This window comes from Ensifer sp. Root127 (assembly GCF_001425225.1).
Classification (GTDB): Bacteria; Pseudomonadota; Alphaproteobacteria; order Rhizobiales; family Rhizobiaceae; genus Ensifer; species Ensifer canadensis.
In genome coordinates this window covers 1-56,218 of sequence record NZ_LMDX01000014.1, presented here as the reverse complement: position 1 = coordinate 56,218, position 56,218 = coordinate 1, and the positions used below count along the sequence as shown (strand labels likewise).

The window sequence follows — 56,218 nt, the reverse complement described above, 5'->3', positions numbered from 1 at the left end:
GATCTGGCCCTCGGCGCGAAGCACCTTGCCGTCGCGGGCCTCGGGCGCCCGATCGGCAAAGAAGCGAAAGTTCTCCGCACCACGCAGAGCTGCCTTGGCCATGAACTTGAGCGACTGTCCGGTGTCCATGCATTCGACGAAGGCTATCTCCTCGGCGCGCGCGACGATGGCATCGGCGATCTTGTGGAGAAGTTTTTTGCGAGCGTCGCCCGACATGGCGGCCCAGGCCGGGAAGGCCTCCTTTGCGGCGCGGGCGGCGCGGTCGACATCGGCTGCTTTGCCGCGTGAGACGGTGGCAAGCGGCTTGAGGTCGACCGGCGAGATCGTCTCGAAGCTGTCGCCGTCCAGCGCCGGCACGGCTTCGCCATTGATGTGGTTCGAGACGCCGTCCGCGCGGAAGCGAGCGAGATACGCTTCAGCTTTCTGGAGGTTCTCGTTGAGTTTGGACATTGCATTCTCCAATCGTGGTGCGCGGCTGTTCGTGCGGGCGCAGAAACGTCTTGCCGACTTCTGTCGGGTCAGGTGCCCTTCTTTCGAAGGCGCGGGTGGATTGCGTTCTTCTTCCAGCTGAGATCCGGGTCGATTTCGCGGATCTCCAGGCTGAGGGCGAAATGGGGTGTGTCGAAAAGGCTGGCGAGTTCTTCAGTGACGGCGCCGAAGATGGCCGCTCCGGTTGCCTGCTTTTCGGAGTCCGAGCGACCCCGGCCGACGCGGAACGACATGTCGATGAAGCTGTTCTCCGGCATGAGATCGGCAATGGCATAATGGCTGCTGCTGATGGTACGGACGCGGACGGCGCCGGTTTCGAAGAGACCGGTGCCGAGAATGGTCTTGTGGATCGTGCGGCACAGGCGGTCGAAGTCGACGCGCGCGTCGAGATTGGCGGAATGTTCGATCGTGAAGTGCGGCATTTCCCGTCCCCCGTGTCTCTCTGTTTATTAATTAACACGTTAACAATATGCCGTTCCGTGTCAAGCGACTTTCGCTGTCGCCCGAAGCTCGCCGGCAATTGCAGAAAGGTGAAAAATCGCCCATAGATCGCGCATGAGCCGTGCGAAAACCCCGATCGAGCTTGGGCCCGACGCCCTTCTTCCCCACAATACGCGTCGGTCGCTGCCGATAGCGCTTCTGCGCGCGCGCGAGGCCGTGATGGGGCATTTCCGGCCGATGCTGGCACGTCACGAAATCACCGAGCAGCAGTGGCGCGTCATCCGGATCCTCGCAGAATCCGGCAAGGTCGATGCATCCGAGATGGCCGACAAGGCCTTCATTTTGGCGCCGAGCCTCACGCGTATCATCCGCTCGCTCGAGGAGCGCGGACTGATCACCAAGCACAAGGACGCCGACGACGGTCGCCGCGTGCTGCTCGAGATCGCGCCCGCTGGCATGCGGGTCATTGCCGATGTCAGCCCGGAAAGCCGGGCGATCTACGACCAGCTTGAAGCGCGCTACGGCCGCGAACGCGTCGAGGTGCTGCTCGACATGCTGGACGAACTCGCAATGCTCGGCGATTGAACGGGCACCTGCAGACCTCATGCGGGAACCGGTAGCGCTTGCGCCAGCAGCAGGGCCTCATCCGCGTAACGACGCACACGCGCCTCCGCGTCCGGAAGTTCCGGGCGCGCGGCAAACCAGCCGATATAGGTGAGGCTACGAAGCGCCATGAAGATCGGCAGCGCCGAAAGTGCCGGATCCGTCAATGGGCGCTTGCTTCTGTATCCTTCGATCAACGCCCTTTCGATCGCCTCGTAGGCCGGTTCATTGCGGTTCTTCAGGAGCGCCGTCGCGATATCGAACAGGCGAAAGCCGAAGCCCGCGTCGTCGAAATCGATGAACGCCACGCCGTCGTCACAAACCAGCACGTTCTCGCGCACGAGGTCGGCATGGACGAGGCCGTAGTCGAACTCGCCCGCAGGCACGTTTTCCAGAATGCTCCGAAGCCGATCGCGCAGAATGCCGAGGCCACACCTCTGCTCGACCGACAGGCCCTCGCAATCCCAGAAGCGGCCCCAGACCGGCCTTTCGCCAAGCAGGCCCGCGATGTCCCAGGCAGGACGTTTGAAGCCTGATGGCGCCGACCAGCGATCGGCAAGGTTGTGCATGTCGGCCATCATGGCCCCAAGCGCATGAAACAGGACGATCTGCCTCTCACCGCTATGCGCGAGCGGAACGCCGCTTTCACCGAGCGGCGAGCCGTCCAGCCAGCTGACGATATCGGCATGCTGTGCGCCAAAATCATCGGTCGGGTCGAGATGCACGAGAAGACGGCCGTCCGGTGTCGCAATCGCGCTAGGCACCGCAAGGCCGCCGTCGCGCAAGGCTGTCATCCACTGCAGTTCGGAGCGCAGCGCGGCGTCGTCGTGATAACCCGGTCGGTGCAGTCTGAGCGCAGCCGGCTCGCCGTCGGCGAGGGTGACCCGGAACACGGCGTTCTCCCGATATTTCAGCAGCTCGGGCCGCACGTCGGCAAGTCCCCAGTGGGTTATGGCCTCCAGTGCGCGGGCCTCGAGTGCTAGCAGCAGATGTTGTGGCAGATGCTCGGCCATGGCGCGTTCACAAGCCTGAAAGCACGTCGTCGAGGGTCGAAAGCATCAGGTCGGCGTTCTCCTTGGAGAACGGCATCGGCGGGCGGATCTTTGTCGCGCATTGATGGATGCCGAGCTTGCCCATCAGCACGCCACGCTCGCGCATGTCGTTGATGACCTTGGTGGCGAGTTCGGCGGCCGGCGTCTTGTTACCCCGGTCGAGCACGAGTTCCGCTCCGAAGAACAAGCCGCTGCCGCGCACGTCGCCGATGATGGCGTGCTTGTGCCTGAGCCGGTCGATGCCGGCCTTGGAATAGGCGCCGACCTCGCGGGCATTATCTACAAGCTTTTCATCCTCGATGACGTCGAGCACGGCCATCGCCGCGGCACAGGACACCGGATTGCCGCCGAAGGTGTTGAAGTAGCGGAACGCCTTGCGGAACGTGTTCAGCGCATCGCTGCCGGCAACGACGCCGCCGATCGGATGGCCGTTGCCCATCGGCTTGCCTAGCGTGACGATGTCGGGGGTGATGCCGGCCTTCTGGTGGCCCCACATGTGCCCGCCCGTGCGGCCGAAACCGGGCTGGACCTCGTCGGCAATCACCACGCCGCCGGCTTTCCGCACGGCCGCAACGGTCCTGTCGAGGAAGCCCTCAGGCAGATCGGGGAAGCCCTCATTGGCGAAGAACGGGTCGATGATCAGCGCGGAAAAACCAAACGGGCTTTTCTGCAGCTCGGCGATCGCCTTTTCCACTTCGGCCGCAAACGCGATCGAAAAGGCTTCGCCGGAAACGCCGCCGAGTAGCCGGTAGCTATCCGGTGCCGGCACGTGGCGCACATGGCCGCCGAAGCCGCCGACCGGCGGCATCCGGGTGGAAAGCTGCGAAACGGAGGCAGTGTTGCCGTGATAGGTGTGATCGGTGGCGATGACCCCGGTTTTTCCGGTCACCGCCTGAGCCATGCGCAGGGCAATGTCGTTGGCCTCGCTGCCGGTGCAGGTCAGGATCGCTGTGTCTAGACTAGGATCGAACGTCGCGGTCAGTCGTTCGACATAGTCGAGGATACCCTCGTGCAGGTAGCGCGTGTGGGTGTTCAGCGTCGATGCCTGCCGGGCGATTGCCTCGACCACGTGCGGATGGCAATGGCCGACATGCGGCACATTGTTGTAGCAGTCGAGATAGCGTCTGCCGTCGGCGTCAAAGAGCCAGACGCCTTCTCCCCGCACGATGTGCACCGGGTCGCTGTAGAACAGCGACATGTTCTTGCCGAGCAGCCGGTCGCGGCGTGCCAGCAACGCTGCGGTGTCGCTCATGTCATTTGCCTCCGGCAGCACTCAGGCCGGCGTCGAGCGCCGAAAGAATGCGCGTGACATCCTCGGCAGTGATCACGAGTGGCGGCGACAGGATCACATTCGGGCCGGAGGTTCGGACCATGACGCCGGCCTCGTAGGCTGCGTCCTGGACCTTCTGGATCACATCCTTGGCGGCGGGCGACTTCTTTTCGCGATCCGACACGAGTTCGAGCGCGCACATCAGGCCCTTGCCGCGCACATCGCCGATGAGCTCGTGGTTGGCCTTCAGAGCTTGCAGGCCGGCCATCAACTCCTCGCCGCGCGCGCCCGCATTGGCCGCCACATCAAGGCGTTTTGTTTCCTTGAGGGTTGCAAGGGCGGCAGCCGCACCGACCGGGTGACCGGAATAGGTGTAGCCATGGCCGATCGAACCGGCAGCCGTCCTGTTGGTCTCGAAAGCCTCGGCAACCTTGTCCGAGATCATCACCGCGCCGAAGGGATAATAACCGTTGGTGATGGCCTTGGCCGTCGACATCAGGTCCGGCTTGACACCCCAAAGACGCGAACCGGTCCAGGCGCCGGTGCGGCCGAAGGCGGTGATCACCTCGTCAGCAATCAGCAGGATGCCGTGGCGATCGCAGATCTCGCGCATTAGCGGCATGAAGGTTTCGTGCGGGACGATCACGCCGCCAGCACCGAGAACCGGTTCCATGATCAGCGCGGCGATGGTGTCGGCCCCCTGGAAGGCGATCTCGTCTTCGAAGAGGCGGGCAATGCCCCTGGCGATCTCGGCGCCGTCCGGCGTCGCGAACGGATTGCGGTAGGTATAGGGGGCGGGAAGGTGGAAGACGCCCGGCAGCAGCGGCTCGTAGTTGCGGCGGAAATTAGAGTTGCCATTGACCGACGCGCCGCCGAAATGCGTGCCGTGGTAGCCCTTCTTCAGCGCGACGAATTTGGTGCGCTCCGGCTGGCCGTTGAGCTTGTGGTACTGGCGGGCGAGGCGAAGGCAGGTCTCGACCGAGTCCGAGCCGCCCGAGGTGAAGAACGAGCGGCTGAGGCCATCCTCCTTGAACCATTCGGCAAGTTCATAGGAAAGCTCGATCAGCGGCGAGTTGGTGGTGCCGCGGAAGGTCGAATAATAGGGCAGGTCGTCGAGCTGATCGCGGATCGCCTTCTTCACCGGCTCGCAGGAATAACCGAGATTGACGTTCCACAAGCCGCCGACCGCATCGAGTACCTTCTTGCCGTGGATGTCGACGATCTCCACGCCCTCGCCGGCATTGATGATGCGCGGCGGCGTCGCGTGCATTTCGGCGGGGTGTGCCATCGGATGCCACAGGTGGCGGGCGTTGTTCTCGATGAGGAAATTGGTTTCGCGCATGTCTTGCTCCTGGTCAGTTCAAATGCCGAGCATCCGGAGGGCTCTGGCGTAGCTTTCGGCGGGTCTGGTGACATCGAAGTGCACGTTGGGCAGGGACACTGCCTCGGCGCCCTCAATGTTCTTTTTTTGGTCGTCGACGAAGACGCAGGCCTCTCGCGGCAGGCCGAGCTCGGAAAGTGCGAGTTCGTAGGCCCGCGGGTCCGGTTTCAGGATGCCGGTGTAGGTGGCATCGACGATGACGTCGAAAAGCTGGATCAGCGGGAAGCGCTTGCGAAACTCGACCCCGTAGAAAAGATCGAGCTCGTTGGAAAGAATGGCGAGCCTGATACCGGCGTCCTTGGCCTGTAGGATCGCATCGCGCGCTTCCGGGCGCAGCACCAGTTCCGGCTCGGCGCCGCGCGCGCGCTGGACGAAGGTCTTCATATCCGTCCAGTCTTCACCGACGAGGTGCCCGACTTCGCGGGTGCGCTCCGTCCAATAGTCGCGCTCGGTGATCTCGCGCCTCTGCATCGACACCCAGAGTGGATCGGTGGCGGTGTCGAACTGCCCCCGCCAGGTCAGGCTGCCGGGGGCAAGGCCGAGCGCGCGCTCGGTGACATCGTGGGTTTCAAACAGCGTGCGTGTAACGACGCCGCCGAAGTCGAGGATGAGAGCGCGATCCGTCACGGGCGGCCTCCCGGGATCACGCCGCGGGCGATCCAGTCGTCGAAGATGGCGAGCGCCTTTGCCGAAAACTCCGGTGCGTTGATGTGGCTGTCGATTTCATGAAGGCTGACGGAGGAGGGGACGGCGCGGCGCATCTCGTCGATGAAGGCGTCGAGCGCTTCAGGTTCGTGCAGCGGTTCCTCCGGCTTGTCCCATTCCTGGATGCCCTTGAGCGGCAGGATGAAGGCGACTTCGGCGCGGGTGTCGGCGAGCTTGCCGCCGATGATGCGGGCGATCTCGCGCCGGTCTTCAGGCGATGTCGTCACCGAACCGAGCAGCCGGTTATGCGCATGGTAGGGCCGGTCGGCGAAAGCAGCAGGCAATGCCTGCCAGGCGGGCAGGTCGACCATATCGACTGCTCCCGGTGCGACAAGCTGCGGAATTCCGACGCGGCCGGCATTTTCCAACCGGTCGGGGCCGGAGGTGACGACGGTGCCGTGATGATGGTTGCTGACTTCCTGGATGCAAAAGTCGAAGACGGCCGTAAAGCCGTTCTGTGCGGCAATCGCTTCGAAGGCGCGGCCGCCCATGCCGGTTGCGTGAAACACCGCGACATCATAGCCGCGCCGTTCCAGTTCGGGCTTCAGGTATTTCATATATTTGAGGCAGCTCGACCCCAGCGAGGTCATGCCGATCAGCGGGCGGTCCTTGTCCGGCTTGGTGCCGAAGCGGGCGGCCCCAACGACGGCGCCACAGGCTTGCGAAAGCACCGATCGGCAAATGCCGTTGAGGCCGTAAAGCCCGCCGGCCCAAAGGATCATCATCAGATCGGGCGCGATGCGCTCGGGCGGGAGCAGGTGCGAATAGGCGATCGTCGAGACGACGAACTTCGGCACGCCGAGCGGCAGGGCCGCCGCGACATCGAGCGCCAGATCCGTGCCCATCGAGCCGCCGAGAATGATGACGCCATCGGCCTGCCCGGCATCGTAGAGGGTGCGGGTGAGGGCCGCCGCCCCTTTGGCCATCAGTTCCATCGCGCTGTTTTCGTCGCCGCTCGCCGCAATCGCTGCGATCGAGGTGCCGGCCGCATCGGCGATATCGTGGCGCGAATATTCCGGGGCATAGGGTGGGTCACCGAGGATGCTGACATCCATCATGACAGGCAGGCCGCCGGCTTCCCGGATGACGGAGGCCATGAATTGAAGTTCTTCGCATTTGGTGTCACCCGTTCCGACGACGAGGATGTTGGGTAGACGGTTCATCGCATTCATCAGCCGGCCCTCCTTGCCAGCGGATTGGCAGTCACCTGCTCCAACCCAAAGAATTTCTCCGAAATGCGTTTGGCGATCGCTGCCGTTGCCGGTCCGAGTTGCTCGATCGTGTCGGCATTGGCGCGGACCTGCGGTGCGGCAACGGCAATCGCGCCGATCGGCACGCTGTTCGGCGCACGGATCGGCGCGGCGACACTGATGACGCCGCTCTCAAGTCCCTGCTGGCTGATCGAATAGCCGCGGTGGACGGTCTCCGCGAGCAGGCGGAGAAGTTCCGTTTTCGACGTGATCGTGTGTTCGGTGAAGGCTTCAAGGGGCATGGACAGTGCATCTTCGACCTGCCTTGGCGGGCAGAAGGCAAGGAAGGCGTGGCCGGACGCGGTCGCATGGAACGGCAGCGCGCTGCCGATATCGACGATTACCCTATGGGCGCGCGGCGAATCCTCCACGTGGACGGTCGAAAGTCGGCCGGCGACGAATTCCGAGAGATGCACGGTCTCGCCTGATGTGCTGGCAAGCTCTTTTACGAATGGAATGGCGAGCGTGAGAAAGGGGAACCGTGCTTCCCGGATGCGGGCAAGCCGGACCGGCGCGCCGCCGATGCGATAGCGTTTGGTGTCCGGATCCTGTTCGACGAAACCATGTTTTTCAAGCTCGACGAGAAAGCGTCGCGCCGTCGCCTTGTCGAGCACGCAATGCCTGGCGATGTCGCTCAAGCCCACTTCCCTGTCCAGTCGCGAGATCGCGTCCAACAGGGTCAGTGCCTTACCGATGGTGCTCATCCAGTCCTCCGTCGTTGAGCGCCGCCGCCAGTGATCCCGATGCCTGTTCCCTTGATTCCCAGGCGGTTTGGCCGCCCGTATCGCGTTTTTATCCAGCCGAGATACTTAACATGCGAAATAACTTGACAGGTCGCCGTGGCATTTGCAAGTCTATATTTGAAGCAACGGTTTGAATATTGAACCGATTAATGCGCGCGACCAAGAACAAAAAGCAACACGGTCAGCAGCAGCTTCGCGGAGGATGCCTTTGGAGAGATGGACCTGAGGCGAAGGCAAATAGTGCCAAGAAAAGGGGAGCTAAGAAGCTATGGACAATCAATCGTCGCCCGCAACCGGCGCCAACCAGTTGCGCAGGAATGCGCTCGGGGTCGGTGCCGTCACATTTCTCGTGGTATCGGCCGCCGCGCCGCTGACGGCGGTCGCCGGCGGCGTGCCGCTGGCAATGCTGCTCGGCAACGGCGCCGGCATTCCCGGCACGTTTCTGCTGGTCACGCTGATCCTTCTGATGTTTTCGATCGGCTACGTCGCCATGGCGCGGCATATCCGCAACGCCGGCGCCTTCTACGCCTATACCGCGCAGGGGCTCGGCGGGTTGATGGGCGGTGCCGCCGCGATGATTGCGATCCTCGCCTATAACGCGATGCAGATCGGTGTCTTCGGTCTGTTCGGCGCGGCGACCGCGGGCCTTTTCGCCGGGCTCGGCATCGACCTGCCCTGGTGGGTCTGGACCTTTATCGGCATCGCCATCGTCGGTGTTCTCGGCTACCGCCGCGTCGACCTGTCAGCGAAAGTGCTGACGGTGCTGGTCATCCTCGAATATCTGGTCGTGCTTGTCATCGACGTCGCAATCATCGCCAAGGGCGGCGACAGCGGCCTGACAATGACGTCGTTTACGCCTTCGGCGCTCATGTCAGGCTCACCGTCGATCGGCATCCTGTTCTGCTTTGCCGCCTTCATCGGCTTCGAGGCGACGACGATCTACAGCGAGGAAGCCCGCGACCCGCACCGGACCGTGCCGCGCGCGACCTATATCTCCGTGCTGATCATCGGCGTCTTCTACATGCTGACATCCTGGCTGATGGTCAATGCGGCCGGTGCCGACAAGCTGGTGCCGGAATTGCAGGGCCTTGCCGATCCGACAACCTTCCTCTTCGGCCTGGCGGAACGTTATGCCGGAGGCTGGCTGCCGCCGATCATGAATGTACTCTTCGTCACCAGCCTGTTTGCCGGCGTGTTGGCGTTTCACAATGGTGTCGCCCGCTATCTCTACGTCGCTGGCCGCGAGCGCCTGTTGCCGGCTTCGATCGGCGTCACCCATCCGGTCTACCATAGCCCGCACGCCGGCTCGGTCATCCAGACGATTACAGCTGTGCTTGTCGTTGCGCTGTTTGCGGCAACCGGACAGGATCCGGTGCTGGCGCTGTTTTCCTGGCTGACCAATGTCGGCACGCTGGCCGTGATGGTGCTGATGGCGTTTACCGCCTTTGCCATCGTCGCATTCTTCAATCGCAATCCGGGATTGGAATCGAACACCCTGGTGACCAAGATCATCCCGGTCATCACAGGCATCATCCTGATTGCAGTGATCATCGCCATTGCGATCAACTTCGGCGACCTCGCCGGCGCCACCGGTCTGCTTGCGGTCTTGCTGCCCGGACTTGTCGTTATCGCCGGCGTCATCGGGCTTGGCTTGGCAGCGATGCTCAAATCGGGCCGTCCGCTCGAATTTGCCCGGCTTGGCGCCGGCCAGGAGATCTGATCCGATAGGGGCGGCCGAGCGATCGGCCGCTCTTCCGCCTGACACATGGAACGGGAAACATGCAGGAAAAAATCGACCAGTTGCGCCGCAATGTGGTGCCGTCGCAAAAGCTTTTCATCGGCGGCAATTGGCGCGACGCACAGTCCGGCAGGACGCTGGATGTCATTTCCCCGATCGATGGCACGCGCCTCACGACCATCGCCGATGCTGATGTCGACGACGTCGATGCCGCTGCGCGTGCCGCCCGGGCGGCCTTTGAGAAGGGCACATGGTCGAGGGCTGCACCGGCGGAGCGCAAGAAGGTGCTTCTGCGCATAGCCGAACTCATCGAGAAAAATGCTCTCGAACTTGCCGTTCTCGGCGTACGTGACAATGGCACCGAAATTTCGATGGCGCTGAAGGCTGAGCCAGGCAGCGCCGCCGGTACCTTTCGCTACTATGCCGAGGCGATCGACAAGGTCTACGGCGAGATCGCGCCGACCGCTGATAACGTACTCGGGCTCGTTCATCGCGAACCCGTCGGTGCTGTCGCCGCTATCGTTCCCTGGAACTTTCCGCTGATGATTGGCGCCTGGAAGATCGCGCCGGCGCTCGCGGCCGGCAATTCGGTCATTCTGAAGCCTGCAGAGGGCGCGTCACTGACTTTGCTGCGGCTCGCCGGACTTTGCGCCGAAGCCGGCCTGCCTGAGGGCGTGTTGAATGTCGTGACGGGAAGGGGATCAGTCACCGGCGAGGCGATCGGCCTCCATGCCGATATCGACGTGCTGGCCTTTACCGGTTCGGGAAGCGTCGGTCGGCGGCTGCTGGAGTATTCGGCGCGATCCAACCTCAAGCGCGTCTATCTGGAGCTAGGCGGCAAGTCGCCCAACATCGTCTTTGCCGATGCCCCGGATCTCGATCAGGCGGCGAAAATCTCAGCCTATGGCATCTTCCGCAACTCCGGCCAGGTCTGTGTCGCCGGCTCGCGCCTGCTGGTGGAGCGATCGATCCACGAGACCTTTGCCGAAAAGGTTGCGGCGATCGCAGCAAACATGAAGGTCGGCGATCCGCTGCTGCTGGCAACCGAAGCCGGTGCGATCTCCAGCGAAATCCAGCTCGAGAAGAACCTCGGTTTCGCCCAGCAGGCGGTGGAGGAGGGCGCGCGGCTGCGGACCGGCGGCAAGCGTATCCTCGAGGAAACGGGCGGCTTCTACATGCAGCCGACGATTTTTGACGTCGATCCGGGCATGACGCTCGCCAGAGAAGAAGTCTTTGGGCCGATCCTCTCGATCATCCCCGTCGACGATGAAGCCGACGCGCTCCGCATCGCCAATGGCACCGAATACGGGCTTGCGGCGGCCGTCTGGACCGCGAACCTGTCGCGGGCGCATCGCATTGTGCGCTCTATTCGGGCCGGCGTCGTGCATGTCAACACCTATGGCGGCGCCGACAATACGGTGCCGCTTGGCGGAGTGAAGCAGTCGGGCAATGGCCACGACAAGTCACTGCACGCGCTCGACAAATACACCGACCTCAAGACCGCCTGGATCCAGCTCTGAGGGCAGCGAATAATCGCCACCAAACGAAACGGGCCGGAGTTGAACACCGGCCCATTTCGTTTTTGTATTTCGGTATTCTACCCGCCGAAACTGCCGAGCTGTGTTGGCACGTGCACGTAGTTGCGATCGAAGTAGAGGAGCGCGTTGCCGTCGCTGCGCGATCTTATGCCGACGACGCGGCCGATCAGGATGTGGTGGGTGCCGAGCAATCTTGCTTCCGCCAGTTCGCAATCGAGCGAGACGATCGCATCCTTCACAGCGAGACTTCCCGACTGCATCTCGACCCAGTCGGCGGCGGCATAGCGGGTTGCCATGTCCCGTGTCGCGCCGGCGAAATGGCCGGCGAGCTCGGTGTGGTCGTGGCTGAGCACATTGACGCAGAAGCGGCGGTTGTCGATGAACAGGCCGCATTGCGTCGAGTTCCGGTTCATGCAGACGAGCAGGCTCGGCGGGTCGTCGGTCACCGAGCACATCGCCGTTGCAGTGAACCCGCCGCGCCCGGCGGGTCCATTGGTGGTGACGACATTGACGGGCGCACAGACCCGCGCCATCGCGTTGCGGAATTCGGTCTTCGAGATCGCCGTTTCCATGGCAATCGCCTCACTCGGCCGCATTGCGGATCGGCGTCTCGGCGCCAATTGGCGGCAGCCAGGTGTCGCCGGTCCAGCCATGCTGGTCGTAGTCGCTCATGCAGGTGTCGACGAGGGCTTCCATCTCCGTCAGGCGTCCGCCGCGCTCGGCGCCCTTCAGCACCTGCAGGCGGACTTCTTCAGGCGCGCCGGCATAGTTGAGTTCATAGAGCGCATGGCGCCCGCCGAACTCGGTGCCGGTCGCGTCCCACAGCAGCTTCATGATCTTGATGCGCTCGATATGGCCCATGTCGTTGGAGCCGCGGACAAATTGCGCGAGGTAGCGATCGATCTCGCCATTGCCGAAATCCTTGACCGACGACGGCAGGTAGATGAGGCCGGAGGCGATAACCCGGCGAATGGTGTCGACCACTCGCGGATAGGCTTCCGACATGAACGTTCGGTAAGAGAGTGCGGCTTCGAAATTGGGCAGAACGGCGCCATCCGCCCACGGGATGGGGTTGTAGGCCATGGCATTGGAAAAGCTCCAGAACATGTGCCGAAGCGCGATGACCTCGCCAAGGGCTGCCTGGTTGCCGCGAAACGCGTCGCCGCCGGTTGCCCGCAGCGCTTTGGCCAGCAGGCCGGCGAGGAAGTCGAGCTTGACGGCAAAGCGGGTGCAACCCTGGAAGCAGTAGCCGTGCATGAAGCCCGATGCCGGATGAAACGAAAGGATCTTGGCGGCATCGCGCAGCACGAGCACGTCCTCCCAGGGCACGAAGACATTGTCGAGCACAAGGATGGCGTCGTTTTCGTCGAAGCGCGACGACAGCGGATAGTCGAAGGGGTGGCCGACGGTGTTGGCCGTCTGTTCGTAGGAAACCCGGCAGAACATCTTGATCCCCGGCGCATTCATCGGGACGATGAACATCACCGAGAGCGACGGATCCTCGGTCACGGTCGCCGAGCTCTGGGCAAGGAAATTATAGTGTGTCAGCGCCGACGACGTCGCCACCACCTTGGCGCCGGAGACATAGATGCCGGCATCGGTTTCCTTGGTGATATGAACGAACACGTCTTTCACCGCATCGGCAGGTTTATGCCGGTCGATCGGCGGGTTGACGATCGCGTGGTTCATGAACAGCGCCGCTTCCTGGGCGCGCTTGTGCCAGGCGAGCGCATTGTCCTTGAAGGGTCCGTACCACGAGGCGTTGGCACCAAGCGTGTTCATCAGCGCCGCCTTGTAATCGGCCGTGCGTCCCATCCAGCCGTAGGACATGCGCGCCCATTCGGCGATGGCGCCCTGCTGGGCAACGAGGTCGGCAGACGATCGGGCGACGCGGAAATATTTGTGGGTGTAGCCGCCGGAGCCGGTGTCGGTGGGGGCGGTCAGGGCCTCTTTCCTCGCCGGGTCGTGCAGCGCATCGTAGAGCCTGGCCAGCGATCGGGCCGAATTGCGCATGGCCGGGTGCGTTGTCACATCGGCGATGCGCTCGCCGTTGATATAGACCTCGCGACCGTCACGCAGGCTTTCGAGATATTCGGCCCCGGTAAACGGGCGCGCCTTGTCGGCGCGAAAGTCCTCGGCTCTCATGGTTCTCCTCCTTGAGTTTCGTCAAGACTAGGCATTGATTGTCGAGGCAGCCATGGACAGAATGCCAAAATGACTTGCACTTTTTCGGGTGGTTAATGGCCGACATCATTCCAAGCTTCTTTGTCTACGGCGAACCAGAACAACAGCTCGAACCGGGGTTCTTCCACGTCGAAACGGTGATGGCTCGGCGTGGACTGCATCAAGGGCGGGTCAAGGCCCATAAGCACGATCAACTTGCCCAGGTGACCTACTGGTTTCGCGGACGTGGGTCGTATTTCATCGAAGACAAGGTTTTGGACTTTTCCGCGCCAGCCGTCAGCTTCGTGCCGAGCGGTATCGTGCACGGTTTCTCCGTCGAACCGCTGGAAAGCGATGCTTTCGTAATATCGATCGCCGACGGCTTGATGCTGTCCGCCCGGGAGAGAACAGTCCTGGCGCTCGATGCGCCGATCATGGTTGCCGGCGCCCGGGACGACCGGCAGTGGCAGCGCCTATCGTCATTGATGGACATGATCGCAGAGGAGTACGGCACGGGAGCTTTCGGTACCCAGTCGATGATGGCATCGCTGGTATCGGCGATCCTGACGCAGATCGCGCGCCTTGCCACCGCCGCGCCATCGCCGTCGCAGTCCCCCGATATGATGCTCGCAACACAGTTGCGGCGCATGATCGATGCGCATTTTCGCGAGAACTGGACGGTTGGGCGCTATACGAGTGCTCTTGCGACCACCCCGCACCTGCTTGCCAAGGCCAGCAATGCCGCGTTCGGGATGCAGGTGAAGGAACTGATCAATGAGCGCCGGCTGCTGGAAGCCAAACGTCTGTTGCTTTTCACCGTTCGATCACTGGAAGATATAGCCTACGAGATCGGACTGAAGGATGCCGCCTACTTCTCCCGTTTCTTCCGCTTGCGTACCGGCATGGCGCCAAGCGACTGGCGACGGCTCAAGCTGGCGGACGCGATCGTGCCATCCTGATTACGACTTTGCCTATCTGTCCCGACAATGCGTTCATCCATGCTTCATTACGGACCGCCGAGTGGAAGAAATCCCGATCGGATCCGGCCCGACAAAGTGTCTTTGCCGTGCCGATCAAACAATTTCCGGGATAATCATGATTGGGCCTTGAAAACCCTGAGCCACTGACTATCTAGGGCATCACTACCCGTATCGATGGCGTCCTGCAGCGGCTAAGCCCGCGCGTTTGACGTTGTCCGGGTCAAGAAAAGGCGCTCCCCGTCAAGGGTCGAGCGCCTTTTCTATTTCGGGGCTCTCCCGCATCGGGCGGCGGCGGGCCTGCCGTTCGTCAGCTTGCAGGTGCTGTGGTCACGAGACGTCTGCCGCCCTTCGCGTTTTCCGGGCGGTGAACCGTGTTGTGATGGAACAAACGCGTTTCCGGTGTATTGTTGTTACGGGAGGCCCCAAGATGTCAGTCCGTCACCCGAAAGGCAGACGCACGTCCGCAATGCTGCTGCCGTCAGCGCAATGGCCACGTCACGCGGCGACGGCTCAGGCGCGCCGTGCCTGGCTTCACGCGCTGTTGGGACGACCGGAGCCGGAGGATCGCGTGTTTCGTGAGAGCCAGGTGGCAGATGCCGGCGACGGCGGGATTGTTAGCGCCGGGGTTTATTTTGACGAATCCACAACGGTGAACCGGCAGCCGCGTCCTCACGATTACAGTTCGGCAGTGTCAGCGCAACAAGCGCCGGCGTCTGCGGCAACCACCGACGTCGATGCTTCCGGCGGAGCCTTGTGGAACGCGCTTTTGGGCGACGACACATCCCACGGCATGCAGCGCTTCGCCAGGCTGATCGCCCTTTTCATCCTTCTTTCCGGGCTGGTGTTCTGGTTGCTTGCGCCCTGAAGGGCTTGCAGAAGGTCGGAACCATTTCATTCGCAGCCGGTTCTACCCCTGGGTTCACAAACCGGGAAGGACTTCGCCATGCCATCGATCGACACAGCCAAAATTCTGATCCTCGCTACCGACGGCTACGAGCGCTCGGAACTGCACGTCCCGCGCGACGAACTGTCAAAGCGCGGCGCCAAAGTGACCATCGCATCGCTGGAAAAACGGGCCATCAAGAGTTGGGACAAGGGCGACTGGGGCGACACCGTTGACGTCGACCTGACGGCAAAGGACGTGTTCGTGCGAGATTTTGATGCGCTTGTGCTGCCAGGCGGGCAGATCAACCCGGACCTGCTAAGGAAGAACCCCGACGCGATGCGCGTCGTCACCGATTTCGTGCAGTCGGGCAAGGTGGTGGCAGCCATCTGTCATGCGCCGTGGCTGCTTGTCGAAGCCGACGCCTTGAAGGGGCGCAAGGCAACGTCCTATGCCTCCATCCGCAAGGATGTCGAGAATGCTGGCGCGCAATGGGTCGATCTGAAGGTCGTCAGCGACCACGGTATCGTCACCTCCCGCTCGCCAGACGATCTCGACGCCTTTGTTGCCAAGATCGTCGAGGAGATCGAAGAGGGTCGCCACGATCGGCGTGCCGCTTAAACTCGACAGAAACGAGGGCGACCGCCATCAGGTATCGCCGCATCTCGAGACACCATGGCCGGCCGGCGTTTGCTTCCGGTCGGGCCATTGACGCTCGTTACTGCAGCGCCTTGGCAAGGAAGGGCAGGCTGACATCCATGCGGTAATCGACCGAATTGTGGTTGTCCTCGAACTCCTCATAGGTGTGTTCGATGCCGAGTTGCTTCAGCGTCCGATGGATGCGGCGATTGCCGTAGAGCAGATTGTACTGATCCACAGTGCCGCAATCCATGTAGAAGGCCTTGAGCTTGCCGATGTTGTGCCCATGGGTCTTGGCGAGCTCAACGGGATCGCACGCCATCCAATTCTGCCAGCGGTCGTCGATGAGCTCGCAGGTCTCCAGATCGACCGGGAGCCGCAGGCCTTTGAAGGCCTCGAGGTTGGGATCGGGGTCGTAGCTTGCCGCCTGGGCCAAAACGAGGAGGACGGGGATGTCCTCATCGGCATGTTTCTCCCGGGCCTCATAGGCTCGAAACCAGCTTTCAATCGAGAGATCATGCCGCGCAAGCGCGCGCAGCACCATGGGAAAGTCAGCCGCCATCAGGTCGAAGCCGGCGTCTCCGGAATGGCTCGCTGCCGCAGCCCAGACATCCGGCCGCCGGAAGGCGTGGGAGAACGCGCCGTAGCCACCCGAGCTTTTTCCAAAAACGCCGCGCCGTCCGGTGCCGCCGCAGCCGAAGCGGGTTTCGACTGCCGGAAGCATCTCGTCGATGAGGAAATCCTCCCAACGGCCGACGACCTCGCTGTTGACATATTGGTTGCCGCCAAGAGAAGTGAAGCAATCGGGAAAGGCGACGACCACCGGCGGCATCTGCCCGGTCGCAATCAGCCGGTCCAGGCGCTCCGGGACGTTCTCGAAGAAGGCTTTCCAGGCGGTGTGCAGTGGGCCGCCGGCCGTAAAGCCGACGAGATCGACGAGCAAAGGCAGGCCGGCGCCATCATGGTTTGCCGGGATATAGACATCGACGTCGCGGCGGCTCGGATCCCCGAGCCTGTTGCTTTTAAGCACGTCGCTGTCGACGCTGAGACGGGACACCGTGCCCTTGGGATAATCTGACTTCCGCATTCTTTCCTCCTGATCGCTCCCCGGTTGTATCGCGCGCAATCGACACGAGCCACCATTATCGTCGGTTTGAAGACGTCCCTTCGAAAGGACGGCTCTCGGGATCGCGTAGGGCGCTAGCGCAAGATGCTCGTCAAGAACGTCATCACGGCGCCATTGAAAACATCGGGACCCTGCAATGGGGCAAAATGGCTGAGACCGGGAAGGACGTGAAGCGTCGCGTCAGGTAGCGTTTTGGCGAGATAGGTCATGTGCTCCTGCTCGATGAATTCGTCAAATTCGCCAAGGACCGCGGCCACGGGCACGGAGATACCGGCAAGTGCTGCCGCCGACAGGTTGGGCTGTGTCCGCTGCATCGTTTCGACGGCTGCCGAGAGCGCGTCGAAATCACCTGGCGTCGCCGAGAATGCGGCGTAGTCCTTCTGATGTTGCTGCCAGATGCGGCCGATAACAGGCGTGAACACGAACGGTTTGGTGCCTGTATCGTCGACGTTGCAGGCGAAGAAGAAAATGCCGGCAACGCGCTCGGGCGTTTCTTGGGCGAGGATCAGGGCGGTATCGGCGCCATCGCTCCAGCCGACGATCGCGGCCTTCTCGATCCCTAGCCGATCCATGACGGCGCGGGTATCGGCGGCCATCAGCTGGTAGCTGTATTCACGTGCGTCGCGTGTGCTGCGGCCGTGGCCGCGGCTGTCGATGATGACAGCGCGATAGCCGGCTTCGACGATTGCCGGGACCTGATAGCCCCAGTTTCCGCTGTTTCCCATGCCACCATGCAGCAGGATGACTGCGGGGCCGGAACCATGGCTCGCATACCAGATGCGTGCGCCTTCGTTTTCGACGTAGCCATGTTCGTGCGGCTCCGGAAGCGATGGGATCCCGTGGCTTTCAACACAAGTCAGATCAAGGTCGCGAAAGGTCATTGGATATCCCATTCTGTTCCTGCGTGAACGCCGTGAGATAGAGACCGCCGCGATTGCTGCAAGGGTGGCGGGTCGGCGGTTCCGATGTCGGGGAGGTGATCTTGCTTAGGCAGATTACCGCTTTCACCTGAAGTTGGTCCGAAAACAATCACGCCGGCCACCGGCAGGTGGCGTGGGCGGTTGGAATAACATAGTCCTTTTCCAGTCGGGCTCGTCACTCTGCAGATTGGCAAGCAGCGAGGGGCGCGCGGCGATCTGCGGTTGAGGATTTAGGCATCTTTACTTAAAGACCGTTAGAATGCACTCAAAGGCGATGCGCCTTGCACGGAACCCTCTCCCCGCGAACCGAGATGGAACAGTAATGACAGGTTCTTCCGACACCAATATTTTTGATCTGGCGCCGATCGCGATGTGGATCGAGGATTTCAGCGGGGTCACAACGCAGTTCGATCGTTGGCGGGCCGAGGGCGTGGTCGATATCCGCGCCTATCTCAGAGAAGACTTGACGCGTGTCGCCGCCTGCTCCAGCCAAATTCGTGTCCTGCAGGTCAATCGCCGGACACTGGACCTGTTTGAAGCCAGGGATCTCGATCACCTCTCCGCGAACCTGTCGAAGGTCTTTCGCGATGAAATGCTCGACAGCCATGTCAATGAGCTTGCCGAATTGTGGGAGGGCAAGACCGAGTTCAGCAGCAGCGCGGTCAACTACACGCTGTCTGGCCGCAGGCTCGACATTCAGCTGCGCGGCTCGGTGCTACCAGGATACGAGAACACGCTCGGCCGGTTGCTGCTGACGACGGAAGATGTCACGGCGCGTGAGGAGGCGCGCCGCAACGAACTGGCCAACCGCCGTTACGCCGAAGGTATCTTCGAGCATTCGCCGGTGTCGTTGTGGGTCGAGGACTTCAGTCGCATCAAGTTGCTGCTCGAGGATGTCCGTCATCGAGGGATCGTCGATTTTCGCGTGTTCACGGACGTCCATCCGGAGTTCGTGCGCCAGTGCATGAGCGAGATCAGGGTCATCGACATCAACCAGGCGACGCTCGACCTGTTCTGCGCGCCGGATCGGAACACGTTGCTGCAGCGTCTCGGCGACATTTTCCGCAACGAGATGGAGAAGCACTTCAAGGAGCAGTTGATCGAGCTGTGGAACGGCAATCTTCTGCACCACCGCGAGGTGGTCAATTATGCGCTCGACGGTTCCGAGCGCCACGTCCTGCTGCAATTCTCCGTGCTTCCGGGCCATGAAGGCGACTGGTCGCTGGTCCAGGTGGCGTTGACCGATATCACCGCACGCAAGAAGGCCGAGGCCTATCTCGAATATCTCGGCAAGCATGACGTGCTGACCAAGCTGCACAACCGCGCCTTCTACATGGACGAGCTGAACAGGCTGGAGCGCAAGTCGCTTCGCCCGGTCTCGGCCATCGTCATCGATCTTGATGGCCTGAAAGCGGCCAACGACCAGCTTGGCCACGACGCCGGTGATGCCCTCCTGCGCCGGCTCGGCGAAGTGTTGAACGGTGCGGTGTCGCAGCCCAACCATGCCGCCCGCATCGGCGGCGACGAGTTCGCCATCCTGATGCCGGGTGCCGACCGGCTGGCAGCGGCCACCATGGTCGAGACGATCAACGAACTGTTGAAGATCAACAACCAGTTCTATTCCAACGCTCCCCTCAGCATATCGCTCGGCGTTTCGACCAGCGATACCGGCGAATCGATGGAGGCGCTGGTCAAGCGAGCGGACCTCAGCATGTACGAGCAGAAGCGGGCGCGATACGCCACAAAGGAGAGCCGTGACGCCCAATATGCCAAGGCGGCCAGCGAGCGTGGCGGCGCAGCCTCGGCGGCCTAGCACCGTTTCTGCAGGACTGTCGTGCAGGCAAGGCGCCCTACAGCGCCGCGCGTCTTATTAGACGCGCAAATGTCGCTGTAGCGCTGGATTGCTGCATGTTTTTATCCTCAAATCGAATAGGATTTAAGGAAACATGCAGTAGGAAGAGAGTGGCACCTATCATCTGGCGCCGTCGATGAGCCGGTGGGGTATGTCTTCCCAGACGGATCGATCGAACAGGCGCATGTTGACACCCATGCGCGTCGCGTCAGTGCCGATCGGCGACCAATGGGTGGTGCAACCGCAGGTGCCGCAATGGTGCATCGTCAACGTGGCATCGCCTTGGACGTAGCCGACGAGCTTGCCCTGCGGGTCGCTGATCGAAACCTCTTCTGCGTTGTAATAGCCCCAAAGCGTGCCTAGTCTTGAACACAGCGAACAGTTGCAGCTGCCAAGTGTGTCAGGGCGGACACGGACGGAAAGGCGAACCGACTTGCAATGGCAACGGCCTTCGATCATGCGACCTTCTTCCCGTTTAGTGTCCTCGTGCAGAAATCCGGATGCGGATGATACCAGATCCCTGGAGCGAACTGTCACAGCCAAGGTTGTTCATGGCAATGGCAAAAATTTGGTGGTCGCTAGGATGCGGTCATCGGCTGCACTCCGGCTTGTCGCGACCCGGTACTCACTGGGGTAGCGTCGCTGCAATGACAGAGCAATGGTAAGCCGATCGTCTTCGCATTCGAATTGTTCGCCGATCATGATCGTCAGGCGGCGATTGCCCGTGCCGTCCGCACATGTCTATACTCCGGCCAAGGCTTCAATTTCTGAACAAGCCTCTCGCCCGATGGCCGGACTGTTGTCCGCCGCGTGATGCGTGGTGCCTTTGCGAACTTCGATGCCGCCGCCCTTAATCGAGGGCGTCAATTGCCAGCAAAACCTGTTGTCGCGGGAGAAAAGCATGCGCAGTTCCTGCCTGAATGTTCTGTCCTTCACCCTTATCGCCGCACTCGGCTCGGTTTCGCCATCGGCCGTCAGGGCCGCCTCGCCGGAGCCGGTCAAAGCCGAGCACGGCATGGTCGTCACCGCCCAGCATCTGGCGTCGGACATCGGCGTCGAGGTCCTGAAAAAGGGCGGCAACGCCGTCGATGCTGCCGTTGCCGTCGGCTATGCGCTTGCGGTGCTCTATCCGACCGCCGGCAACATCGGCGGCGGCGGCTTCATGACGATCCGTTTCAAGGACGGCAAGACCACCTTCCTCGATTTTCGCGAGCGGGCGCCCGCTGCTGCGACCAAGACCATGTATCTCGATGACAAGAAGCAATTGGTCGATGGCCTGAGCACCGAAGGATATCTGGCCGTCGGCGTTCCTGGGCCGGTGATGGGCTTCGAAGTCGCGCGAAGCCGCTATGGTACGCGTCCGCTGAAAGAGCTGATCGCGCCTGCCATCGCCCTTGCCAAGGACGGCTTTCGGCTGGAGCAGGGCGATGTCGATTCCTTTGACGGCGAAACCGAAAGGCTGGCCAAGGACCCGGCAGCGGCAGCAATCTTTCTGAAGCCCGACGGAAAACCCTTTGCCGTCGGCGAGACACTGGTCCAGGCGGATCTCGCCGCCTCGCTTACAAGCATCTCCGAAAAGGGAACCGACGCCTTCTACAAGGGGCCGATCGCCGATGCCATCGTCAAGGCAAGTGCTGACAAGGGCGGCATCCTCGCCAAGAAGGATTTCGAGCAATACGCCGTGCGCGAGCTTGAGCCGGTCAAATGCAACTATCGTGGTTATGACATCGTCTCTTCGCCGCCGCCATCCTCGGGTGGCGTCATCATCTGCGAGATCCTCAACATTCTCGAGGGTTATCCGATCTCCTATCTCGGTTACGGCTCGGCCGAAACCGTGCATGCGATGATCGAGGCCATGCGCCATGCCTATGTCGATCGCAACACGACGCTTGGAGACCCCGATTTCGTCGAGAACCCAGTCGCCAAACTGCTCGACAAGGCTTACGCGGCTGAGATCCGCGGCAAGATCGACCCGTTCAAGGCTGGCGTCTCGCAGGCGCTGATGCCGGAGGGGTTCGCAGAAAGCAAGGAGACCACCCACTATTCGATCATCGACGACGAGGGCAACGCGGTCGCCGTTACCTATACGCTGAACGGTTCTTTTGGCGCCGGCGTGGTCGCTCCAGGAACCGGCATTCTGCTCAACAACGAGATGGACGATTTCACAGCGAAGCCGGGTGCTCCCAATCTTTACGGGCTCGTTCAGGGCGAGGCGAACGCGATCGCACCGGGCAAGACACCGCTTTCATCGATGAGCCCGACCATCGTCTCCAAGGACGGCAAGCCGTTCATGGTGATCGGCAGCCCCGGCGGAGCGCGCATCATTACGATCACGCTCGAGGCGATCCTCAACGTGGTCGATCACGGCATGAACATCCAGGAGGCCGTCGACGCGCCGCGCATCCATCATCAGTGGCTACCGGACAAGGTGTTCATGGAGCCCTACGCCCTTTCGCCCGATACGCGCAAGCTTCTCTCGGAGATGGGCCATGATGTGCAGATCGACAAGAGCTGGAGCATCTGGGGGCAGGCGACCGGCATCCTTGTTGGCGGCGAAAGCCTGGCCGAAATCAAGGACGGCGGTGGCGCCCGCTACAACGGTGCGGTCGACAGTCGCATCGGCGCGGGTGCTGCCAGAGGCTACTGATCGACCGCTACGGGTCGCCTCGACGGTCAGTCCGGCTTGAAATTGCCGAGATGCTCGACCAGGTCGCGGGCGAGCGGCGAGAGGTCTTCGTCTGGCCGCAGGCAGATCGACAGGCGACGCGTCGCCCACTTGTCGGTCAGGCGGAGGGCGGAAATCGCCGTGCGACGGCATCGGCGCGCAGCTGTCTGCGGGACGATGCCGACACCGACATCCTGTGCGGCCAGACCGCAGACATCCTCGAAGCTGCGCACGCGCAGGCGGTAGCTCATCCGGCGGCCGATGCGGGTCGCCTGGCCCTCGATATGGGCCTGCAGGGCACTGCCTTCCGCAAGGCCGACGAAGGCGTGGTCGAGCAGATCCGTGAAGCTGATCTGTCTTGTTTCTGCAAGAACATGGTTCTTGGCGACCACGGCAACCAGCCGGTCGATCGCGAAGGGGATGAGGCGCAGGCCGGTCGCGTCGACGGCATCCGAGATGATGCCGATCTCAGCCCGGCCACCTGAGACGGCCTTGACGATGTCCGCGCTCTGGCGCTCCTTCAGGTCGATATCGGTTTGCGAGTGGGCGCGAAGCCAAGGCCCAAGACGGCCGGGCAGGAACTCGGTGATCGCGGCGGTGTTGGCGAGAAGGCGAATGCTCGCCCGCAATCCCCTGGCGTATTCGCCGAGCTCCCCATGCATATGCTCCATCTGGCGCAGTACGAGCCGGGCATGATGGGCGAGCGCATCGCCGGCGGCGGTCGTGGATACGCCCCTGCGGCCGCGCGCCAGAAGTTTTACGCCGCCGTTCTCCTCCATGCCGCGCAGCCGCTCGCTGGCGGCGGCCAGGGAGAGGTTCGCGACCCCGGCGCCGTGGGTGATGCTGCCTGCCTCGACGACGGCAAGAAACAGGCGAAGGTCGATCAGATCGAAGCGCATGCCGGCACGATAGCGGCAAATGTGCCTTCGGCATAGCCGAAGCCAACCTGCAGATCATCCGCATTGCGCTGTCGCAATGCTTCATGACTTTAGAGCCATGATCGAACTCTCCACATGGCTCACCGGCGCAATCGCCACCGCCTTTTTCCTCGCCGGCGTGGTCAAGGGCGTGACGGGTATGGGGCTCCCCACCGTCGCCATGGGCGCGCTCGGTGCGCTGTTGTCGCCGATTACGGCCGCCAATCTGCTGATCCTGCCGTCCCTCGTGACAAATGTCTGGCAACTGCTGGCGGGTCCGGCCCTCGGCCCGCTGATGCTGCGGCTCTGGCCGATGATGCTGGCGATCGGCATCGGTACCATCCTCGGCACGGCTCTTCTCGCGGGCGGCGATACGGCCCTGTCGACAGCCATGCTCGGGGCGGCGCTTGTGGTCTATGCCGGATATACGCTCATGGCGCGCCCGTTCTCAGTGCCGGCAAGGGCCGAGGTGAGGTTGTCTCCGCCTATCGGCATGATTACGGGCGTGGTCACCGGCTGCACCGGCGTCTTCGTCATGCCGGCGGTGCCGTATCTGCAGGCCCTTGGTCTGGAGAAGGACGACCTGATCCAGGCGCTCGGCCTCTCCTTTACCGTGTCAACGATGACGCTTGCGGCAGGTCTGCTGTGGCGTGGGGCGTTGGAGGCCGACAACCTGCTCCTGTCGGTGGTTGCCATCGTGCCGGCGCTGGCCGGCATGTGGGCCGGGCAGGCGATCCGCCGTCTGGTCAGCCCGACCACGTTTCGCCGGTGGTTCCTGGTCGGTCTGCTGCTTCTTGGCGCGGAGCTGGCCCTGCGACCCTTTTTCTAGCCCTAGAGCGTTTCCGATTTAAACGGAGTCACGGAAACGCTCTACCTCTTTGTTTCCAAGCATTTCCTAACGGAAAACCGCTTCGCACTTTTCCTGGAAATGCTCACGCCACATAGATCGGATTGCTGATGGCGCGGCGCACGGTCTGTTGTTGCAGTTCCACTTCGGTCAGTTGCCAGGGCAACCCGCCGCCAAGGGCCGCGGTGAAATCGCCGATTATCTGCGGCCGGCTCTTCTCTGCTGCGATTTCGGCGCGCAGGAACAGGCTCGGCCGCCCGGAGAATTGTCCGACCCAGCGGTCGTCTTCGATGAGTTGATCGGCAATCTGCCCTGTCGCGTCGAACCAGAGCAGCCGATCGCCTTTTGCTCCGTGAACGTCGGCCTTCGCGTCGACGGGCCCTCGGATCGTCGAGCCCATCGGCTGGCCATCGACCGAAAGTGCCAAATGCGGTCCATCAGGGCTCTCGGTGATATAGCCAAGCCCGGCCTTCATCGCGGCGAGGATCGCGTTTTCAGAAAGTTCGTCGAGCCACAGCACCGTCGTCGGTCGCGCAAGCACGAGCGGCCCTTCGGGCATCAGCCGGGCCGGCTGGTGGAAGTCGCTGCCGCCGATTGCCGAGATTTTCTTGCCCGAAGCCAGCCGCTGCTGATACCGGCCGAGCGATACCCAGTTCCAGGCCATCCAGTGAGATTGCCAGACTTCCATGCAGTCGATCTCCGGCACGTCGTAATCCCAGGGGATCGTCGGCTTGTCGTGGTTGATCGACAGCATGCCGCCGCGCTCATGCACCATGTCGGCAAGCGTGTGCCCATGCTCGGGCCGGGTCATGCGGAAATCGATCCAGTCGTCGACGCCAAAGACGTTGGCATGGCCGACTGCGGTCGTCACCTCCATCGCACGCACAAAGACGAGGTCGGCGGACGAGTTGGGATGGAAATAGCGGCGCTGGCTGATGGTGTTGTGGTCGGCGACGGCGAGAAAGTCGAGCCCGGCCTGCTTGGCGGCGGCGTGCAGCAATTCGGGCGAGCCTGCCGCATCGGAGTGGAAGGTGTGACAGTGCAGATCGCCGCGATACCAGCCGGCCGCCTTCCTGACGGGGAAGGTGCGTGCGGGCTGCGGTTCCAGCGCGCGGGGCGCATTGTCATGGCTGAACGTCAGCGTGACATCGGCACCTTCTGGCGGAAGCTTGTAAAGGCCGAGCATGACCTGCCAGCGACCGACCGGCATCTCCCCGTGGATGTAGCCGGGCGTGGCGTCGTCCGTTGCGACGAAAAAGCGGTCGCGGGCGCCGCCGCTCCAGCCGCGAAAGCCGGCATGGCTTGGATAGTCGGTCGCGCGCGGATCAAGCACCCCGAGATCGATGATGCAGTCCTCTGCCCTGGCATAGGCCATGGTGACATCGATGTGGGTCGTGCCCTCGGGTACGTCGAAGGGCACGTAGAGATACGGGTTGGCGGCCTGGTCGGCGCGTGTCACGTGAACGGTGGTTGTCATCATTCGCGGCGATCCTGCCTATTCGCCGGGGACGGGAATGCGGGCGCCGCTGCTGTCGAACAGCGTGACGTGTTCGGCGTCGAAGGAAAGTCGCACTGTCTTGTCCACCCGGATCTCGTCGTCGGTGAAGATGCGGGCCGTGACGCGGCCGGCATCCTTCCGCTCGATTGTCACCAGGCTTTCCGGCCCCATGTTCTCGTTGGCGAAAAGCTCGCCGGTGATGATGTTGCCGTCGTCGGGCCGGGCAATGCGCAGGTGCTCCGGGCGAACGCCGAGCGTCATCGTCTTGGCGTCGACCGCCTTGGCGATGGCGTCGGAAACCGGCAGTGCCGCGACCGACAGCCCCTCGGCGCGAAGCTGCAGCTTTCCGTCGATGATTGCAGCCTGCGCCGGCACGAGGTTCATCGGCGGGTTGCCGACGAAATTGGCAACGAAGGTGGTGGCCGGCCGCCGATAGATCTCGATCGGCGGTGCGAACTGGACGATCCGGCCCTTGTCCATGACCGCGATGCGGGTGGCGAGCGCCATCGCTTCCGCCTGGTCGTGGGTGACGTAGACGGCGGTCATGCCCATGTCGCGCTGCAGGTGGTTGAGAAACCCGCGTGCTTCCAGGCGCAGCTTGGCGTCGAGGTTGGAGAGCGGCTCGTCAAAGAGATAGACCTGGCTCGGATAGACGAGCGCACGCGCAAGCGACGTGCGCTGCTGCTGGCCGCCGGAGATCTGGCTTGGCAGGCGCTTCATCAGATCGCCGATCTTCAGGACGTCGGCGACCTCCTTTGCGCGGGCGTGACGCTTGTCCTCCGCTTCGCCGCGCACCTTCAACGGATAGGCGATGTTGTCGGCGAGGTTCATGTGCGGATAGAGCGCATAGTCCTGAAAGACCATGGAGATCTGCCGATCCTTCGGGTGCAGGTAGGTCACGTCCTTGCCGCCGATCAGAACCTTGCCGGAGGTCGGCGTTTCGAGCCCGGCGATCATGCGCAGGCTCGTGGTCTTGCCGCAGCCGGATGGCCCGAGCAGGCAGACGAACTCGCCGTCAGCGATCGAGAAGCTGATGTCTGGCAGGGCGTTGAAGGCGCCGAAGCTCTTGGAAACGTTCTGGAATTCGACAGAGGCCATGAGACTGGTTTTCCGATTACGACTTGATGCCACCGAAGAACCGGAAACCGAACTTCCAGTTCACGAAGAGGTAGAGCGCGATGACAGGGAGCGAATAGATGAGCGAGTAGGCGGCAAGCAGCGTGACGATCGGCGTGCCGGCCTCGGAATAGAAGGAATAGATGGCGACGGAGGCGGGCATCAGGCTGTCGCTGCGCAAGAGGATGAAGGGGATCAGGAAGCTTCCCCAGATGTTGACGAAGGCCCAGACGACGACCACGACGATACCCGGCCGGATCACCGGCAGAGCCACGTCGAAGAACGCCTGCAGCGGAGACGCGCCTGCAACCATCGCGCTTTCTTCATAGGAGCGCGGGATGGCGTCGATGAAGTCGCGCAGAATGAACATTGCCGTCGGCAAGAGCCCGCCGGCAAAGACGAGAATGACGGCGAGATGTGTGTCGATGAGCCCGGCCGCCGAAACGATCAGGAAGATCGGCACCATCGCAGCCGAGCCGGAGACCACCGACGAGAACAGCAAGAGCACATAGGTGACTGCGCCTTTTCCGGGGATTGGCGAGCGGGAAAGCGCATAAGCCGCAAGCGTTGCTGCCGCGCCGACGAGGACGACGCCGCCGAAGGCCTGCACCAAGCTGTTGAACAGCGCCTGCATGGCGAAGGTGTTCTGAAACACCGTAGCAAAATTGGCGAACGTGAAGGGTTCCGGGATGGCAAGGCCGAGTTCGGCGCGGGCGTTGAACGGCGCGAAGAGGAACCAGACGAGCGGTAGCGCGAAGATGGTGCCGAGCAGGGCGGCGACCACCGAAAAGCCCATGCGGCGGAAGTAGATACGGGAAGAGAAAGGCATCATTCGGCCTCCGCCGGCTTCTTGTGGGCAAGCCTCAGATAGACGAGTGCGAAAGCCAGGTTGATGAGCATGATGACCACGCCGACGGCCGCGCCCTTGCCGAACTCGAAATCCTTGAAGGCGATGCGGTAGGTGTAGATCGACAACAGTTCGGTCCGGTAGGACGGCCCGCCATTGGTCAGAAGGAACGGCGTGAAGACATTGAAGGTCCACATGGTGATGAGGATCAGATCGGTGACCACATGGCCGCGGATCAGCGGCAGGGCGATATCGCGCAGCTTCTGCCAGGAGGTTGCGCCGGCGACATCCGCCGCCTGGAAATAGCTCGGCGGGATCGACTGGAATGCCGAGTTGAACAGCATCATCGAGAAGGCAGCCCCCCGCCAGGTGTTGAAGAACACGATGACCCAGAAGGGCTGCTGCAGCAGCCAGTCTCCCGGCGGCAGGCCGAGACCGCGCATGATCATGTTCAGCGTTCCGCTGTCATAGTCGAGGAATGCGAACCAGGCGAAGCCGATGACCACTTCCGGCAGGATCCAGGCGGCAATGACGGTCGTCTGCAGAAAGGACTTCATACCGGGCGACACGGACTGGCTGAGCCAGGCGAGGATCAACCCGAGCAGCGCCTGGCCGATGAGTGCGGAGAGCAGCACGAACTGGATCGTCAGGATCAGCGAAAAGCCGAACTGGCCGCGGGTGAAAAAGGTGGCAGGATTGAAGAGGGTGAAATAGTTCTGGAGACCCACGAAATCCGGGTCGAGCGCGGTCCGTCCAAGCAATGTCCTGTTGGTGAAGGAAACGAAGATCACCCAGAAGAAGGGGATGATGACGAAAACACCGACCAATGCCGTTGCGGGAGCCAGAAAAAGGGCGCCCGCCCGCGTGGACAGCAGCGAGAATTTCTTCATGCGTTGAGTTTCCCATTGCAGGGCAAAGCGGTTCGGCAAGATCACCGGCCGGCCGATCGGCCGACCGGTGATATCAGGCCCGATCAGAGACGGCTGACCGTGTTCTCTTCACCGACGATGGCGATCACGGCGGCCTTGTACTGGGCCATCGCGTCTTCCGGCGACAGTTCGCCCGAGACGACGCTTTCGGTCATGCGCTGGATCTCGGTCGAGACCTTGTTGTAGTTGGCGTCATTGGGACGTGCCGTGGTGATGGGCAGCAGGACCTCGGCGGTCTCGGTCAGGAACGGCGAGTTGGGGATGGTGACGTCGTTTCGAATGCGGATCGCCGGCTGGATCTCCTGGAAGGCGGTGAGCTGCTCCTGGCTGTTCATGAAAGACAAGAGCTCCCAGGATTCCTTCGGGGCGTCGGTATGCGGGTTGATGACGAAGCCGGTGCCGCCGGACATGGTGACGAAGTCCTGGCCGCGCAGGCCCTTGCCTGGTTGCGCCGCCGGCATCTTCTTCCAGGTCATGACATTGTCACGGTCGGCGACCGCGAACTCGGCGTCCGGTGCGGTGACGGAACGATAGAACCAGTCGCCCTCCACCAGCATGGCGGTCTTGCCGTCGCGGAAGTTGGCGAAGGTGCGATTGCGCCCGTCGGCCAAGAGCTGGGCGCGCTGGTCGCCGAGCTTGTCGTCGACATAGATGGTCTTGTAGAGCTTCAGTGTATCGAGGATGCCCTGGCTGGAGACGATGTATTTGCCGGCATCGTCTGTGACCTGCTCGCCGGTGCCGAGCAGCGCCATCCAGTAGCCCTGCATGGTCGTGGCCTCGCCCATGGAGACGCCGGCATTCAGCTGCAGCGGGAAGGAATCCGGCGCCGCCGCCTTGATCTTGCGCGCGGCGTCGAGCAGTTCGTCCCAGGATTTCGGCTGCCACGCCGCCGCGTCGAGGCCCGCCTTCTGGAACAGGTCCTTGCGCACGAAGATCATGCGCGCGTCGGTGCCGAGCGCGATGCCGTAAGGCTTGCCCTGATAGCTCATCAACGCCTTGGTGCCGTCGGAAATGTGGCTCCAGCCTTCCCAGGCATTGACGTCGGCGCCGGCCACTTCTTCAAGCGATTTCAACAGCCCGCCCTGGACGAAGCTCGGGATCAGGAAGCCATCGAAGCCGGAGACATCCGGGCCAGCCCCGGTGGAGAAGTCAAGCGCGAGCTGCTGTGTCAGCTGCTCGTCCTCGCCGCCGAACTGATTGAGCTTGACGGTGACGTCCTTGCCTTCGGCCTTCATCTTGGCGGTAAAGGCCGGAATGACCTTGTTTTCGATCCACTCGGCCATGCCGCTGTTGACCCCGCCGACAACGCATCGGCAGGTGATGTTGAGCTCGGTTGCCATCGCCGGCCCGGACAGGGCCATGATGGCCGCCGCGCTCAGCAAATATGACTGAATCCTTCTGCGCATTGAAACTCCTCCCACGGTGGTCCGGTTCTCCGGACCGTTTCGGCTGCGGTGCATCCGGGCTGGAATCGGCCTCCTCCGGTCAATCCCATCCCGTCTGGACTTAAGAATGAACACGCTTTCATTTTTGTCAACACGCCATGAAGTGGATTCTGGTGACGAGGCTTATACGTGTTCATGCTCTTCGGGTTTTGCCGTCTATGAGGTGATTTCTACTGATATCTTGACGGAAGCGCGATCATTGGTGCAGGTTGAATTGAACACGTTTTCATTTTTGCGCAGAGCACTACCCCATGAGCGAGAAAACCGACAGGAAAGCAGGACGCGCCACGGCCGATCTGGTGGCACGAGAGGCCAATGTCTCGCGCGTCGCTGTCTCGCGCGCCTTCAATCCGAATGCGTCCCTGAAGCCGGAGAAGCGAGATCGCATCCTGAAGGTGGCACGTGAGCTGAACTATACGCCTGACATGGCCGCGCGTTCGCTGGTAACCAGGCGCTCGCATCTCGTCGGCATGATCGTTCCCGATGTCTGCAGCCCCTGGGAAAGCCAGGAGATCGACGCCTTGACGACCGCGCTGCAGGCAGAGGGCTTCGCCACGCTTCTGTTCAAGGCGAAGGCCGACTTCAGCATGGATCCGATGCTGCTGACCTATATGCGCGGCTTCAATCCCGACTCCGTCATCGCCTTTACCGAGAATATCGAGCCTGATGTTCTGAGCGGCTTTCTCGATCGTGCCGTTCCGATCTACGTGATCTATGACGACGCGGATGCGTTTGCCGGCAGGGCGTCCGATACACTCTATGACCGTCTTCTCGTGCGGCAGAAGGACGGCATCGAACAGGCAATCGCCTTGCTGCAAGGCTATGGTGCCCGTCGCATCGCCTATCTCGGCGGCAAGAGGCAGTCTCTTGCCAATACGGAACGGGAAAGGATGATCGCGCAGGTGCTGGCCGAGCGCGGCATGGCGCCGCCGGTTATCGTCCCCGGTGACTACACCTACGACACCGCCTATCGCTCGACGCTTGATCTCTTCCGGGTCGGATCCGGCGCCGACGCGATCTTTGCGGCCAACGACGTCGGGGCGTTCGGCGCGATCGATGCCCTCAGGCACGAACTCGGCCTTTCAGTGCCTGGCGATGTCAAGGTCGTCGGTTTCGACGACATCCCGCAGGCACATTGGAAAAGTTACAATTTGACCACCGTCCGCATCGATCTCGACGATCGCGTTCGCGCCCTTGTCCGGTTGATCCTTCGACGTCTCAAGACGCCGGATGCCGACCCCCTGGTCGAAACCTTGACCACCCGCCTCGTCGTTCGCGGCACCGTCGGCTGAATGGAAGAACATGACAGAAAAACGCGTGCATCTGGTCTTCAAGACCCATCTCGACATTGGCTTCACCGATCACGCGGAAAAGGTGCGTCGCCAGTACCACGACCGGTTCATTCCGCAGGCGATCGAGACGGCCGAGCATTTTTATGCCGAGGATCCGCGAGATCCGAAGTTCGTCTGGACGACCGGTGCCTGGCTGATCTGGGATCACCTGACGTCGCGCTCGGCCGCGGAGGTGAAGAAGCTCGAGCGGGCAATCGATCTCGGACTGATCCGCTGGCATGGCCTGCCGTTCACCACACATACGGAGTTGATGTCGCCGGAGCTCTTTCGCGCCGGCCTTTCCTATTCACAGGAACTCGACCGGAGGTTCGGCAAGAAGACGACTGCGGCCAAGATGACGGACGTGCCGGGGCATACGCTCGGCATGGTGCCGCTGCTGGCCGAAGCCGGCATTCGCTTCCTGCATCTCGGCGTCAACACCGCGTCGCCGCCGCCTGAAACACCTGACATCTTTCGCTGGCGTGCGCCCGGCGGCGCAGAAATCGTCGTCATGTATCAGCGATCCTATGGGGAGACTTATTTCCCCGAAGGTTTTGCCGACGGCCTGAGCTTTGCCCATACAAGCGACAATATCGGTCCGCAAAGCGTGCCGCAGACCGCCGAGGTCTATCGCGACATGCGTCGCGAGCATCCCGATGCAACGGTCCGCGCCGCAACACTCGAGGACTATGGCGGGTTGATCTGGGATGCGCGGGAAGCCTTTCCCGTCGTCGAGCACGAGCTTGGCGACAGCTGGATCCACGGCAGCGCCTCCGATCCGGTAAAGACCGCCCGTTTCCTGGCGCTTCAACGGCTTTACGACCGGTTCGCAGCCGAAGGCCTGACCGCCAGCCGCCTGGCTTTCGGGCAGAAGCTGACGATGGCGGCCGAACATACCTGCGGCGTCGATATCAAATCCTATCTGCGCGACGACACGGCCTGGTCCCGGCCCGACTTTGAGGCCGCCCGCAAGACCGACCACCGCTTTGCCTATACGGAAGCCTCCTGGCGCGAACAGCGCGCCTATCTTGATGACGCTCGCTCAGTGCTCGACGGCCCGGACGCAGCGGCAGCCGATGCCGCCTTGGCCGAATTGACCGTACCGGCCCTGATAGCCAGAGGAGACAGACGGACCAGTCTCGCCTGTGGCAGCTGGTCGATCGAGCTCGAGCCTTCGACCGGAGACATTCTTTCGCTGACCGCCCCGTCCGGGAGGTCCCTGGCTGGCCGGTCAGGTTCGCTGATCGCCTATCGCTACGAGAGCTACGACGCTACCGACGTCAACAGGCACATGGACACCTATCTGACTCATCGCCAGGAATGGGCGATCCTCGATCACGACAAGCCGGGTCTTGCCCGGTCCGGCGCGGCTCTCTCCCGTGTCTTTACACCGACCTTTCAGGCAGCGGACGCATCCGGCCTGCTTCTGTCCATGCCTGAGCAGGCGGTTGCCGGTTACGGGGCGCCGCGCCATATCGCTCTCGCCTTCTCAGGCGAAGACGACACGCTCGAACTTCACCTGACCTTGCACGCAAAAAGCGCCAACCGCATGCCGGAGGCGAGCTTTCTCTCCTTTATGCCAGCAGGGGATGTCGCGTGGAGCCTGCGAAAGATGGGGCTCTGGCACAAATCCGGCAACGTCGCTGACGGTGGCGGCGCGCAACTTCAGGCGGTCACCGGCGTTCGCGGCGATCTTGCTTCGGGTGGTTCGTTGTCGATCGAGCCGCTCGACACGCCCCTGGTCGCGCCCGAGGCTTGGGACTTCATGACGTTCTGCAAGACATTGCCGGACTTCAGCGAAGGCGTTCGTTTCAACATTCACAACAACAAGTGGGGAACGAACTTTCCGATGTGGTGGGAGGGCGATTTTTCCGCCCGCTTCCGGCTGCGACTGGACGACTGAATGCGAAGCCGACGGGCGGCGATTGAGATGAGAGCGCCGCTGTCGTCGGGCATTCGACGCTAACCGTTCGAATGCCTATGTCGTGCGAGGCCGGGCTGCATGCCCGGAAACTTCGGCGCCCGCCTCCCGAGGCAGGCCCAGAAAACGCAAGCTCGAGACAATGCCGATCGACGCAACCACCAGAAACGCCCAGCGGAAGTCCGCAACGGCTGCCGTTTCGCCGCCGCGAAGGGCTTGCGACAGATTGAGAACGGCGGCGGCAACCGCAACGCCCAGAAGCATGGCCACCTGCTGGAGCATGCTCGACAGGGTTGACGCCGAGCTGCGCTGGCTCGCGTTGATATCGGCAAAGCCAAGGGTATTGAGCGCGGTAAACTGCATTGAGCGGAAGAGCCCGGCAGCAAACAGCAGCAGAAGCGTCAGCAGTTGTGGCGTATCCGTTGAAAGCATCGCGCAGGCGCCGATCGCCAGTGAGGCGAGCAGGCCATTGCCGACGAGTATGGTGCGGAAGCCGAAGCGGCGCAGCAACGGCGTGGTCGCCGTTTTCATCGCGAGATTTCCGGCGAAGTAGGCGAGCACATAGATGCCGGTCTGGATCGGGGCGAGGCCGAACCCGACCTGGAAGAGTAGCGGAATCAGAAAGGGCGTCGCATTGATCGCGACCCGGCAGGCGGTGCCGGCCGACAGCGTCGACATCGCAAAGGTCTGAACCTTCAAGGCGGAGAGATTAAGCAGCGGATTGGCGATCGCCTTGAAGTGCCGTGTCGCCATGACCCCGATGGCAGCACCCGTTGCCAGCAACAGGACGATCGCCAACGCGTTGGCCGTGCCGTGGACGAAGGCTTCGAGCCCGGCCAACACCAGAGTGAGGCTGGTCGACGACAACACGAAGCCCTTGACGTCGAGGCGGCGTATCGCTTCCTCGCGCTGATCCGGAACGAAACGAAGCACCAGCGCCAGGCCGATCAGTCCGATCGGGATGTTGATCAGAAAATTCCAGTGCCAGCTGAACCAGGTGGTGATGACGCTGCCGAGAAGCGGGCCCACGACCGGGGCAATCAGTGCCGGCCAGGTGATGAGCGCGATCGCGCTGACAAGCTCCGACTTGCGGGCGTTCTTCAACACGATGATCCGGCCGACCGGCGTCATCAACGCGCCGCCGATGCCCTGCACCGCGCGTGCAGCGATGAACTGGCCGAGGCTTCCCGACAATCCACAAAAGAGCGACGCGAGGGTAAAAATGGCGATCGCGACGAGGAAGACGTTGCGCGCCCCGAAGCGATCGCCGAGCCAGCCGGAGAGCGGAATGAAGGCCGCCATCGTCAGCATATAGACGGTGATGCCGATGCTCATGGCGACGGGCTGCACGCCGAAGGAAGCCGCCATCTGCGGCAACGAGGTAATGACGATCGTCCCGTCGAGCATCTGCATGAAGAAGGCGATGGCGACGACGAGTGCGACGATGCGGGAATTGAAGCTGGCGGATGCGTCGGAAGCGTCCGTGCCGGAGGGGATCGTCGTCATCTGATCAGCGCCGGCCTGTGTTGCGAACAAGGATTCGGATAACCGACGAGAAGGAAGGGGAGCGCTCGATTGTAGTGGAATACGACATCATAGGGGCGATTCAGAGCTGATCACGGTTTCGCCGATCCACGGCTTTAAATGCGGATCGCGGTGATAGAAGGGCGGGCCACTCTACCGGTTGGCGCCAACGCCCTATATGCCTCGTCCGACGAGTGGATGTCGATGCATTTGTCGCAATCAATGCAGTCTTTGAAACACTTTACCTCGGTCATGAACTTCTCCGCGTCCATAGCGACGCAAGGACCGACCATCGCGCCCGGCGGGAAGGCCTATGCTGGTCTCGCACCAGCCGCAATCGTTCTCATAACGTATCGACCATGAAATCGAGATCCGGTCGGATTCGAAACTGTTTGCAAGTTGGCCGCCACGAGACTTCCGCTCATGTCACGTGAAAGTCGACAGCAACCAGCTGAAACCCGAGACGCGCAGCGATCCGTTGAGATGCGGCGTTGCTCCATGCGGTACTGTAGAACGGCGTTGGAGCGCGCCCGCGGACCTCCCGTGCTCATCCCGCCACGACGTCGAGCGCATAGCCATTACCGCGAAAATCCGGATGCGTTTCGACACCGGCGCAATGCACGGTGTCTGATATGCGAACGCTGCAGCAGAGCGACACGGCCTTGCCATCCACAACCTTCGCGAAAAACGGTTGCCTGTGCGGCACATCAGGCAGCCAATCCTGAAAATGTGCACGAAGCAGTTCGGCATCGGCCTCCGTAATGCGCACCGGTTCTGTGATCGGGGAACCAACGTCAACGGCCGCGTAAGCTGGGCCGGACCAGATCTTTTCGACCGGATCGTGCCGTTTCAACAGATCGAGATACCGGTCATGCAGGGCAGGCAAGCGGTCGAATGCCGTTTCGGACTTTTCCTCGCGGCACAATTGTCCGAGGTCATCGACAAGCCCATCCGGAAGATCGGCACGGCAGCGATAGATGGCTCCCTGACGCGTTCGCATGAGGTGAAATCGCGGCGGTGGGCGGGCGTCCCATTCGTTGGTCGAACGAAGCCTGCCATTGTCGTCGATGCGGTAGAGGGTATCGATACGGGCTTCAAGAAGGCGGAGATGGATATCGGTGTCGGGCAGCATGAGACGACTGTGCACATCTCCGACGAGCGGTGCAATCGCTCCCGGCAGAGATCGTCGTGGCGCAGCTGTCGGATGGCGCCTGACTGATCGACACAATGATTGTGTCAACCAGAAATGACGATCGTGCACGCCCCTGTGGGGCGCTCCGCATCAGGTCTGTTGGAATGCGGTGCGGTCGCCAAGCACCTCTCTGCCAGTTCAGACGCACTCCGGAATAACAATTTCGAGGCCTCCTGCCGCCTGCGAGACGCTCCGGCCTCTGGAAAATTTCGCGATCGATTCCAATATCTGAAAGGTCATCTCAACCTGCTTTGATATTGGAGGATCAGAGTCAGATGGATCGGTATTTCCTCGACCTGGCAATCGATGAAGATCAACTGAAAATGCTCCAGCGCGTGTTTCGACACGCCTGTTCCAGCAATGAACTGGCGCCGGATAGTGAAGAGGCGGATACGCTTGGGGCGTCACTCATTCAGATCTACCAGCGAGGCGTTCGCAGCGAGCTTGCGCTCATGCAGATGCTTGGCGGCGACGATCGGCGCGTGAGCGTGAACGATCGGGATCGGCCTCGAGCCGGTGTTTGAATAGGGCTGGCTAACTACTGCATGTTTCCATAAATCCTATTCGATTTAAGGATAGAAACATGCGGCCATTCAAAGTGCTACAGCGACCGTTGCGCGTCTCATAAGACGCGCGGCGCTGTAGCGAGGCAGTGCCGCTTCGCGGCAAAGGTAGGCAGGCGCCCGATATCTTGGCCGTCGGCAGACCGCTTTCGCCGGCGCGGTAAGCCCGTGCCGCCATCTGCAATAGAAGATGTCGTCCGGCAAACGACACGGCTTGTGGGCTGCCGCGGTCAGTTTGCAGCGAAGCAGTAAAAGAGGCCGTCGCCGCCCGTTCCCTTGAAGGCCTCCTGGGTGCAGCCACCGCGGGTCGCATGCGAGGCGTTCCAGGACTTGGCTTCTGCGCTATCGTTGAGGCCGGTTCGGTCGCTGTGGCCGACAATGGCCGCGCCGTCGGTCCCGCCCAAGGTCCAGTTGCCGCAGGTCTCCGGCGCGGCGGTGCCGTCCGCCTTCGAGCCGGTCAGAATGTCATGCCGGTTCGGCGTGTCGCCGCGGCCGTTGATGACCTCGCCCTTCTCGTTGAGCGCGGTTTGCTTCGTCAGGTTGTTCTTGTCGCTATGCAAGGAGGCGACATCGTCGGCGATCTTTTCGCTCTTGGCATTGTACCAGGGCCCGGCGCCGATACGGTCCTTGGCATTTTCCGCGTCGGCGGAAAGATAGGCCTTCCAGGTCTTGCCGGTCGAGCCGCTCGTCGTGGCCAGCGTGTTGCAATAGGCATCGGCACCGGCGAGACCGCCAAGATTGCCGCCCTTGCCCGGATTTGCACTAGTGACGAAGAAACTCATCGTCGTATCCTGGGCGTAGGCCCCGACGATTGAACAGGCCAGAGCGGCCGCGACAAGTACGAGCCTGCGTTTCATGGCGTTTCCTCCCGGTGCTGTTTGAACCGGATGAAGCCTAGGGGCAGCCTGGATCGGAGTAAAATCGAAATCGTGTGATCCGTCCGCCGACAAGCGTCGTCGCGATCTCCATTCGACGTCCCGGACAAACAGGACATTCTTGTCGGTCCACCCTTTCCGTCGGCTCCGGTTTGCCGACGCCGAAGAAAATGTGTGAAGGGAGAGGCCGGTTTCGGCAGAAAAGGCATTGTCGCCTACATTTGCTGCGTGTTTTTATCCATAAATCGAATGGGATTTAAGGAAACATGCAGTAGGTCAAGCCGGGCATGTGCCCGGCTGACCGCAGGCAGCCTGTGCAAGAGACAGGCTGGAAAATCTCGGCTCAGTTCAGCCTGAGGTCGATGCCGGGATGGAGCTTCTTCAGATTGGGTAGGGACTTCGACTGCCACGGAATCTCGGAGGTTCCGCGCACGGTCAATTGCACGTTCGGACGGTTGCGAGCCTCGATCGTCAGTTTTGCGAGCAGATTGATCCCCGACGAGTTCAGGAACTGCAACTCGGTCAGGTCGATCGTCATGCGCTCAGGCTCGGCCTCAAGCACGCCCATGGCAAGGGAGAAGATCGGGGCATAGGCCTCCGTACCGGGAAGCCGCATGGTTCCCTCGAAGTGTATGTCATTGCCCTCGGACCAAATGCGGTAGTCCTCGTCCTTGATTTCCATGTTCACCTGCTTGTCAGTTCGAGATATCGGGGACGGGGATCGAGGCATAGGTCTCGAGCGCGATGCCGCCGCCGTCGCCGTTGGGTCCAAAAACCCAAGCGAAACGGACGCCATAATCGCTCATTAGTGTTAATAGACCAAGACCAGATCCACTCTTGCCGGTGCCGATTGCGTTGGCTTCGATGCGTTCGATCAGAAGTTCGCCCGGATCACCCGTCGTGATCTCGGAAAGCAGATCCTGGAAGCGGGCTGCAGTCTCACCATCGACGAAGTTCGACACCTTGGCGCGAAAGTTGCTGTCGTCGATCGAGGCCTCGACCATTATGCCGCCTGTGGCACGGAACTTGATCGCGTTTTCGACCAGCTCGTTTGTCAGATAGCCGATATTGTGGCGAACTTCCTTGTAGGCGTTACGTGAGGTGCGGTAGCGCATGGCGATCAGCTCGGCGACGAAATCCGAGGCGATGGCGCAATGTTTCCAGCTTAGATTGAGCTGGCCGTCATAGAGGCGCAGTCTCGTCACGCTTTCGTTGGAACCCCTGGTCAGGTCCGCCGGTCCGTACAAAGTCGTCATCTGCTCACCTGTGTCTCATGACCACGAGGGTAATGTCGTCGTGTATTTTCTGCTTGCCGATATGCGCCATCAAGTCGTCGATGATACCTGATTTCGCATCTTCGGCGCTGCGTCCGTAGAATTGCCGCGCACTGTCGCAAAGCCGCTCGATGCCGAACAATTCGCCTGCCGCGTTTTCTGCCTCGGTCACACCATCTGTGTGCAGGATGATCATGTCGCCGCGGGCAAATGCGACCTCGCGCGTGGCGACGAAACGCGAGATATCCGACTCCAGACCGATCGGCAGGCCCAGATCCAGCGTATCGATGCGCTCCACCTCTTCGCTGTTGCGAACGACGATCAGCTCCTCATGCTGCCCGGAAAGCGTCAGGCGGGCACCATCATAATCGAGGAATGCGAGGGAAAGATGCTTGTCGGTGTTGGTGCGCACGATGTTCTTGTAGATCGCCCGGTTCAGGCGGTTCAGGAACTGATTGGGATCCATGTCGCCGGCTTCCTGCAAGGCACGGGCGACAGACTGGACCATCAGCATCAATACGCCGCTTTCAAGGCCGTGGCCGGTCACGTCGCCGATGCCGATCTTCAACCGTGCGCCATCGCGCAGGACATCGTAATAGTCGCCACCCACTTCGTCGGCGGGGCGCATATAGGCGGCAATGTCGAGTTCTGCGATCTCGTCAAGCTCGCCAGCTTTCGGCAGCACCATCATCTGGATTTGCCGGGCGACCGCCAACTCGGCGCCCAGGCGCAGGTTCTCACTGCGCAACTGCGTATTCAGGGCGGAGATCTGCTGATTGGCCTCCTCGATCTGCTTCGTGCGCTCTTCGACGAGATGCTCGAGGTTCTCGGTGTGGAAGCTGATCTCTTCGGCCATCCGGTTGAAGGCCGTGCCGGCCTCGCCGACTTCGTCGCGCGTCGAGATCGGCACCCGGACCGAGTAGTCCTTCGCCTGGATGCGTTTGGCGGCGCCGGCAAGCGCACTGATGCCGGCGGTCACGCGCTTGGAGATGCCGAACACCGCCGCCGTCACGAAGAGCAAGGACGCAAGCAGCGCCAGGATCTGATAGACGAGAATGCGGTTGGTCGCCTGCGAAATACCTGTCTGGGCGGCAAACAGCGACGCATAGATTTCCCGCTCGGGAACCACGATGCCGAGCGACATCGTCTCCATGCGCACCGGGCCGGACATCCAGAAATTCTCCGGCAGCAGCTGCTTCAGGAGAACGAGATAAGGCACTTTCTCGCCGGCCTCGTCGAGCATGACGCGCTGGATCACGCCGTCCTGCCCGAGCGGTAGCTGCGCAATGGCCTGCTGAGCACTCTTGCGCAGCGAGCGGTCGGCACCGGTCACACCTTGTGTGCCGGTATCGCTTGAGGTCTGCAGCCCGATCGTCTTTTCGCCGGCAGGGTTGATGGCGAGCACGTTGCCGTCGGACATCGCCAGGAAGCCAAAACCGCTTTCGGCGACCTTGACGTTCTGCACGACCTCGGCCAATTGGTCGAGCGTGATGTCGGCGCCGGCAGCACCTGCCACGGCCTTTCGGTCGCGCGTCCAGAGCGGCTGGAAGAAACTGACGATCAGTTTCCCCGTGGCGGCATCCGTATAAGGCGCCGTTTGCGTGGTATCGGCTGCAACGGGCCTGAGGCTCGGATCCTTCGCCCATCCCTCCCAGGACTCGTAGAGGCCCGGGAAGAAGAAGTTCCAGAAGTTGGCCTCATTGTGACCGGGGTAGAGACGGTCGAACGTCTGCGCCTGATCGGCATAGGGCGCCATCCGCAAGATCGGCCGCTCCTTTGGTCCGACGTAGTACATCTGCAGTTTGGAGCGGCCGTGCGCAAGCAGGGCCGGAGCAACCAGATCGAGAACGGCGCTGTTCTCGATATCGGTCTGCACCTCGGGTAGCGGCTGGTGGTCGGGGCCAAGGAGATAGCTCCAAACGCTGACGCTCGAGAGCGGTCCCGGAAGGTTCTGCGCCCACCCACCTTTGGGATCGTAAGCCACGGTAACGGATTCCGGTGCGTGCCGCGCCAGTGCCTCTCCGACGTCGGAGCGGCGCACGGGGCGGTCGATCTGCGCCTGGAGCACGCCCGCGAGCGTGGCGACGTCGGCGTGAACCTGGCCGAGCAGAAGATCAACCCGCGCGGCCGTCGATTCCGCGTAGGTGAGCATGTAATCTTCGTTTGCCTTTTGCAGGCCCTGCCCGACCTCCGTCGTCGCGTCGCGCGACAATCTTTGAACGTTCCAGAGCGCCAGGCCGCCTGTTACCAGGAGGTCGAAGAGCACGGCGCTGCCGACGACCAGCACGAACTTGGCGCGAAAGGATCTCAAACCGAACCGGGAACGTTGGACATTGCTTTCGCTCATAGTGGTTTGCGCCCGGACGCTGCCCAGATCGGCCAGCCTGCATAGCCCTTCGGATGCAGTGCCGCGAAGATGTGATCCCGGAAGCCCTGGCGAAAACGGTCGATGAATTCGGGTGCTTCGCCGTGTCTCGCCGCCATTGCCGCAAACATCTTCTCCCAGCCGGCGATGACGTCGGCGAAATCCTGTGGGTCACCGTCCAGATTGGTGACCATGAAGGATTCGACCAGGATGTCGTCGAAGCCCGCGTCGGCGAGATAGCGGCGGCTCTTTGGCCCTAGTTCCACATCCATCTCGAAATGGCTCAAAAGCCTCGCGAGCTCATTGTAGGTCCATTGGATGCTTTGCGCCCGTGGCTCGCCGAGGCAGTGCGAGTTCTTCTCGTTGGTGATGTAGACGCGGCCGCCCGGCTTCACGATCCGATAGAACTCCTTGAGAAGCAGCTCCGGCTGATTGAAGATCTGCAGCGAATGCCGGCAGGTCACGAAGTCGAACTGGTTGTCCTCGAGTAGCATCTCCGACGCGTCGCCGTAGGTATATTCGATACCCGCCACGCCGAACTCCGCCGCCACCTTGCGGGCATAGGCGAGGCTCGGCTTCGAGTGGTCGAGGGCGACGATCCGCGCCGGCTGAAACTCCTTCTGCGCGAGCACGGCGAAATCGCCGATGCCGCAGCAGATGTCGGCCATCGCGATGCCCGGCCGCATGCCGTGGCGCGGCAGGATGGTGCGCTCGTGGCGCCAGGTCATTTTCGTCTGCGCGCGGAGGATGGGAATGAAGCTCGTATCCTCGACGAAACTTTGACCGGGATAGAATGTCGAATCGTACACTTCCACCGTGATATGCGGCTCGATCGCGCTCAGATGCCCGAACATGCGCGTGGTCCAGCCGACGACGCTCGACGTTACGATCACCATGCGCAAGTCGGCGCGTGCGCGGCACGCATCGAGGGCAACCCGCACGAAGGCGTGGAAGGCGGTGTTGTTCATCTGGATCAGGCGTTTCACGTCGATGTAGAGCATGCCGCGCACGTCGTCGATCGCCTGCTTGAGCATTGCGATGCTATCGGCGATCTCGTCGATCGATCGCGGCCGGATGACGCCGGCGAGCGAAAACACCTGGCTGTTGGCGTCGAACGCTACCTTGAAGTTGGGGGAAGGGCCTGCGACGCTCAACTCACCAGCCCTTCCAGCGGGAGGTCTACGATCAGTGTCACTGCAGGCGACGTGTTTTCCTCGATGCGGATGCTTGCGTCGAAATTGATGGCAAGATCAAGAAGGATGGATTCGCGGCTGGGCGCCATGTCGGTCGAGATGGCATCGAGATAACGGGAATGTGCATCGCTGCGATCGATCTTCGACACGGCCTCGTGGTAGAACGGAATCTGTCCGGGCGGGCAGGGAAACGTGATCTGAACCCGTTCCGTCGGCCCGTTTCGATAGATCGCGAGGCCGATTTGACCGCTGGACGAGCCGCCGCGGAAGGAAACTTCGAGCAGTTCGTTGAGCGCCGACGAAAAGAAGTTCGAATGCCGTACCGGATCAGCCCTGTTGTGGCTGATCATGCGGGCCAGATAGGTAGAGAGATGGTCGCAATGCTGCCACTCTGAAAGAAATGTACCCATCTCCATTTCGAACTGGAGCAAGGGCTCGAAAACTGCTTCAGCTGGAACACTGTTACCGACGTTCATGCTTGCTTTGTCCTCCATCTGCGGAACTTTGCTACGGCCCACAGGCACTTTCCAGGCTGAATTATTAGGCACACAAACCGGTGAGAGCGGTCAGGCGGCCCTTGCGCCGGTGGCCGACTCGACAGCGTAGCCCCCCGCTGTCTTATGATATTTCCATCGTCGACGATTGGCGCAAGTAACTGTCGATTGTATTGGGCGGCATTGGAACACCAAGGAAATAGCCCTGCAATCGATCGCAGCCTTCGTGGTCCAGCCATAGGGCCTGCGCCCGCGTTTCGACGCCTTCCGCGGTCACTGACATTCCCAGCCCGTGCGCGAGCGCGATTATCGAGCGCACGATCACCTGACTCTTCTCGTCGTTCTCCAGATCCTTGATGAAATAGCGGTCGATCTTGATCGTGTCGAACGGGAAGTTCTTGAGATAGCTCAGCGACGAATAGTAGGTGCCGAAATCGTCGAGCGAGATCTGAATGCCGAGGACGTTCAGCGTATTGAGCGTGTCGAGATTGTTGGTCGTCTTCTCAAGAAGAACCGATTCAGTGACTTCGAGTTCGAGCCGGTCCGCCCGCAATCCGACCATATCCAGCGTCTGCGACACGCGATCGGTGAAGCCGTCGTGCAGGAACTGCGCCGGAGACAGGTTGACGGCTACAGTAAAATGCGACGGCCATTTGGTCGCTTCGCGGCAGGCCTGCTCAAGCACCCACTGGCCGATATCGCTCATCAGCCCATCGGCTTCGGCCATCGGCACGAAGACATTGGGCGGAATGATGCCCACCAAAGGATGACGCCACCGCACCAGCGCCTCGAAACCGACTATGGTGAAAGGCGGCTTCACCAGAGGCTGATACTCGATGGAGAACTGGTTTTCCTGAAGCGCGGTGCGTAGGCTCCGGCGCAGCATTTCCCGTTGTTCCAGCACGATCAACATTGAACGGCTGAAGGTTTTGGCGCGGCCGCGGCCTTCTTTCTTGGCCGCATAAAGGGCGATATCCGCGGCCTTCATCAGTTGCTCGCCCTCGTTGCCGTCGGGGGGCGCGATCGCAATGCCAATACTTGCACCGACGAAAGCCGAAATCCCGTCGATGGTGAAAGGCTCCTTGAAGGCGTTGACCACAGCATTAGCCAGTCGCTCGGCTTCCGCGGGCTGATCGGCGTCGCGCTGAATGATCGCGAATTCGTCTCCGGCAAGCCGGTATGCGACCTCGCCCTCGCGCAGCACGCCGCGGATGCGTTCGGCTGCCATCCTCAGCACCGCATCGCCGGCACCGTGTCCGAGCGTATCGTTGATCGGCTTGAAGTCGTCGAGGTCGATCTGCATCAACGCCGGCTTCTTTTCATGAACCGCCGGCAACACGCTTCGCAGATCATCGCTGAACTGACGCCGGTTGGGCAAGCCAGTCAGGGCATCGTGCGTCGCCTGGTGAAGCAGCAGCGCGCGCTCGTTCTCGCCCTGGCTCGCGGCTTCCCGCCGGACCGATGCCCCGTCCGTCTCGATGACGCCGATGCCTTGTCCGGCGCGAAAGACGAGCAGTGTCCGCCGTGATCGATTGGACCCATCGATGATTTCGATGCTGCGTGGAACGCCATTGGCAAGAACCGACTCGGCCATTGCCTTCGAGGCCGGTTCCAACAATTCGGGGTAGACGTGCCAGAGCGTTGCATCGACCAGTTCAGCCGCCTCGTAGCTTCGCTGAAGTGCGACCGAGGCCCCGACGAGATGAAGAGCCTCATTATAAAGCGAGATGACCTCGTCGGTATTGCCAAGGACGGTATCGTCCACGGAAGATGCAGCAGACAACGTCGCGTCAGTGCCTGACATTCTAGCCTTTCCCTTTCCGTCGCGGTTTTGACTGAACCGCCTGCGACCATCGATATGTTCGAGACGCCGGTGCTCGAAATACACGGTCGTGCTCTATTTCAGTCGATCCTCAGCAAAGCTATCGCGAAACGTGTCGCGGTCAATGCTGCTCGCTTATGGTGCGACCGGACGCTGAAGCTCCGTGGGCCGAACCGAGTGTCAAGCACAAGGATCTTCTCTGTTCGGTTGCAATTCTGTAACTCTTTCTATCACTTGCGGATAATGCAGGCAATTTTCGTGCGACTCGATAAGCATAGCGATATCTAGCGACTGATGGCTCTACTCATCGGTCATGGCTAAAATAGTGTTATCTTGCCAACAGCGCCGGTCGTCAGCATTAACCATTTTTGGTTGAACCGGCAGGGCGTTCCAATGGCTTTGCGCATCATGCAAGCGCCTGGCAGCTCTCACGTTCGATCGGTTTCCCAGCACGACAGTGAAACGATCCCACCAACGGCATAACCTCAGGTTATGCTGCTCTGCAATTTTTGTCGTCTGCCGACCAGACGTCGAATCGTTATGGTGATCCACAAGAAAAGAACGGGAACGACTGTCGTTCGCCCCGTGGCGCACGGCAAACATCAAATACATTCAGCGAACAGGACGCGGCTTGCCCGGCGCAGGGTCGATCCGTGCCCGCAATGGAGCGAAATCGTCATGGATGGCGCTGTCTTGCACTTGGGGAGTGGCAAACTGACAATGACCAAGGACGATGCTCTGGCCGCCAAAGGGATGCCTTCCGCAAAAGGCCGGGCGCGAAAGCCGCTTATCAAGCTCGACAAGTTGAGCAAACACTACGGCAATCACACGGTGCTCGATGGCATCGACCTTGAGGTGATGCCGGGAGAGGTGCTGGCGATCATCGGCCCGAGCGGCTCCGGCAAGAGCACGCTGCTGCGCTGCATCAACTATCTCGAGCCACCGGATGGCGGCCATGTCACTATCGGCGACATCTCGCTCAACGCGGCCGCACCCGCCGGGCGATCGGAGCTTTCGACCTTGCGCCGCAGCGTCGGCATGGTCTTCCAGTCCTTCAACCTCTTTCCGCACATGACGGTGTTGCGAAATGTCAGCCTGGCGCAGGAGCGCGTTCTCGGACGCAGCCGCAGAAACGCCGACGAACGATCGATGCAATTGCTGAAGCGTGTCGGCCTGGCCGACAAGGCTGAGCAGTATCCCGGCCGCTGTTCCGGCGGCCAGCAGCAGCGCATCGCCATTGCGAGAGCGCTCGCGCTCGACCCTGAAGTCATGCTCTTCGACGAGCCGACCTCTGCGCTCGATCCCGAACTCGGCCTCGAAGTCCTCGCTGTCATGAGGGAACTGGCAGAAACCGGCATGACGATGATCGTCGTCACTCACGAAATGAGCTTTGCCGAGAATGTTTCCGACACGGTGATGATCATGGCCGATGGCAAGATCATCGAGAAGGGGCCGTCGGCAGACGTCATGCGCAATCCGCAGCAGGAGCGCACCAAGCGCTTCCTTCGGGCGGTGCACGACCGATGAGCACGGCCGACGTCTTCGCCATATTGCGCGGGCTCCCCTGGACGGTCGCCCTGACGCTCGGCGCGTTCTTGGCCGGCGCCGTGCTTGGGATGCCGCTGGTGGCGGCCAGGCAGAGCCGCATCCTGCCGCTGCGGATCGTGGCGATGGTGCTCATCCAGATCGTGCGCGGCATTCCGCCGATCCTCTGGCTGTTCATCATCTTCTTCGGCCTGGGAATGAGCGTCTTCCCGATCAGCCCGTTCAACGCGGCGCTGGCCGGGCTCGGCTTGATCGCGGCTGCCAACATGGCGGAAATCTACCGCGGCGCGCTGGCCTCGATACACTTCGGCCAATGGGAGGCGTCGTCGGCGCTGAACCTTGGCCGCTGGTCCACGCTGACCGACGTCGTCGCCCCGCAGGCCTTCCGCGTCGCTCTGCCTTCGGCGGCGAGCTACCTGATCGGCCTGATGAAAGAGACGGCCGTGGCTTCGACCATTGGCGTCAGCGAACTTGCCTTCCAGGGCAACCAGCTGTCGCAACTGACATTCCGCGGTCTCGAAGTCTTCGCTCTGGTCGGCATGTTCTACATCCTTTTGAGCCTGCCGGTCGCCTGGCTGTCGCGCGTCGCCGACAGCTATCTGCAAGCAAAGGTGGCCCGCTGATGTTGCCGAGCTACGAAGAACTCTCCGCCTGGCTCCCCGATCTCCTGTCGGGTCTGTCGATCAGCCTGCAGGTCACGGTGCTCAGCCTCTTGATCGGCATTCCGTTCGGGCTGCTGCTTGCACTTGGCGTGCTCGCCAAGAGCCGGTTGACAAAGATACTGGCTCTGTTCCTGGTCGAGGTCGGCCGCGGCGCGCCGGCGCTGGTGCTGCTGCAGTTCATCTATTTCGGCCTGCCGACATCGGGCCTGACGCTCGGGTCCTTCACCGCGGCCGTCATCGCGCTTGCCTGGAACACCGGCGCCTATACCAGCGAGATCATTCGCGCCAGCCTGCAGTCGATCCCGCATGGCCAGCGCGAGGCGGCCGTCGCAATTGGTCTCAATCGACTGGATGCCTTGCGCTACGTCCTGCTGCCGCAGGGCTTGCGCGTCGCGCTTCCGGCGCTGCTCGCCTTCTCGATCCTGATCTTCCAGGGCACGTCGCTGTGCTTCACCATCGCGCTGCCGGAACTCGTCAGCCGCGCCTATGAAATCGGCTCGAACACCTTCCGTTATTTCCCGGCGCTGCTAGCCGCCGGCGTTCTCTACGCCTCGATCTCCATCCCCGCCGCTCTCCTCGTCAGTCATGTCGAAAAGCGCGCCGGCTCCTACGCGCAACGCTGAACCAACACCACGAAAGGGCATTCAGGCATGACCACATTTGCGACCAAAACCCGCCTTCTGCTGACCGGCATCGCCGGCCTCCTCGTATCGAGCCAGGTGGCGCTTGCGCAGGATTGCACCCCGAAACACACCTTCGCCACCATCGAAGAGGGTACGCTCACGGTTGCCGTCACAACCTATGTGCCGCATTCCTACCTGGACGACAGCGGCAACATGAAGGGCATCGACGGCGATATCGCTGCGGAATTTGCCAAGCGCGAATGCCTGAAGGTGAAGGCGGTCGCCGTCGATCCGGCCGCCGCCATCCAGTACGTGCTTTCGGGTCAGGCCGATATCGCCACCGGCGACTGGTACCGCACGGCCGAGCGCGCCAAGGTCATGAACCTCTCGGCGCCGCTCTACACCGATCAGATGGCAATCTATTCCAAGAACGGCTTCGCGGATGTCGGCGACCTTGAAGACAAACAGGTCGGCACAGTGCAGGGCTATCTCTGGGTCACCGACCTGAAGACCATGCTCGGTTCCAAGCTGAGGCTCTATCCGAATTCGGTCAACATGCAGCAGGACCTGTTCTCCGGCCGCATCGACGTGGCGGTGGACGGCTATTCGACCGGCGTCGTCGCTGAAAAGAACGGTGCGCTCAAGGACGTCAAGGTCAAGGTCGCTGCCTCCGACGACCGGGTGAGGGCGACCAAGGAAGCCGCACAGGCCGCGTTCCCTTATTCCTTCAACGCCAAGGAACTGGGTGTCGCGCTGGATGCCGGGATCGAGGCGATGCATGCGGATGGCACCATCGTCGGCATCCTGAAATCCTACGGCCTTGACGGTACGGCGGCCGAGACCGGCGCGCCGCGCCTGGTCCAGTAATATAGTTGCCAGCCGCAACAGGTTGCGGGAGCCGCTAGGCTCCCGTCCCCCCTCCCGGCAGGGATGCCGATTAGCGAACAATTTGATATCGGAGACAAGACGATGACTGTCTACACAGTCACGCGGAAGACGCAGTCGTGGTACGGGGAGCAGATCGGCATCCTCATCCTCGATGCTGCGTACCCCTGCGTGCCCGGCAATGTCGGCAACGCCACCACCTATGACTTTCCGGTCCGCTTCCAGGAGGTGCGCGGCGCCTCGATCGACCGGCTGCTCAACCAGCGCGATCCCGCACTTCGCGACGTCTTCATCGAAGCGGCCGTCGAATTGCAGAACCGCGGCGTCAAGGCGATCACCGGCGCCTGCGGTTTCATGGCCTATTTCCAGGAAGAGGTCGCAGCCGCGGTCGATATTCCGGTGTTTCTGTCGAGCCTGATGCAGATCCCGTTCATGCATGCGGCGGCCGGCGGCAGCGTCGGCATCATCACGGCCAATGCTAGCCGACTGACGCCGCGCCACTTCGAGGCGAGCAACGTGCCAGGGCATATCCCTCTTGCGGTTGCGGGCATGGAAGGGCAGACGGAATTCCGCGAAGCCATTCTTGAGGAGAAAGGCACGCTCGACAGCGCTCAGATCGAGCGGGAAGTGACCGAGGTTGCCCGCAAACTCGTCGAGGATAACCCGGATGTTCGCTCCATTCTGCTCGAATGCAGCGATCTGCCGCCCTATGCTCATGCGGTGCAGACGGCGACCGGTCGACCGGTCTTCGACTTCATAACCATGATTAACCACGTCCAGCAAAGCGTCGCCCGCCGGAGCCATCACGGCCACATGTGATCGCAGCCAGCGGCAAAGACGTGCGATAAACCAGGAACCACTGATGTCCATGGACCACTATTACCTTCTCGGGCGCTCGGGCTTGCGGGTCAGCCGGCTCGCGCTCGGAACGATGACCTTCGGCGATGGCGGCATTCGGGGTATCGGCGGTTCGTGGGGATCGGACGAGGATGCCGCGCGCGCGATCTTCAACCGTTACCTCGAGATCGGCGGCAACTTCATCGACACGGCCGATTCTTACGCGGCTGGTGTCAGCGAGGAACTGATCGGCAAGTTCGTCGCCGAGGCCGGCATTCGCGACCGGGTGGTGATTTCCACCAAGTTTTCCAACAGCCTAGAGCCCGGCAATCCGAATGCCGGCGGCAACGGCCGCAAGAACCTGATGCGCGCCGTCGACGCCTCGCTGCGGCGGCTGAAAACGGACTACATCGACCTCTATCTGCTGCACACCTGGGATCGGATCACACCGGCCGAAGAGGTCATGCGGACATTCGACGATCTCGTGCGCGCGGGCAAGATCCGCTACGCCGGGCTTTCCGACGTGCCGGGCTGGTATGCGGCACGCGCCCAGACCTGGGCGGAGGCGCATGCGCTGACGCCGCCGATCTGCCTGCAGCTACCGTATTCGCTGGCCGAACGCAGCATCGAGAACGAATTCGTGCCGCTCGCCCAGACGCTTGGCCTCGGCATCACCGCCTGGAGTCCACTCGCCATGGGCTTGCTCTCCGGCAAATACCGGGCCGGCCAGCAGGCCGCAGGGCGGCTTTCGCTCGACGCCTCCGGCAGCGGGCTCGGGCTCTTTACCGAACGCAATAGGCGCATTGTCGCTGCGCTCGAAGCGGTTGCCGGCGAGGTCGGCCGCAGCATGGCGCAAATCGCCCTGAACTGGGTGGTGACGCAGCCCGGCGTCGGTGCTGCCATCATCGGCGCAAGCCGGATCGAGCAGCTCGACGACAATCTGGCTGCACTGGATTTTTCGATTCCCGTCGAGTTGCGCCGGCAGTTGCAGGCGGCAAGTGCGGTTGAACCCGTCTACCCTTATTCGCTGTTTGCCGACGATTACCAGGCCGGCATTCTCAATGCCGGCGTCGCGGTCGGCGACAAGCCGCGCGGGTATTACAGCGAGACCTTTCTGCCCAGGGTCACCGACTACGTCTTTGGCCAGTCGAAATCCAAGAGCTGAGCCGCAACGGCGCGCCATTCCGGCCACCGTTATCACGAAAGGAAAGAGGCATGACCGTGATGCCCGCAAACCTGACATCAACAGGCACCGCTGCCTCATTCGTCCTGACGCTCGCCTGCGACGACCAGCCCGGCATCGTTGCCGCGGTGACGACCGAGCTTGCGGCGATCGGCGGCAACATCGTCGAAAGCAATCAGTTCCGCGACGTCGAGACCAACTGCTTCTTCATGCGCATTGCCTTTACCGGTCCGTTGGGCATGTCGCGAGACGGTGTCGAGCGGGCGCTGAAACCGGCGATCGATCGCTTCGGCATGAGGGCCACGGTTGCCGACGCGACACGGCGGCCGAAGATCATCGTGATGGTCTCGAGGTTCGATCATGCGATGCTGCATCTGCTCTACCAGATCCGCGTCGGCTGGCTGAATGCCGAGGTGGTCGCCATCGTCTCCAATCATGACGACAGCGCAAGGACCTCCGAGCTCGGAGGTATCCCCTATCACCACTGGAAAGTGACGAAGGACAACAAGGCCGAACAGGAGCAGCGGCTGATCGATCTGGCGCGTGAGACGGAGGCCGACCTCGTTATCCTCGCCCGCTACATGCAGGTCCTTACGGACAACCTGTCGAACCGGCTCTACGGCAGGATCATCAATATCCACCATTCGTTCCTGCCGTCCTTCAAGGGCGCCAAGCCCTATCACCAGGCCCATGCGCGCGGCGTCAAGCTGATCGGGGCGACCGCGCATTATGTCACGCCCGACCTCGACGAGGGCCCGATCATCGAGCAGGAGACGGAGCGGGTCAGCCATTCGATGAGTGCCGAGGATTTTGTCGCCACCGGCCGCGATATCGAAAGCCGGGTTCTCGCCCGGGCGGTGAAGATGCACCTGGAAAACCGCGTCATGCTCAACGGCCACAGGACGGTGGTCTTTACACAGTGATGGCGGCGTTATCATTGTCATGATTGATGGAAGTTGCGGGAAAAGACGAGCGACACCCCCGCACGAAGGACCTGAACGATGCTGAATGATCCCCGCTCCCATGGGCTTTGGGAAAAGACCGCCCCGCCGCCGCCGGTCACCGGCCCGCTTGCCGCTGACGCATTCGCCGATGTGGTCGTCGTCGGCGGCGGCTTCACCGGCATTTCGGCTGCCCTGCATCTGGCGGAAGCCGGCCGCAGCGTCATCCTGCTCGAGGGGGCGGAGATCGGCTTTGGCGGTGCGGGCCGAAATGTCGGTCTGATCAATGCCGGCATGTGGGTGATGCCTGACGATCTACCAGGCGAGCTCGGCGATGTGCATGGAGAGCGGCTGCTGGATCTGCTCGGCAACGGGCCGCGCGTCGTGATCGACCTGATCGACAAGCACGCGATCGCCTGCGAACTCGAACGCAACGGCACGCTGCACTGTGCCGTCGGCGATGCCGGCCTGAGGGAGATCAAGGACCGTGCGTCGCAATGGCAAAAGCGCGGCGCGCCGGTCGAACTTCTCGATGCGGCCGAGACCGCCGCAAGGATCGGCACGACCGCCTATGCCGGCGCCCTGCTCGACAGACGGGCGGGCACCTTGCAGCCGCTCGCCTATGTGCGCGGCCTGGCGCATGCGGCCCAGCGCGCCGGCGTTGTCCTGCACACTTCGAGCCGGGTCGTCTCGACGGAGCGGATCGGCAGTGGCTGGAAGGTGGTGACCGACAGGGCGTCCGTGACGGCGGACTGGATCATCGTCGCGACTGATGCCTATAGCACCGGCCCATGGGAACGGGTGCGGACCGAGCAGGTGTATCTGCCCTATTTCAATCTTGCGACGCGGCCGCTCGCACCCGACTTGCTCTCGAGTATTCTGCCCAACCGCGAAGGCGTTTGGGACACCAAGGAAATCCTTTCGTCCTTCCGCATGGACAAGGCGGGCAGGCTGGTGTTCGGCAGCGTCGGTGCCTTGCGCAACGGCGGTGCGGCCGTCCACAAGGCCTGGGCCCGCCGCTCGCTTGCCCGGCTTTTCCCGCAATTGGGCAAGGTCGATTTCGAGTGCGAATGGTACGGCCAGATCGGCATGACCACCAATGCATTGCCACGGTTCCACCGCTTTGCGCCGAATGTCGTCGGCTTTTCCGGCTATAACGGTCGTGGCATCGCGCCGGGAACGGTGTTCGGCCGGGTGCTGGCGCGTCACATCCTGGGCGAGATCACCGAGGCGGAGCTGCCGCTGCCGCTCAGCGACCCGAGCGATCCGCCGATGCGGCGTCTGAAGGAAGTCTATTACGAGGCAGGAGCCCAGGTCGCCCACTTCGTCGGCGAGCGGTTCTAACCAACCTCGTCGGCGAAAATGTCGGCGTCGGCATTCTGCTCCATCAGCCAGTCGCGAAAGATCTCGGTGCCCCGCTTCGGCGGGCGCTGGGAAGGCATGACGATATGGATGCTCTGGCCAGAGTGATAGCTCGCCCGGATCGGGCAGACGAGCTTGCCCGCCTTCAGGTGGTCGTGCACCAGATGCTTCCAGCCGAGCGCGACGCCTTGCCCGTGCACGGCTGCCTCGATCGAATTGAGTGCATCGGTGAAGACGAAATCCTGCGTCAGCTTGGCGGCCGAGACTTCATTGCGCTCGAGATATTCCCGCCAACCGACGCGTGAGCGATGTCGCTCCTCGAAATGCAGCAGCGTGTGGTTGAGCAGGTCGGCTGGGGTTTCGATCGGCCCATGCTCTCTCAGATAGGCGGGGCTGCACACCGGCCAGACTTCCTCGGTGACGAAATGCCAGGCGTGAATACCCGGCCATTTGCCCACGCCAAGCCGGGCAGAAAGATCGATATCCTCCTCCAAGAGGTCCTGGTCGTCGCGGCTGCTTTCGGCAATGCGCAAGGCGATATCAGGATGCTGCGCCTTGAAGGCCTTCAGCCTGGGAAGAAGCCACAATTGCACGAAGGATGCGGAGAACGAGACGCGCACGATATCACGCGAGTGCTTTTGCCTCAGCGACGAGATCACCATGTGCAGATGGTCGAACGCTTCCTGGGTTTCCTTGTAGAGCCGTTTGCCCTCGGCCGTCAGCTCCAGTCGGGCGTGCTCGCGGCGGAAGAGTTTCAGGCCGGTCGCCTCTTCCAAGAGCCGGATCGTCTTGCTGACGGCCGGCTGGCTGACATTCAGCTCTTCCGCAGCACCGGTAAAGCTCTGCCGCCGGGCGGCGGCCTCAAAGACGAAGAGATAGTTGGCGGAGGGGACGAGCGAGCGGAGTCTATGCATAAACTGAGGTTATGCCCCCGGATAGTTTTTAGCAAGATTACAAGCGCTCCCGCCGTTTGTAAGTTGCTGAAAATTCCACATAAGGGAACCTCTTTATGCAAACTCATGCTCGAGCCGTGGTCATCGGTGGCGGTTGCGTCGGCGCAGCCATTCTCTACGGTCTGACGAAGCGCGGCTGGACCGATGTCGCGCTGCTCGAACGCACGCAGCTGACAGCCGGCTCGACCTGGCACGCCGCCGGCCTCATTCCGTCCTATGCCCGCAGCATCAATATCGGCCGCATGATCGCCAAGACCATCGAGATCTACGAGGGCCTCGAAGCCGAAACCGGCCAGCATGTCGGTTGGCACAAATGCGGCCAGTTGCGCATCGCCAATACCCGCGACCGTTTCGACGAGTACAAGAGCTACATGAGCGTTGCCGAGGTTCAGGGCATTCGCGCCGAACTCGTCTCACCGGCGGAAGCCTGCGAACTCTGGCCGCTGCTTGAGAACAACAAGGAGATGCTCGGCGCGCTCTATCATCCTGATGACGGTCACATCGCGCCGGCCGACGTCACCCAGGCGATGGCCAAGGGCGCGCGCGATCGCGGCGCCAAGATCTATCTAAACACCGAGGTGCGCGGCTTCGAGCGCATGCCGAGCGGCGAATGGAAGATCAAGACCAACCAGGGCGAGATCATCTGCGAACATATCATTTCGGCGACGGGCAACTATGCGCGCCAGACCGGCGCGATGCTCGGGCTCGAAATCCCAGCGATCCCGATCGTCCACCAATACTGGATCACCGATGCCGTCCCTGAAGTGATCGAGCGCAAGCGCCAGGGCCTGCCGGAGATGCCGATCCTGCGCGACGAGGGGTTCGAGGGCTACCTGCGCGAGGAGGGCGACGGCCTGATGTTCGGTCCCTACGAGAAGACAGAGCATCTGAAGCTGTTTGCCGAAAACGGCGTGCCGGAATGGTTCGGCGCCGACCTGCTGGAAGAGGATTTCGATTCGGTCGCCTGGAACTGGGAGCGGGCAATGGACCTCGTGCCGGCGCTCGGTCGCGTCGGCATCAAGGCCAATGTCCGCGGTCCCTTCCAAATGACTGCCGACGAACTGCCGCTGGTGGGGCCGGCCTGGGGGCTCGACAATGTCTGGATCGCCGAAGGCGTGCCCGGCGGCATCCTCTGGGGTGGCGCGATCGGTTACTATCTCTCCGAGCGTATCGTCGAAGGCGGCAACAGCCTCGATACCTCCGAGCTCGACCCGCGCCGCTTCGGCGACTACGCCAACAAGAATTGGACGCGCGAAAAGGTGCGCGAAGCCTGGGGCACCCATGCCGAACAGCACTATCCCGGTCAGGACATGCCGGCCGCCCGGCCGCAGAAGACTGCACCTTCCTATGATCGGTTGACCGAGAAGGGCGCCGTCTGGAGTGTACTCAACGGCTGGGAAATGCCGAACTGGTTCGCTCCTGAGGGCGTAGAAGCCAAGGATCAGTACAGCTGGCGCTGGACCGAGAAGGGCAAATATGTCGGCGAGGAGGTTCACGCCGTCAGAAATGCCGTCGGCCTCGTCGAAATGACGCCGATGACGAAGTTCGAAGTGAGTGGCCCCGGCGCCGAAGCCTGGCTTGACGGCATCCTTGCCAACCGTTTGCCGAAGACCGGCCGCGTCAACCTCAGCCATCATCTGACCCCGAAGGGTGGTGTCCAGGCGGAATATGTCGTCGCCCGGCTGAAAGACGGCTCGTTCTACCTGATTTCGACGCCGCGAGCCGAGCGCTGGAATTTCGACGATCTGTCGAAGCTTCTGCCTAGGGATGGCAGCGTCCAGCTTCGCAATGTCACCAACGATCGCGGCTGCTTCACCATCGTTGGCCCGAAGGCGCGCGACGTGCTGCAATCGCTGACCGAGATCGATCTCTCCAACGAGGCGTTCCCATGGTTCGGGGTGCAATCGGGCACGGTGGGGCTCGCCAGCGACGTCCGCCTGCTGCGCGTCAACTACGAGGGCGAACTCGGCTGGGAACTCTATCATCCGCTCTGCTACCAGCGACACCTGCTCGATGCGCTGCTAGCCGCCGGTAAGGCCCATGGCCTGAGGCTGATCGGACTGCAGGCGCTGGAATCGCTGCGTCTCGAAAAGTCCTACCGGGCGATGTATCGCGACATGAACCCGGAACTCAGCGCCTGGGAAAGCAGCCTCGATCGCTTCGTGCGCCTCGACAAGGGCGAGTTCATCGGCCGCGACGCTCTGGCAAAGGCAAAGGAAGAGGGCATTGCCCGTCGTTCCTTCACCATCGCGATCGACACCGATGGCGCAAGCTCGCTGATTTATGAGGGCGTCTACCACCAGGGCAAGCTGGTCGGGCGCATCACCTCGGGCGGTTATGCCTACACGCTCGGCCACGACGTCGCCTTCGCATTACTGCCGGTCGAGCTTGGCGTTCCGGGGAGGGAGCTCGAAGTCCCGATCCTCGGCGAGCGGCGCAAGGCCCGCGTCATCGCGGAATCGCCCTATGATCCCGAAGCTAAGCGCGGGCGGATGTAACCACCGTCAGCAGACAACGAAAATTGCCGGAAAGGGTTGGCCATGAAAATACTTGTGACGGTTAAGCGGGTGGTTGACTACAACGTCAAGATCCGGGTGAAGGCTGACGGCTCGGGTGTCGAGCTTGCCAACGTGAAG

General features: G+C 61.9%; 51 protein-coding genes (1 of these 51 cut by a window edge). 21 read left to right on the top strand and 30 right to left on the bottom strand.

Annotation, left to right across the window (positions count from 1 at the left end; genetic code table 11):
- Both hpaE and ASD03_RS17765 read right to left on the bottom strand, forming a co-directional pair.
- On the bottom strand, positions 1 to 450 hold the 5' end (the start) of the coding sequence (hpaE, locus tag ASD03_RS17770) for a 5-carboxymethyl-2-hydroxymuconate semialdehyde dehydrogenase (protein ID WP_057214609.1). The gene continues 1,068 nt to the left of window position 1, outside the view; the window shows 450 of its 1,518 coding nt (coding positions 1-450); the start codon lies at positions 448 to 450; its stop codon lies beyond the left edge, outside the window.
- Between the two features lie 68 nt (positions 451 to 518).
- Positions 519 to 911 carry a 5-carboxymethyl-2-hydroxymuconate Delta-isomerase gene (locus tag ASD03_RS17765; RefSeq protein WP_057214605.1) on the bottom strand — a complete coding sequence of 131 codons (393 nt, stop codon included), beginning with the start codon at positions 909 to 911 and terminating at the stop codon, positions 519 to 521.
- Between the two features lie 133 nt (positions 912 to 1,044).
- Between ASD03_RS17765 and hpaR the strand changes: the two genes are divergently transcribed.
- Positions 1,045 to 1,515 carry a homoprotocatechuate degradation operon regulator HpaR gene (gene hpaR / locus ASD03_RS17760; protein ID WP_057207367.1) on the top strand — a complete coding sequence of 157 codons (471 nt, stop codon included), beginning with the start codon at positions 1,045 to 1,047 and terminating at the stop codon, positions 1,513 to 1,515.
- A 17-nt stretch (positions 1,516 to 1,532) separates the two neighbouring features.
- On the opposite strand, the gene ASD03_RS17755 is transcribed toward hpaR, so the two are convergent.
- From ASD03_RS17755 to ASD03_RS17730, 6 genes are read right to left on the bottom strand one after another with little or no spacing between them, the layout of a single operon-like run.
- The gene (locus tag ASD03_RS17755; RefSeq protein ID WP_057214602.1) at positions 1,533 to 2,546 is read right to left on the bottom strand and encodes a phosphotransferase; all 1,014 of its coding nucleotides are present in this window, start codon (positions 2,544 to 2,546) and stop codon (positions 1,533 to 1,535) included.
- Positions 2,547 to 2,553: 7 nt separating this feature from the next.
- Complete coding sequence (locus ASD03_RS17750) at positions 2,554 to 3,837, bottom strand: aminotransferase class III-fold pyridoxal phosphate-dependent enzyme (protein WP_057214599.1); 1,284 nt, start codon at positions 3,835 to 3,837, stop codon at positions 2,554 to 2,556.
- A gap of 1 nt (position 3,838) precedes the next feature.
- A complete protein-coding gene (locus ASD03_RS17745) occupies positions 3,839 to 5,197 on the bottom strand; it encodes an aspartate aminotransferase family protein (RefSeq protein WP_057214597.1) in 1,359 nt (452 codons plus the stop codon).
- A gap of 18 nt (positions 5,198 to 5,215) precedes the next feature.
- Entirely contained in the window at positions 5,216 to 5,863 is a 648-nt protein-coding gene (locus ASD03_RS17740) for an HAD-IA family hydrolase (RefSeq protein ID WP_057214595.1), read from the bottom strand.
- Positions 5,860 to 7,113 (bottom strand): Tm-1-like ATP-binding domain-containing protein, encoded by a 1,254-nt coding sequence (locus ASD03_RS17735; protein WP_057207362.1) that lies wholly within the window; start codon positions 7,111 to 7,113, stop codon positions 5,860 to 5,862. The genes ASD03_RS17740 and ASD03_RS17735 overlap by 4 nt, the downstream gene beginning before the upstream one ends.
- On the bottom strand, positions 7,113 to 7,895 hold the full coding sequence (locus ASD03_RS17730; RefSeq protein ID WP_057214592.1) for an IclR family transcriptional regulator: 783 nt from the start codon (positions 7,893 to 7,895) through the stop codon (positions 7,113 to 7,115). Before ASD03_RS17730 ends, ASD03_RS17735 begins: the two co-directional genes overlap by 1 nt.
- A 307-nt stretch (positions 7,896 to 8,202) precedes the next feature.
- On the opposite strand from ASD03_RS17730, the gene ASD03_RS17725 reads away from it, so the two are divergent.
- Together ASD03_RS17725 and ASD03_RS17720 are read left to right on the top strand one after the other, a co-directional pair.
- Entirely contained in the window at positions 8,203 to 9,654 is a 1,452-nt protein-coding gene (locus ASD03_RS17725) for an APC family permease (RefSeq protein ID WP_057214589.1), read from the top strand.
- A gap of 59 nt (positions 9,655 to 9,713) precedes the next feature.
- Positions 9,714 to 11,192 carry an aldehyde dehydrogenase gene (locus ASD03_RS17720; protein WP_057214586.1) on the top strand — a complete coding sequence of 493 codons (1,479 nt, stop codon included), beginning with the start codon at positions 9,714 to 9,716 and terminating at the stop codon, positions 11,190 to 11,192.
- A gap of 77 nt (positions 11,193 to 11,269) precedes the next feature.
- Here ASD03_RS17720 and ASD03_RS17715 read toward each other — a convergent pair whose 3' ends face one another.
- Entirely contained in the window at positions 11,270 to 11,782 is a 513-nt protein-coding gene (locus ASD03_RS17715; protein ID WP_057207409.1) for a flavin reductase, read from the bottom strand.
- 10 nt (positions 11,783 to 11,792) lie between these two features.
- Positions 11,793 to 13,355 (bottom strand): 4-hydroxyphenylacetate 3-hydroxylase N-terminal domain-containing protein, encoded by a 1,563-nt coding sequence (locus ASD03_RS17710; protein ID WP_057214583.1) that lies wholly within the window; start codon positions 13,353 to 13,355, stop codon positions 11,793 to 11,795.
- Between the two features lie 95 nt (positions 13,356 to 13,450).
- On the opposite strand from ASD03_RS17710, the gene ASD03_RS17705 reads away from it, so the two are divergent.
- The 3 genes from ASD03_RS17705 to ASD03_RS17695 all read left to right on the top strand — a co-directional run bounded on the left by ASD03_RS17705 (position 13,451) and on the right by ASD03_RS17695 (position 15,857).
- Entirely contained in the window at positions 13,451 to 14,332 is an 882-nt protein-coding gene (locus ASD03_RS17705) for a helix-turn-helix domain-containing protein (protein ID WP_057214579.1), read from the top strand.
- Positions 14,333 to 14,921: 589 nt separating this feature from the next.
- Complete coding sequence (locus ASD03_RS17700) at positions 14,922 to 15,218, top strand: hypothetical protein (protein WP_156407980.1); 297 nt, start codon at positions 14,922 to 14,924, stop codon at positions 15,216 to 15,218.
- Positions 15,219 to 15,296: 78 nt separating this feature from the next.
- The gene (locus ASD03_RS17695) at positions 15,297 to 15,857 is read left to right on the top strand and encodes a type 1 glutamine amidotransferase domain-containing protein (protein ID WP_057207356.1); all 561 of its coding nucleotides are present in this window, start codon (positions 15,297 to 15,299) and stop codon (positions 15,855 to 15,857) included.
- Between the two features lie 97 nt (positions 15,858 to 15,954).
- Here ASD03_RS17695 and ASD03_RS17690 read toward each other — a convergent pair whose 3' ends face one another.
- Together ASD03_RS17690 and ASD03_RS17685 are read right to left on the bottom strand one after the other, a co-directional pair.
- Positions 15,955 to 16,962 carry an alpha/beta hydrolase-fold protein gene (locus ASD03_RS17690; RefSeq protein ID WP_057214574.1) on the bottom strand — a complete coding sequence of 336 codons (1,008 nt, stop codon included), beginning with the start codon at positions 16,960 to 16,962 and terminating at the stop codon, positions 15,955 to 15,957.
- A gap of 113 nt (positions 16,963 to 17,075) precedes the next feature.
- Complete coding sequence (locus ASD03_RS17685; protein WP_057214571.1) at positions 17,076 to 17,882, bottom strand: alpha/beta hydrolase; 807 nt, start codon at positions 17,880 to 17,882, stop codon at positions 17,076 to 17,078.
- 361 nt (positions 17,883 to 18,243) lie between these two features.
- Here ASD03_RS17685 and ASD03_RS17680 point away from each other — a divergent pair, with 361 nt between their 5' ends.
- On the top strand, positions 18,244 to 19,734 hold the full coding sequence (locus ASD03_RS17680; protein WP_057214568.1) for a sensor domain-containing diguanylate cyclase: 1,491 nt from the start codon (positions 18,244 to 18,246) through the stop codon (positions 19,732 to 19,734).
- A gap of 159 nt (positions 19,735 to 19,893) precedes the next feature.
- Here the strand turns inward: ASD03_RS17680 and ASD03_RS17675 are convergent, their stop codons facing one another.
- Together ASD03_RS17675 and ASD03_RS39025 are read right to left on the bottom strand one after the other, a co-directional pair.
- Positions 19,894 to 20,232 carry a GFA family protein gene (locus tag ASD03_RS17675; protein WP_057214564.1) on the bottom strand — a complete coding sequence of 113 codons (339 nt, stop codon included), beginning with the start codon at positions 20,230 to 20,232 and terminating at the stop codon, positions 19,894 to 19,896.
- Between the two features lie 282 nt (positions 20,233 to 20,514).
- Positions 20,515 to 20,676: a hypothetical protein gene (locus ASD03_RS39025; protein WP_156407979.1), complete on the bottom strand. Its 162-nt coding sequence runs from the start codon at positions 20,674 to 20,676 to the stop codon at positions 20,515 to 20,517.
- Here ASD03_RS39025 and ggt point away from each other — a divergent pair.
- The gene (gene ggt / locus ASD03_RS17670; RefSeq protein WP_057207351.1) at positions 20,675 to 22,420 is read left to right on the top strand and encodes a gamma-glutamyltransferase; all 1,746 of its coding nucleotides are present in this window, start codon (positions 20,675 to 20,677) and stop codon (positions 22,418 to 22,420) included. The two genes, ASD03_RS39025 and ggt, sit on opposite strands and share 2 nt — an antisense overlap.
- A 26-nt stretch (positions 22,421 to 22,446) precedes the next feature.
- Here the strand turns inward: ggt and ASD03_RS17665 are convergent, their stop codons facing one another.
- Positions 22,447 to 23,337 carry a LysR family transcriptional regulator gene (locus ASD03_RS17665; RefSeq protein ID WP_057207350.1) on the bottom strand — a complete coding sequence of 297 codons (891 nt, stop codon included), beginning with the start codon at positions 23,335 to 23,337 and terminating at the stop codon, positions 22,447 to 22,449.
- A 97-nt stretch (positions 23,338 to 23,434) separates the two neighbouring features.
- Here ASD03_RS17665 and ASD03_RS17660 point away from each other — a divergent pair, with 97 nt between their 5' ends.
- Entirely contained in the window at positions 23,435 to 24,184 is a 750-nt protein-coding gene (locus ASD03_RS17660; protein ID WP_057214561.1) for a sulfite exporter TauE/SafE family protein, read from the top strand.
- Between the two features lie 103 nt (positions 24,185 to 24,287).
- On the opposite strand, the gene ASD03_RS17655 is transcribed toward ASD03_RS17660, so the two are convergent.
- The 5 genes from ASD03_RS17655 to ASD03_RS17635 form a co-directional block, all read right to left on the bottom strand.
- On the bottom strand, positions 24,288 to 25,682 hold the full coding sequence (locus ASD03_RS17655; protein ID WP_057214558.1) for a CehA/McbA family metallohydrolase: 1,395 nt from the start codon (positions 25,680 to 25,682) through the stop codon (positions 24,288 to 24,290).
- A 15-nt stretch (positions 25,683 to 25,697) separates the two neighbouring features.
- Positions 25,698 to 26,798, bottom strand: coding sequence for an ABC transporter ATP-binding protein (locus ASD03_RS17650; RefSeq protein ID WP_057214555.1), 1,101 nt, complete (start codon positions 26,796 to 26,798; stop codon positions 25,698 to 25,700).
- Positions 26,799 to 26,814: 16 nt separating this feature from the next.
- Positions 26,815 to 27,645: a carbohydrate ABC transporter permease gene (locus ASD03_RS17645; protein ID WP_025428295.1), complete on the bottom strand. Its 831-nt coding sequence runs from the start codon at positions 27,643 to 27,645 to the stop codon at positions 26,815 to 26,817.
- Positions 27,645 to 28,553 carry a sugar ABC transporter permease gene (locus ASD03_RS17640; protein WP_057214552.1) on the bottom strand — a complete coding sequence of 303 codons (909 nt, stop codon included), beginning with the start codon at positions 28,551 to 28,553 and terminating at the stop codon, positions 27,645 to 27,647. Before ASD03_RS17640 ends, ASD03_RS17645 begins: the two co-directional genes overlap by 1 nt.
- Positions 28,554 to 28,636: 83 nt before the next feature.
- Positions 28,637 to 29,998: an extracellular solute-binding protein gene (locus ASD03_RS17635; protein WP_057214549.1), complete on the bottom strand. Its 1,362-nt coding sequence runs from the start codon at positions 29,996 to 29,998 to the stop codon at positions 28,637 to 28,639.
- A 290-nt stretch (positions 29,999 to 30,288) separates the two neighbouring features.
- Here ASD03_RS17635 and ASD03_RS17630 point away from each other — a divergent pair, with 290 nt between their 5' ends.
- Together ASD03_RS17630 and ASD03_RS17625 are read left to right on the top strand one after the other, a co-directional pair.
- Positions 30,289 to 31,329, top strand: a complete 1,041-nt coding sequence (locus ASD03_RS17630) for a LacI family DNA-binding transcriptional regulator (RefSeq protein ID WP_057214547.1) — start codon at positions 30,289 to 30,291, stop codon at positions 31,327 to 31,329.
- A 10-nt stretch (positions 31,330 to 31,339) separates the two neighbouring features.
- On the top strand, positions 31,340 to 33,271 hold the full coding sequence (locus ASD03_RS17625; protein ID WP_057214544.1) for a DUF5054 domain-containing protein: 1,932 nt from the start codon (positions 31,340 to 31,342) through the stop codon (positions 33,269 to 33,271).
- Positions 33,272 to 33,346: 75 nt separating this feature from the next.
- Here ASD03_RS17625 and ASD03_RS17620 read toward each other — a convergent pair whose 3' ends face one another.
- Positions 33,347 to 34,795, bottom strand: coding sequence for an MFS transporter (locus tag ASD03_RS17620; protein WP_057214673.1), 1,449 nt, complete (start codon positions 34,793 to 34,795; stop codon positions 33,347 to 33,349).
- A gap of 565 nt (positions 34,796 to 35,360) precedes the next feature.
- On the bottom strand, positions 35,361 to 35,960 hold the full coding sequence (locus ASD03_RS17615) for a GNAT family N-acetyltransferase (RefSeq protein WP_156407978.1): 600 nt from the start codon (positions 35,958 to 35,960) through the stop codon (positions 35,361 to 35,363).
- A gap of 320 nt (positions 35,961 to 36,280) precedes the next feature.
- On the opposite strand from ASD03_RS17615, the gene ASD03_RS17610 reads away from it, so the two are divergent.
- Entirely contained in the window at positions 36,281 to 36,529 is a 249-nt protein-coding gene (locus ASD03_RS17610) for a hypothetical protein (RefSeq protein WP_057214537.1), read from the top strand.
- Positions 36,530 to 36,798: 269 nt separating this feature from the next.
- Here ASD03_RS17610 and ASD03_RS17605 read toward each other — a convergent pair whose 3' ends face one another.
- The 7 genes from ASD03_RS17605 to ASD03_RS17575 form a co-directional block, all read right to left on the bottom strand.
- Positions 36,799 to 37,425, bottom strand: a complete 627-nt coding sequence (locus tag ASD03_RS17605) for a DUF1554 domain-containing protein (protein WP_057214534.1) — start codon at positions 37,423 to 37,425, stop codon at positions 36,799 to 36,801.
- Positions 37,426 to 37,786: 361 nt separating this feature from the next.
- Complete coding sequence (locus tag ASD03_RS17600; protein ID WP_057214531.1) at positions 37,787 to 38,125, bottom strand: hypothetical protein; 339 nt, start codon at positions 38,123 to 38,125, stop codon at positions 37,787 to 37,789.
- 13 nt (positions 38,126 to 38,138) lie between these two features.
- Entirely contained in the window at positions 38,139 to 38,699 is a 561-nt protein-coding gene (locus ASD03_RS17595; protein WP_057214528.1) for a hypothetical protein, read from the bottom strand.
- A 4-nt stretch (positions 38,700 to 38,703) separates the two neighbouring features.
- A complete protein-coding gene (locus tag ASD03_RS17590; protein WP_057214525.1) occupies positions 38,704 to 41,064 on the bottom strand; it encodes a SpoIIE family protein phosphatase in 2,361 nt (786 codons plus the stop codon).
- Positions 41,061 to 42,236 (bottom strand): class I SAM-dependent methyltransferase, encoded by a 1,176-nt coding sequence (locus tag ASD03_RS17585; protein ID WP_057214523.1) that lies wholly within the window; start codon positions 42,234 to 42,236, stop codon positions 41,061 to 41,063. Before ASD03_RS17585 ends, ASD03_RS17590 begins: the two co-directional genes overlap by 4 nt.
- Entirely contained in the window at positions 42,233 to 42,751 is a 519-nt protein-coding gene (locus ASD03_RS17580; protein WP_057214670.1) for a hypothetical protein, read from the bottom strand. Before ASD03_RS17580 ends, ASD03_RS17585 begins: the two co-directional genes overlap by 4 nt.
- Before the next feature lie 142 nt (positions 42,752 to 42,893).
- Complete coding sequence (locus tag ASD03_RS17575) at positions 42,894 to 44,573, bottom strand: EAL domain-containing protein (RefSeq protein WP_057214520.1); 1,680 nt, start codon at positions 44,571 to 44,573, stop codon at positions 42,894 to 42,896.
- A 771-nt stretch (positions 44,574 to 45,344) separates the two neighbouring features.
- On the opposite strand from ASD03_RS17575, the gene ASD03_RS17570 reads away from it, so the two are divergent.
- The 8 genes from ASD03_RS17570 to ASD03_RS17535 all read left to right on the top strand — a co-directional run bounded on the left by ASD03_RS17570 (position 45,345) and on the right by ASD03_RS17535 (position 52,611).
- Entirely contained in the window at positions 45,345 to 46,118 is a 774-nt protein-coding gene (locus tag ASD03_RS17570) for an amino acid ABC transporter ATP-binding protein (RefSeq protein ID WP_057214666.1), read from the top strand.
- Positions 46,115 to 46,759, top strand: coding sequence for an amino acid ABC transporter permease (locus tag ASD03_RS17565; protein WP_025428310.1), 645 nt, complete (start codon positions 46,115 to 46,117; stop codon positions 46,757 to 46,759). Before ASD03_RS17570 ends, ASD03_RS17565 begins: the two co-directional genes overlap by 4 nt.
- Positions 46,759 to 47,421, top strand: a complete 663-nt coding sequence (locus ASD03_RS17560) for an amino acid ABC transporter permease (RefSeq protein ID WP_025428311.1) — start codon at positions 46,759 to 46,761, stop codon at positions 47,419 to 47,421. The genes ASD03_RS17565 and ASD03_RS17560 overlap by 1 nt, the downstream gene beginning before the upstream one ends.
- 27 nt (positions 47,422 to 47,448) lie before the next feature.
- Positions 47,449 to 48,288 (top strand): transporter substrate-binding domain-containing protein, encoded by an 840-nt coding sequence (locus ASD03_RS17555; RefSeq protein ID WP_057207345.1) that lies wholly within the window; start codon positions 47,449 to 47,451, stop codon positions 48,286 to 48,288.
- A gap of 102 nt (positions 48,289 to 48,390) precedes the next feature.
- Positions 48,391 to 49,125, top strand: coding sequence for an aspartate/glutamate racemase family protein (locus ASD03_RS17550; protein WP_057214663.1), 735 nt, complete (start codon positions 48,391 to 48,393; stop codon positions 49,123 to 49,125).
- Between the two features lie 43 nt (positions 49,126 to 49,168).
- Complete coding sequence (locus ASD03_RS17545) at positions 49,169 to 50,308, top strand: aldo/keto reductase (protein ID WP_057214518.1); 1,140 nt, start codon at positions 49,169 to 49,171, stop codon at positions 50,306 to 50,308.
- Between the two features lie 50 nt (positions 50,309 to 50,358).
- On the top strand, positions 50,359 to 51,249 hold the full coding sequence (gene purU, locus ASD03_RS17540; protein WP_025428315.1) for a formyltetrahydrofolate deformylase: 891 nt from the start codon (positions 50,359 to 50,361) through the stop codon (positions 51,247 to 51,249).
- Between the two features lie 78 nt (positions 51,250 to 51,327).
- Positions 51,328 to 52,611 carry an FAD-binding oxidoreductase gene (locus ASD03_RS17535; RefSeq protein ID WP_025428316.1) on the top strand — a complete coding sequence of 428 codons (1,284 nt, stop codon included), beginning with the start codon at positions 51,328 to 51,330 and terminating at the stop codon, positions 52,609 to 52,611.
- Here the strand turns inward: ASD03_RS17535 and ASD03_RS17530 are convergent.
- Positions 52,608 to 53,543: a LysR substrate-binding domain-containing protein gene (locus tag ASD03_RS17530; RefSeq protein WP_025428317.1), complete on the bottom strand. Its 936-nt coding sequence runs from the start codon at positions 53,541 to 53,543 to the stop codon at positions 52,608 to 52,610. The genes ASD03_RS17535 and ASD03_RS17530 overlap by 4 nt on opposite strands.
- Before the next feature lie 95 nt (positions 53,544 to 53,638).
- On the opposite strand from ASD03_RS17530, the gene ASD03_RS17525 reads away from it, so the two are divergent.
- On the top strand, positions 53,639 to 56,080 hold the full coding sequence (locus ASD03_RS17525) for an FAD-dependent oxidoreductase (protein WP_057214516.1): 2,442 nt from the start codon (positions 53,639 to 53,641) through the stop codon (positions 56,078 to 56,080).
- Positions 56,081 to 56,218 lie beyond the last annotated feature (138 nt).

What these genes read in the sequence shown, in the direction of transcription:
- ASD03_RS17765 (WP_057214605.1), bottom strand. Translation starts at nt 911, where the DNA reads ATGCCGCACTTCACGATCGAACATTCCGCCAATCTCGACGCGCGCGTC.
- hpaR (WP_057207367.1), top strand. Translation starts at nt 1,045, where the DNA reads ATGAGCCGTGCGAAAACCCCGATCGAGCTTGGGCCCGACGCCCTTCTT.
- ASD03_RS17755 (WP_057214602.1), bottom strand. Translation starts at nt 2,546, where the DNA reads ATGGCCGAGCATCTGCCACAACATCTGCTGCTAGCACTCGAGGCCCGC.
- ASD03_RS17750 (WP_057214599.1), bottom strand. Translation starts at nt 3,837, where the DNA reads ATGAGCGACACCGCAGCGTTGCTGGCACGCCGCGACCGGCTGCTCGGC.
- ASD03_RS17745 (WP_057214597.1), bottom strand. Translation starts at nt 5,197, where the DNA reads ATGCGCGAAACCAATTTCCTCATCGAGAACAACGCCCGCCACCTGTGG.
- ASD03_RS17735 (WP_057207362.1), bottom strand. Translation starts at nt 7,113, where the DNA reads ATGAATGCGATGAACCGTCTACCCAACATCCTCGTCGTCGGAACGGGT.
- ASD03_RS17730 (WP_057214592.1), bottom strand. Translation starts at nt 7,895, where the DNA reads ATGAGCACCATCGGTAAGGCACTGACCCTGTTGGACGCGATCTCGCGA.
- ASD03_RS17725 (WP_057214589.1), top strand. Translation starts at nt 8,203, where the DNA reads ATGGACAATCAATCGTCGCCCGCAACCGGCGCCAACCAGTTGCGCAGG.
- ASD03_RS17720 (WP_057214586.1), top strand. Translation starts at nt 9,714, where the DNA reads ATGCAGGAAAAAATCGACCAGTTGCGCCGCAATGTGGTGCCGTCGCAA.
- ASD03_RS17715 (WP_057207409.1), bottom strand. Translation starts at nt 11,782, where the DNA reads ATGGAAACGGCGATCTCGAAGACCGAATTCCGCAACGCGATGGCGCGG.
- ASD03_RS17710 (WP_057214583.1), bottom strand. Translation starts at nt 13,355, where the DNA reads ATGAGAGCCGAGGACTTTCGCGCCGACAAGGCGCGCCCGTTTACCGGG.
- ASD03_RS17705 (WP_057214579.1), top strand. Translation starts at nt 13,451, where the DNA reads ATGGCCGACATCATTCCAAGCTTCTTTGTCTACGGCGAACCAGAACAA.
- ASD03_RS17695 (WP_057207356.1), top strand. Translation starts at nt 15,297, where the DNA reads ATGCCATCGATCGACACAGCCAAAATTCTGATCCTCGCTACCGACGGC.
- ASD03_RS17690 (WP_057214574.1), bottom strand. Translation starts at nt 16,962, where the DNA reads ATGCGGAAGTCAGATTATCCCAAGGGCACGGTGTCCCGTCTCAGCGTC.
- ASD03_RS17685 (WP_057214571.1), bottom strand. Translation starts at nt 17,882, where the DNA reads ATGACCTTTCGCGACCTTGATCTGACTTGTGTTGAAAGCCACGGGATC.
- ASD03_RS17680 (WP_057214568.1), top strand. Translation starts at nt 18,244, where the DNA reads ATGACAGGTTCTTCCGACACCAATATTTTTGATCTGGCGCCGATCGCG.
- ASD03_RS17675 (WP_057214564.1), bottom strand. Translation starts at nt 20,232, where the DNA reads ATGATCGAAGGCCGTTGCCATTGCAAGTCGGTTCGCCTTTCCGTCCGT.
- ggt (WP_057207351.1), top strand. Translation starts at nt 20,675, where the DNA reads ATGCGCAGTTCCTGCCTGAATGTTCTGTCCTTCACCCTTATCGCCGCA.
- ASD03_RS39025 (WP_156407979.1), bottom strand. Translation starts at nt 20,676, where the DNA reads ATGCTTTTCTCCCGCGACAACAGGTTTTGCTGGCAATTGACGCCCTCG.
- ASD03_RS17665 (WP_057207350.1), bottom strand. Translation starts at nt 23,337, where the DNA reads ATGCGCTTCGATCTGATCGACCTTCGCCTGTTTCTTGCCGTCGTCGAG.
- ASD03_RS17660 (WP_057214561.1), top strand. Translation starts at nt 23,435, where the DNA reads ATGATCGAACTCTCCACATGGCTCACCGGCGCAATCGCCACCGCCTTT.
- ASD03_RS17655 (WP_057214558.1), bottom strand. Translation starts at nt 25,682, where the DNA reads ATGATGACAACCACCGTTCACGTGACACGCGCCGACCAGGCCGCCAAC.
- ASD03_RS17650 (WP_057214555.1), bottom strand. Translation starts at nt 26,798, where the DNA reads ATGGCCTCTGTCGAATTCCAGAACGTTTCCAAGAGCTTCGGCGCCTTC.
- ASD03_RS17645 (WP_025428295.1), bottom strand. Translation starts at nt 27,645, where the DNA reads ATGCCTTTCTCTTCCCGTATCTACTTCCGCCGCATGGGCTTTTCGGTG.
- ASD03_RS17640 (WP_057214552.1), bottom strand. Translation starts at nt 28,553, where the DNA reads ATGAAGAAATTCTCGCTGCTGTCCACGCGGGCGGGCGCCCTTTTTCTG.
- ASD03_RS17635 (WP_057214549.1), bottom strand. Translation starts at nt 29,998, where the DNA reads ATGCGCAGAAGGATTCAGTCATATTTGCTGAGCGCGGCGGCCATCATG.
- ASD03_RS17630 (WP_057214547.1), top strand. Translation starts at nt 30,289, where the DNA reads ATGAGCGAGAAAACCGACAGGAAAGCAGGACGCGCCACGGCCGATCTG.
- ASD03_RS17625 (WP_057214544.1), top strand. Translation starts at nt 31,340, where the DNA reads ATGACAGAAAAACGCGTGCATCTGGTCTTCAAGACCCATCTCGACATT.
- ASD03_RS17620 (WP_057214673.1), bottom strand. Translation starts at nt 34,795, where the DNA reads ATGACGACGATCCCCTCCGGCACGGACGCTTCCGACGCATCCGCCAGC.
- ASD03_RS17610 (WP_057214537.1), top strand. Translation starts at nt 36,281, where the DNA reads ATGGATCGGTATTTCCTCGACCTGGCAATCGATGAAGATCAACTGAAA.
- ASD03_RS17605 (WP_057214534.1), bottom strand. Translation starts at nt 37,425, where the DNA reads ATGAAACGCAGGCTCGTACTTGTCGCGGCCGCTCTGGCCTGTTCAATC.
- ASD03_RS17600 (WP_057214531.1), bottom strand. Translation starts at nt 38,125, where the DNA reads ATGGAAATCAAGGACGAGGACTACCGCATTTGGTCCGAGGGCAATGAC.
- ASD03_RS17595 (WP_057214528.1), bottom strand. Translation starts at nt 38,699, where the DNA reads ATGACGACTTTGTACGGACCGGCGGACCTGACCAGGGGTTCCAACGAA.
- ASD03_RS17590 (WP_057214525.1), bottom strand. Translation starts at nt 41,064, where the DNA reads ATGAGCGAAAGCAATGTCCAACGTTCCCGGTTCGGTTTGAGATCCTTT.
- ASD03_RS17580 (WP_057214670.1), bottom strand. Translation starts at nt 42,751, where the DNA reads ATGAACGTCGGTAACAGTGTTCCAGCTGAAGCAGTTTTCGAGCCCTTG.
- ASD03_RS17575 (WP_057214520.1), bottom strand. Translation starts at nt 44,573, where the DNA reads ATGTCAGGCACTGACGCGACGTTGTCTGCTGCATCTTCCGTGGACGAT.
- ASD03_RS17570 (WP_057214666.1), top strand. Translation starts at nt 45,345, where the DNA reads ATGCCTTCCGCAAAAGGCCGGGCGCGAAAGCCGCTTATCAAGCTCGAC.
- ASD03_RS17565 (WP_025428310.1), top strand. Translation starts at nt 46,115, where the DNA reads ATGAGCACGGCCGACGTCTTCGCCATATTGCGCGGGCTCCCCTGGACG.
- ASD03_RS17560 (WP_025428311.1), top strand. Translation starts at nt 46,759, where the DNA reads ATGTTGCCGAGCTACGAAGAACTCTCCGCCTGGCTCCCCGATCTCCTG.
- ASD03_RS17555 (WP_057207345.1), top strand. Translation starts at nt 47,449, where the DNA reads ATGACCACATTTGCGACCAAAACCCGCCTTCTGCTGACCGGCATCGCC.
- ASD03_RS17550 (WP_057214663.1), top strand. Translation starts at nt 48,391, where the DNA reads ATGACTGTCTACACAGTCACGCGGAAGACGCAGTCGTGGTACGGGGAG.
- ASD03_RS17545 (WP_057214518.1), top strand. Translation starts at nt 49,169, where the DNA reads ATGTCCATGGACCACTATTACCTTCTCGGGCGCTCGGGCTTGCGGGTC.
- purU (WP_025428315.1), top strand. Translation starts at nt 50,359, where the DNA reads ATGACCGTGATGCCCGCAAACCTGACATCAACAGGCACCGCTGCCTCA.
- ASD03_RS17535 (WP_025428316.1), top strand. Translation starts at nt 51,328, where the DNA reads ATGCTGAATGATCCCCGCTCCCATGGGCTTTGGGAAAAGACCGCCCCG.
- ASD03_RS17530 (WP_025428317.1), bottom strand. Translation starts at nt 53,543, where the DNA reads ATGCATAGACTCCGCTCGCTCGTCCCCTCCGCCAACTATCTCTTCGTC.
- ASD03_RS17525 (WP_057214516.1), top strand. Translation starts at nt 53,639, where the DNA reads ATGCAAACTCATGCTCGAGCCGTGGTCATCGGTGGCGGTTGCGTCGGC.